Raw genomic sequence first — 57,671 nt, 5'->3', positions numbered from 1 at the left:
GCGGCAGCACCGGCAGGTCCCCCGCCTGCTCCAGGGCGATCGGCCGGTGCACCTCCAAGGCGAACGGATCGGTGACCTGCGACAGCGGCCGCCCCGGCCGCAACCCCTCCAGCGCCGCCCGGCCCTGCCCGGCCTCCACCGCGGCGCGCGTACCCTGGGCGCGCCGGGCCGCCTCGGCCCGGTAGGCGTCCTTCCACCGCTGCGGATCCACCAGCGCGGCGACTCTGGCCCGGTCGGCCGGCGCAAGGCCGGCCCGCCCGGCCCGCGCCCCGACGGCCCGCACCACCCTGAGCAGTTTGTCGAGTTCCTGAGGGAACCGGTCACCGCGCAGCCAGCCCCCCACCGTCATCGGGGAAACCTCCGCGGCCTTGGCCAGGGCACGGTCGGACGGCTCGCGCCCCAGCCGGTCTGACCGGAACCGCGCCAGCTCAGCGATCAACGCCGCGAAATCCCGCTCCACGTCCCCGCCCGCCGAACCCGCCACCACCGCGCCCTCCCGTCCACCGCGCCCGGCAAGAGGCGTCCAGGCTCCCCCTCGGACACCCCGGGCTGTGCATCCCGGCCCTGCCCGGCACCCTAGAGCGCCCACCGGCCGGTCTTCACCGGATCTGTCCGATCTGCGATCGGACTCCTGCTGGACGCCCCCGCTGGACAGGCACCGTCGGCTTCACCCACCCGGCCCCCTCTCACGCGGGGCCATCCGCCACCAAGCCGACGGGAGCCAACACAGATGAGCCCGGTGCAGATCCTGGCCCTGCTGCTCGCCCTGTCCACCGCACTCAACATCGCGATCACCGCCGGCCTGCTCGCCCGCAGCACCGGCGCCGGCACCGTCAACGCCATCCTCACCGGCGCGGGCGCCGGAGCCACCGCCACCGGCCTCTACCTCGCCGCCGTCACCGCCTATCACTGACCACCAGCACGGCCCCCCGGGCCGGCACACCGTGCACACGACTCCGGACATCGACAGCTGAGGGTGTTTCATAGGCGGTCGCCTATGAAACGGGGTCACTCCGCCGGTTTGACCAGGACTGCGGTGGCGGGGTCGACGTCGTCGGCGTGAGCCAGCGTTGGCAGCTCGGCGCCGGCCAGCCCAGCCAACTCAAGGGCGGCTTGGGCAGACAGGTGGGCCGACCTGATGGATTGCCCGTTGGCCACCGCGGCGTAGAACTGCGCGGCGTAGGTGATGGCGTCGCCGTCCTCGATCTCGTCGGCCATCCCGATGGCGAACGGTGCGATCTGCTCTTGGACCAGGCGGTCGATCTGCGCGGCGGAGTTGCAGGAGTTGAGCAGGACCAGCAGCGGCGGATCATCGGTGGCCCGGACCGCCGAGGCGAATGCGCGGGCGGTGACTACCACTCCTTCGTGGTAGTCGTCGGTCTCGTCCTCGAACTCGATCAGGTCGTCGTCACTGTGACCGGAGAAGTGCACGACGTGTGGACGGTTCTTAGTGATGCCGTCCAGCAGGTCCTCGGTCGTCGCGGCCGGCCGCACGTCGAGTTCGACGTAATCGCGCAACAATGCCGATTCGACCGCGTTGCGGATGCGTTTCTGCTCGCGTCCGACGCGCAGGGCGCGCTCGCCGCGCTCGGACGAAGAGCCCAGCAGGAGAATCCGTAGCTTCTCCGTCTTGGGAGCACGGATGTCGCGCATAGCCCAGTCCACTTTCGCTTCCGTCTGTTCGAGGCGGTCATGCAGAGCCCGGTCGGCCGCTGTACGACGGCGTTCCGCCTGCTTTGTCTCCCGTTCGCGCCGACGCTGGGCGTCGTCGAGCTCGGCACGCTCGGCCTTGTCGAGCTTGGTCTGGAGGTCGGCTTCCTGTTCGGCGTAGTCGGTGGCCTTGCCCTGCCAGCGGTCGGCGTCTTTGCCCGCCTGCTCGGCTTCTTTCTCCCTGCGTTCGGCTTCGCGCAGCTTGCTGCGCGCGGTCATGGCGCTCTTGGCCTTGGACGCCGCCGATCGGGCTTTGGCCACCTCCGACCGTTTCCTGGTCTCCTTGCTGCGGTACTCGCCCGCCTTCTTCTGCGCGTCCAGGCGTTGCTTGCGCTTCCTCTTCAACTGGCTGCGGTACTGACTGGCGCTCATCGACCCCCCTTGGTCGTTGGTAGACGATGCTGCTTCCCGCAGCCGAAGGATATTGCTGACCACTGACAATTCCGAGCGGCCCCCACCTTGCGAAACAATTCTAGTTCTCTTCGGCCTTGTGGAAGGGACGGAGCCCGGCGGCGGGGTCGGCGCGGGTGAAGGCGTAGCGGCCCAGGAAGTTGATGTGCTCGAAGCAGATCGGGGAGAGCCGGGCGCACATGTCGTCGGTGGCGGGGAACCCGTCGGCGCGGATCTGTTTGACGGCGGCGTCCAGGTAGAGGGTGTTCCACCACACTACGGCGTTGAGCGCCAGGCCCAGCGCGCCGAGCTGGTCCTCCATCCCTTCGCGGTACCGCTGGCGAAGCTGCCCGCGGTTACCGAAGGCGATGCGCCGCGCCAGGCGGTGCCGGGCCTCCTGGACGTTGAGCTGGGTGCCGATCATGCGGCGGTAGCCGTTGTCAGCCAGGAACTGAAGCAGGTGCAGGGTCTTGAAGATCCGGCCGTAGTGGGCGAACGCGTCGCCCAGGCCGGTGGGGCGGCCGTCGCGCGACAGCATCCGGATCAGGTCGTAGGCACGGACCTGACCGGTGGTGAGGGAGCCGGCGACGCGCAGCATGTCGTCCCAGTGCGCCCGGATCTTGTCGAGGCGGACGGTGTGGCGGGACATGTGGTCCAGGGGCCGCAGGTGGTGGTGCGGGTGTTGGTGCGCCACAGCCGGGTGTCGCCCAGGTCGGCGACTAGGAGACGCGAACTTGCAGCACGCGGACCTGCGGGACGCGCACCTGCGGGACGCGCACCTGCGGGACGCGCACCTGCGGGACGCGCACCTGCGGGACGCGCACCTGCGGGGCGCGCACCTGCAGCGCGCGGCTCTGCGGGGCGCGAACCTTCGGGGCGCGGACCTGCGAAGCGCGAACCTGCAGCGCGCGGACCTGCGGGACGCGGTCCTGTGGGACGCGGACCTGTGGGGCGCGACCCTGCGGGGCGCGGACCTGCGGGACCCGGACCTGCGGGACGCGAACCTGCGGAGCGCGATCCTGCGGGACGCGGACCTGCGGGACGCGAACCTGCGGGGTGTCAGAGGGGTGTCGGAGGCAGAAGCCCGGGCGGTGGCGTTGGTGGACGAGGACACCCGGTTCGGGCCTGTCCCCTGACCGTGGTCAGGCAGCGGGCCCGCTGCGCCAGTGGCGGGGTACCGGATTTCCGGTACGGCGCCGGACCGGCGGGTCCGACGATGGGGGCGACCCATACGTCTTTCCTTCAGGCAGCCCGGAGAACACCAGCTCCACAGAGTTGTTGATCTTCTGCATGACCGACCGTGTTTACCGAGACCAGGGCGTCACCACCGACTACGCGACAGAGCCGAGAACCGTACAGATTTCACCGCTGCCGTCGGGGCCACCCCGCCCGGCGGGGCGTTCACCAGACCATGGCGGCGGCCCACCGCGGGTCCAGGGCGCTTTGAGTTAGGTGCGCCCGTCGGCTTCTCGATGGGGCGGAGGCGATTTTCTGCCGCCTCTCCCTGTTTCAGGTCAGGTGCAGCCGGCGTTCTTGGCTTGCTGCCTGATCGAGGTGGTGGTGGCGTTCTGGTCGCGGTCGTCGTTGTAGATGGTGGCGGTCAGGGTGTGGTCCTTGTTGGTCTTGGTGTTGGTCATGGCCAGGTTGAGGGCGAACTGGGTGGGGGTGACGTTGGTGACGTCGGCGGGATAGGTGAGGGTGACCGTCAGCGCGCGGACCGAGACCGATTTCTTGCTGACGCAGTACCCGGCGTAGGTCTCGTAGTTCTTGTAGACGCCGCGGTTGACCGATTGGCGTTGCGGGATCAGGTTGTAGCGTTCGTCGCGGCCGCCGAACTGGTTGCCGACCAGGTGGCCGCCGTCCCACTTGATGGGGTGGCCCTTGCTGTCATGTTTGGGCTCGCCCCATCCGCCCACGATGCCCTGGCAGGTCCCGCGCTTGGCGGCCAGGTGCTTGAGCGGGTCAGCGGTGGCGCTGACGGGGCGGCCCTGGGCGTCGGTGCGGAAGGTGAAGGTGCTGGGCTTGATGGTGTAGCTGTAGCTGTCGTTCTTCTTGTCCAGGAACTTGGGGCAGGGGTCGGGCGTGGTGGTGGCGGACGGCCGCGGTCGGCCATCGGAGGCCGACGCCGTGTTCAGGGCGGGGATGGTGAAGGCCGCCGCGGGGATCAGTGTGAGGGCGGCGGCAGCGGCGGTGAGCGGTGCCTGCAGTGTCATGGGGGTGACCCTTCAGGGTGTGTGGCGGGGACCCCCAGGACAGCACCCATCCCCCGGGACGTCACTAACCGTGTTCGTCATGATTCGGATGCGTGACCGGGGTGGATATGCCCGAACCGGTCACCACGCCCTGGCGGCGGCCCGGCGGATTCAGGTTCCGGGCCCCCGCCGGGTGGCTTGAGACGGCGAAACGCAGCGCCCGGCACTGTAGATTGCCGCGCCCGACGACCACCCCACGGTCAGAAATGCCTGTTTTGTTCCGCAATAGGCGTTACCGGCGGTGCAGGCCGGTGAGGGGCAGGACACAGACAACGGATCAGACACGACCGGACGGGACGCCGGGCACAACGGCGGCCTGGAGCGGCGGGCCCGGTCTCCCCGGCGCGAATCCGCGGACCGGGCTGCGCGGGCACCCGCGGCTGGGCGGCTGCGTCGGCGCCTCATCCGATCAGCAGTGCACATCCAAGAGGGGGCAACGTCATGACCAGCGTGATCCAGGACCGGGACCGGCAGCTGGCCGAGCTGGCCGCCGAGGTCGAGGCCGGGCAGGCCGTCCGGGTGCACGACAAGAAGGCCGAGGTGACCTTCGAGCCGTTGTGGTGGGGGTTCCACCTCTACCTCAACCGCCAGGCCGTCGCGCAGTTCCTCGCCGACATCGGCGGGATCAAGGACGACCTGAAGAAGGCGGCCAAGAAGAACAAGAAGGTCGCCGGGCTGATCGAGCTGTACATCGCCTCCCGCCAGCTGTGGGTGAAAGCCATCGACAAGGGCACCGGTATCCGCTTCACCTCACCCTGGCTGGTGCCCGGCGCGTTCGTGCCCACCGTCTGGGACGACGGGCAGGGCAAACCACCGCCACCGCCACCCGACCCCGGCGACACCGCGCTGTGGTGGTCGATCTGGGAGCGGGGCAAGGGCTGGAGCAGCGACCGGGTCATCCCGGCCCACCGCAGCACGCATGCGCCCGCGCTGGCCACCGACCGCGCCGGGTCCTACTACTGCGTGCACAAGGGCGGCCAAGGCGACGACCGGCTGTACCTGACGGTCTACCACGACGGCAAATGGTCCCTGGAGGCAAAGCTCCCCGACTCCTGCACCACCGATAACGCACCCGCGGTGACCTGGCACCCCACGCGCGGGGTGATCGTGTTGTTCCAGAAGAAGTACGAGGACCGCGTGTACTGGACCATGCGCCCCGGCCACGGGACGGGCGGCTCCTGGAGCAGCCCCGCGCGAGTCGACGACATCTGGGTCCAGTCCGGCCGCATGGCCGCCGCCGTGGCCGGCGACAAACTCGTCGTCACCTACACCGACCCCAACCTCCACGACCTGAAATGGACCCAGGTCGACCTGTCCTCCGGCAGCACCCTGAAATGGAGGACCCCCCAAGACATCGGACCCCGCATCTTCAACGGGCCGGCCCTGGCGGTCGACGGCGACAACAACGTCATCTGCGCCTGCCGCGTCAACAACATCACGGCGGAGTACTACAAGAAGCCCAACCAGGACCAGTGGACCTACGCCAAGACCCGTGACTCCTGGATCAGGACGTCCGACAACCCGCCGGGCTTCGGCTGCGTCGCCGCCACGACCTCGGGAACCGACTTCGCCCTGGTATACCGCGACGACACCACCGACAGCACAAAAAAGGACAGGCTCATGATGGCCACGACCGCCAGCGGCCAGTACATCACTTATGGCCTCAGCTTCGACGAACCCACCCAGATCCCCGGACGCTACAGCGCGGCCGGCCCTGCGGTGATCTACGGAACCACCACCAACGACCACGACCAGAAGACCAACCAGGTAATGTGCGTCCACCGCGGCCGCTCCGCCTGACCTGCGCCCTCACGGCCCAGCGCTCCACCCTTGGCCAACGCATGACCTGCGGGCCTACGCGAAGGTCACCGAGATCGCTCGCACAGCCACCTGGATCGACCGGCCGGGTCTGGCCGGTCGAACCGGTGGGCAGGCGCTGGTTCCGATTGCGGCCGCGTTCGGTTCCGGCCGGGCAACTTCAACCAGCTCCTACCACGCATCCCTGGCCTCGGCTGCAAGCTGCGCACCGGCCTTGACCATTTCGAGCTTGGTCCCCGGCGGTGCGCATCGCAGCAAGGGCGGCGGACGCCTGCTGCTGCGATGAGCAGAGCAGACCAACACGCCGAGAACCTCGCAGGCTGCTCCGACCAGCAGAGCACACACCCCTCCTGCTGCTCCGGTTATCGAAGCAGTGCTGCTGCAGTAGCCGGAGCAGTCGGCGGCACCGCTGCTATGACCATCGGAGCAGTTACTGCTCCGCTCATCACAGCAGGCTGCTCCGATGACCGAATCAAACTGCTCCGATCATCGAAGCCCACCCTCTTTCTCACCCTCTGCATCTCTCTCGAACGATGCGGGTCCTGGCCGACCGAGACCACGACTGGCCGCCTGGCGCAACGACATCGAGAGGCGCCTGCGGCGACCATCGAATCGGGTCGCGCGCCTCACCGGACTGCGCAACAGCCGAGGCCCGCCCGCGTCGCGGCATCGGGCTCACACACCGCCGGGCACCGCCCGCCTGGACGCACTATTCCGGCTGTCCGGTCCGCGCCGCGTATTCGAAACAAGGCATATTTCTTATTGCGCTGACAGCTCTGCTGACAATGCACCGGGTATCGTCGCAGCGTCAATTGCGATCCCGGCGACTCAAACCAGGCCATACGACGCCACGACCATTGCCGCCCAGTGAGGAACTCCCGATGACGGATTGCACCCGGGCAGGCCAACGCGCCGGCCTCCACGCCCCCGCCGCGCCCGGTGGCCTCGACCGCTCCGGTGCCCTACATGGACGCCAGGGGCACCTTTGGAACCGCTTGCCTCGATGCCACGCCGCAGCGCGCTCACCGGCCTGCTCGCAGGCCCCTCCAGCCGCCGCAGCACCAGCAGCCGGCCAGAGTCAGCGGCGCCGGTGAATCGCCGTGCCAGGTCAGAAGCCTCCATTGACACCGCCCGCTGAGGCAAGGAGGCCCGCCAGGAGGCGGGCGCCATGGTCCCGCGAAACGCTGGAGGCCCAGGGGCCGGTGATCGATGTCCCGACCGCCGCGTCGGTGCTGGGCATCGGGGAGTGGACGGCGTATGCGATGATCCGCCGCGGAGACTGGCAGAAGGACATCACCCCCATCCTGCGGCTGGGCCGCAAGATCAAAATCCCCACCGCGCAGCTGGTCGCCCTGCTGTACGGCCGCAACGCCCCCGGGCCTGCGGGTGAGGACCCTGGCCCGCCGCCATCCGCCACGGCCAGCTCCGCGTCCGGCACCACCGCTCCTCCTCCCGGTGACGTGCGCTCAACGGCGAGCTGACCTTGTTCATCCGGTGACCCGGACGAGCCCATGAAGCGCTCTGTCCGGCGCTGCGGGCCAGGCGGGCGCCGGACAGAGCGCGTTGCACGCAGCCGCCCCGGCGAACGCCTGCACCCGGTCTCCTGGTCATCGCACCAGCCAGGAGCCACCCCCTCGTGCCCGATGACAACGACCCGGCCCCCACCCCCGCGCAAGCACCCGGCCCCGCGCCGGTCAAGCCCTACCAGCTCTACCAAGACGCCCTGTGGGCCGCGGGCCCCCAACAGCTGTCCATCACCGAACTGGCGGTCGCGCTGTGCTACGCCGCCCACGCCCACCAATTCCCCTACGACCGGGCCTGGCTGACCGACCGGCGGCTCATGCAGCAGTGCAAGATCCGCTCAGCCGGCACCGTCGGCCGCGTCCGCCGGTCATTGGTGGCCAAAGGATGGCTGACCCCACTCCAGCCCGACACCGGTATGCCGCTGACCCCCGCGCAGGCCCAAGCGCTGCGGCACCAGCGCAAAACCGTGCCCTACCTGCTGACCTGCCCGGCCACACCCATCACCGCGGCACCACCGGACACCACCCCTGCGACAGCGGCGCACGCAGCACACACCGCGCAGCCCGCACCCGCCGACCCGCACGCCATGGCCACCAGCCCGGGCGCCACAGCAATCAGCGCCGCAGACACCCGCCGGGACACACCGCCCAGCCGACCCGGCCGTACCCACGATCCCAGCCCACCCGCGCCGCACCCCCCGCAACCCGCAACGGCCATCAGCGGCGCGGACAACCCGGGCAACAACGACGAACTCGCGGCCCTGACCACCCAGCTCATGAACGCCTACCACGCCACCGGACAGGAGGTACGCGCCGTGCTGCACGAGGCCGCCCGCGACGGCATCCGCAACCCCGTCGCCTGGATGAACAGCAACGCCGGACACCAGGACTTCGCCCGCCGCCTGGCCGCCCGGCGACGACACCACACCCCTCACCACTCCCCCGCGGCCAGCAGCAACCCGCCCCAGGTCACCATCACCGACTGCCCCTGGTGCGACCACCACGGCCACATCGACCACGGCGACTTCGTCCGCAAATGCGATCACACCACCCCACCGGCCCTGCCGCCCGCCGGCCCCGGCGACCCCCGCTCAGCTACCGAGATCTTGAACGAGCTCCGCAGAAAGTGGCACCCATGATCAGACAGACGGCAGACACCGCACCCCGGCACCGGGCCCATCCCAGCACACCGGGATCCTGCGCGCTTGTGTCATTGCTGGGCGATCTCGCGCTCAGCCCGCTCGGATCAGCAGGTAGTCGTCTTCTCCCCCGCCGGTGACAGCGACGAACCGGATCTTCGTGGCCAGGTCGATCCGCAGCGGGTCCCCCGCAGGCCTGGTCGCGCAAATACCCTCCGGGGAATCAGCCCGCGCACATCGACCGGCGCGGCGTCATCCCCCGGCGAGGCGCATTCGTCTTGGATGCCGGCCAGTCAGTCACCGTCGAGCCGACCAGCGATACCTGCGCCTGACCAAGGTGGCGGAGATCCGTCTGGACCCTCGAGCCTGGACCGGCTGGGTGCCCGGTCGCCACGCGCGGCGACCGTCCACCCAGCCCCTGATGCCCAGGGCAACGCAAAGCCTCCGATGAGGGCTGCAGTGGCGCCTACGCCACCACCTGTAGACGCACACGACGGACGCTGTGACGGATTGCAGTGAAGCGGTGACGGGCACCGAGTGGAGGTTGATAGATTCGTGCACGACACGGTGACGTCCCGGGCGCGTGCGGCTCCGGCCGGGTACATCCTGGCCGGAGCAACCGGGCTCCGAGCAGCCATTCTCCCCACGGGCCGTGTCGTACGCCGATGGCCGCGCTGGCTTTGGCCGCCGATCACCACCGGTGGTGTGCCGAGATCATCATGCAGGCGATCGAGGCCATCAGGACTGTGACCGCAAGTAACATCGCTGCCAGGCGCCCAGCAGCAGATGCCTGGGTGGGACGCACCAATCTTGCCCGGCTGCGCGGCCTGCACATCGACAACCTGTGCGAGGCCTGCGAGATGATCATGCAGTCCACTGCAGCCAGCCGCGGTCAGGCCGTGCAAGGTTGCAGGCGCCACCTGGGCCAACGTTGATCAGCACAGGCCGCCGGGTTGCTCTATTTTCGTGGCGAAGAGGCCGCAGTTTGACGTTTCCGCCATCCCGCTCCGGATCACAACCTCGGCGTCTCAGGCAGGTGCCGTCCCGGGTGTTCTGGCAGACAAAGGGGGAGACGATATCGGAACGTAACCCCCGGCGACTTCTCTCTGCCCGGCCCCCGCAGGCACAACAACGACAGTCTTCCGGCCTCTGCGAACATAACAGAGACGCGACCCGCAATCCGTGCGTAGCGGCCATAGCCCGCTCGCACCGCCCGCCTGGTCACTGGCGCTCCCCCTTCGGCAACGGCTCCACTATCTACCCTCGCCGGGCACAGTTCGCCCTGTCACCTCCATTGGCGGGTGTTGTTGCGGGCTTCTTTGCGGCGCAGTGCCTCTTCCAGGTCGATGCCGCTGCGGTTGACAACGGCCAGCAGCATCAACAGCACGTCGGCGGCTTCATCGCCGACGTCGGCGCTGCCGCGCCGCCGCACGTCTTGTGGCTGCCCGGTCAGTGCCCCGACCGCGCCGGCCAGTTCCCCGACCTCCTCGCACAGCTTGAGGCATTGCGACTCGGCCGAACGCCCGTCGAACCCGCGTTCGGCTTCGAGTTTGGCCACGTAGCTTTGCAGGTCGCGCAGTGACGCGTTCTGGGTTAAGGGGTCCATGCCCAATGCCACCCCATGTGGTCGGCGGGACGAGTGGGGTGCCGAGGCTAGCAGCCGATCATGGGCGGCCGCTGCCGTTGGCGGCGGCTTGGACTTGGTCGCACTCAGTCCAGGACCATCATGGTCCTTTCCAGGTATTTGTCCAGGTGAGCCGCTTTGTAGGGGTAGCTGGCCCATAACTGCTGCACGGTCTGGGTGTGCAGGTCGGCAAAGGGCGCGATGCACTCGGGGTTCGGCCAGACCGGGGAGGCGACGGCGCGTCCGTCCGGCTCGATCAAGATCGCGTGGCCGGCGCCGATCTTCATCCAGTCGGCGATGGTGATGCGTGACCGCCATCCGCATGCCTGCCGCTCGCTCTTCAGGAATGCTTGCAGTTCGCTGAGTTCCTCGCCGGTGGTGAAGTCCTCGAACAGGTTCCTGGAGTAGCCCTTGGGGATCGTGGTGAGGATCTTGACCTTCCTGGCGTCGAAGATGTCACCGGTCTGGCAGATGTAGTGGATCTTCCGCTTGTTGGATCCCATGTAAACGCAGATCACCGATAAGGGGATGCTTTCCTCGGCGACACGCCGCAGTCCGCGGATCACCATGTCGTAGTTCCCGCGGATGCGGTCGTGCGGGCCGCGCGGGCCATCCACGGTGATGTCGACATAGTCGACCAGGTCCCGTAGCCGCGCGGCGCCGTCCCGGGTGATCATCGAGGCGTTGGTGGAGAGCACGACCTGCTCGAACCGGGGCTGGCAGTACTCCAGGACCTCCCAGAAGTGCTTGTAGCGCATCGGTTCGCCTCCCGACAGGATGATCCGGCGCATTCCCGCGAGCTTGTCGAGCATCGCCAGGACCTCGGGACGGGTGCGCGTGGTGATACCGGGTGGCTCTGAGCAATAGCTGCAGGAGAAGTTGCACTCGCGGGTGAGCTGGAACGTCACCGACAGCGGCCGGTCCATCCGCTCGACCAGATCTGTGGTCTCCTCGCCGCCGGGGGCGGTGAAGCACTGCCTGCCGGCGTCGAACACCAGGGACGGCAGCGCACCCGCCGGTGGCGTGTAGGCGCTGCGCCGGTGACTGGCCGGCCGCGGCAGGTCCCGGGTTGCGGGGACACCACCTGCCGGGTGCTCGGGGACGGGGAGGGCAGACGGCTGTGTCATGGGGTGTCCCTTCCATGTCGGCACATCATCGCGGGTCAGGTCAGCAGGACCTCGCGCAGGCGTGGGCACGAGCTGAGCGCCTGGTCGGTGAGGGTGCCGGCCGGGCCGGTCAGCGGCACGCCGTACTCGCAGGTCAGCAAGGCGATGGCCACGGTGGCCTTGTGGCGGCCGATGCCGGGGAAACGGGTCAGCCGGTCCAGCAGCACGGCCGCGCGTGGCCGGCCGGCCCACACGTTACAGGCCCGGCCGCCGTAGTCGTCGACGAGCTGCCCGCAGATCCCGGTGACGTGGCGGGCCATCGAGACGGCGAACGGGTGCACGGCAGGCCGCTGCCGCATCACCCCGGCCAGCCAGACCGGGTCTGCCGCGGCGAGCGCGGCAGGGTCCAGCCCGCCCCGACCGGCCGGACCGGTGAGCCGCTGGGCCAGCCGCGCCGGGGCCTTCCAGGCGGTCTCGGCGCGGATCTGCTGGTTGAACAGCACCCCCAGTAAGAACGCCAGATCCCCGGCGGGCGCGTGCATGTCCGGCAGGTCGAGGGTCACTGCAGCCCCTCGAGGTGGGATTCGCACAGCCAGTCGAGCAGGCGATAGTGATCGGTCATCGTGGAATTATCGACGATGACTCTTGCCACGCCCTGCGTTTGCATCACTTCGGCGTAGTGGAGGTAGGCGGCCGTCTCCGCAGCGGGGTCCTGCCGCTGCAGCCGCGTCGCTCGCGCCCGGCCCGCGCGGCGGCGGCCCAGCTCGGCGGCCTGCACACACAGCACCACATTGACGCACGGCAGCGGGCACCCACGGTTAAGCTGCTCGACGACGCTCTGCTGGACACCATCGGCGGTGTGGAAGACATACGACGACAACAGGTAGCGGTCGCAGATCACGGTACGGCCCCGCGCCAACGCCGGAGCGATGACCTCGGTGAGGTGCCGCCGCCGATCCTCAGCGATCGCTGCCGCCAAGGCCACCCCCTGCAGCCGCTGCTCCTGGGACACATCGAACGCCGGTGTCGGCTCCTTGGTCAGCACCGGCGCCCCCACGCACGCCCCCAGCCTGGCGGCCAACGCTGTGACCAGCGTTGTCTTCCCGGCCGCCTTCGGGCCCTCCAACGCGATGAACCGGGCATCGGCCAACATGCACCTCCGCATGAACGAAGGGCGACTTGTGCTGACTTCAGATTGTCCCGACAAGGACCGGCCCGGATCCTCTAACCTGCCGGACAGATTCGTCAGACCCGCGATGATTCGCCAGCGGTTTCCGATCCGCAATACGCCCTGCGATCTCTCCGGGAACCGACCCCAAAGTCCCGGGCCGCCGGATATTGCGCTCCTTCCAGCGCTTGGGTCGCATCTGAGCAGGGGTCCAGGCCACCCGGGTATCCCAGTTGCACCAAGCCGCAAAGACCTTCAGGTCCGCAGACGACGCTGCAGGATCCGTCCCGCAGCCGAGACGGTGAGGCTCACGGCCTGGACGGCCGTCCTGGCCCTGCAACGGCATCGGGCCAGGACCGGCCGCACCGAGCCGATGCCGTGCGCTCCGGAACGGCGCGGCCCTACGGTCGGTGCGTGCGAACCACGGCAGGACGGCGGATGGCTGATGGCTGAGGAGACCGCGCCCGGCCCAGCCGGGGAACGCATCCACCCCTACGCCGACTTGACCGGCGCACACTTGAGGGAATGAACCTGGACGGCGCGGACCTGACCGGCGCAGTCCTCAGTGGCGAACCTGTATGAGGCGCGTCTGAGACACGCCAGCCTGACCGGTGCGGACCTGACCGGCGCAAACCTGGTCCATGCCATCTTGCACGGCGCGGTGTGGGTCGGCGCGGCCTTGACCGGCGCAAACCTGGGCGGCGCGGATCTGAGCCAGGCGGATCTGACCGGTGCGGACTTGACCCGGCAGCTCCGCGGGGTGCCGCGGACACAGCCACTCAGGATGCGTGTGTCGGGTGCGTGCGGCTCAGCCCGGCTAACGTCTCCTCGGAGCCCCGCCCGGTAGCCAGCTCCGTAATTTCGGAGGCCCGCGATGCGGATCAGGAAGCACGCTCACGCCGAGTACGCCCGGCAGGTCGTCATGGTCCTCGCCGACCACTTCCCCGAGCTGATGGCCGATCGGCTGCTCGGCGATGTCATCGGTGACGCGGTCGCCCGGTATGCCGGTGATCCTGGCGGCCGCCTGGAATGCATTGTCGACAGCGCCACCGTCGCGAACTGGCGGTTGCGGCCGGAGCGCACCCGGCCGGGCCGGGTGCGTATCGCCTGCTACCGGCTCGACCCGACCGCCGCCGACCGCGACCGCGAGCAGGCGATCAACGCCCGGCTCGCCCAGCTGTGACCCCGCAGGCGGCCCAGCTGCCCTGGCCCCTGTACCCGGCGTGGTGGATTGCCCTGACCTCGCAGGTCGTTTCGAGCAGTCGACTTTGCTGGTGCAGTGTCGTCGGCAACCCACGGGTCACCAACACACCGTCGATGTGAGCCTGCCGGGTGCGTTCAACACAGACCGGGCCGAGGAGGGCGGTCCGGGTCGTCAAGACGGGGCCGGTGCCCCGCGGTGCAGGCCGGGGGGAGCCAGAGGTGTCCGCGGGTGCGGGTCTCTTTGTGCTCGATGGTGAGGGGGCGGTAGGCGGCGGTGTTGATGCGCCCGGACGCTGCCGCCTGGTGGTAGAGCTGCTGGGAGACCAGCATGCCCAGGTCGGCGTCGGTGGCGGCGAGGTGCTGTTTGAAGGCGGGCGCCTCCAGCAGCCGGAACAGGTGCGTCAGCGGCTGGCCGAGGACGCCGTGGCCGTCGAACTCCACGACGCCGCAGTGCACCGCCATCCGCAGCCGGATCCGGCCCAGTTCGCTGGCCAGCCGGTTGGAGCGGCGCAGCAGGGCGGTGAGGTGGTGGGCCAGCGGGTCCAGGGACCTGGTGGGGCACACCTGGGGCGGGGTGACGATCAGGGCCCCGTCGCCGCGGTCCTCGCGGTGGGAGGCCAGCCAGGGCAGCCTGGACATCTCAAAAGCGTCCTGCAGGTGCTCATACAGGTGCTTGCGCAGGTACCGCTGGGCGTCTGCGTCGCGTCGCAGGTCACCGAAGCAGGGGATGTCGACGGCGATGAGAGTGGTGTGCATCGTGGGGGGTCGCTCGCTCGGCTGGTCGAAGGTGCGGGTGGACAGGAGAGGGCCGCGGGCCGGCCGCCGTGATGGCGGGCTCGTCTGCGGACTGGGCGCAGGACGGGTTTCCAGCATCGAGTCATCGGCCCAGAAATCCTCGAGCTGGCGGGCGCTGAGCTGCTCGATCGGCGCGCACGGCAGGCTCTTGCCGGTCCGGATGGACCAGGTGGTGATCAACGACAGTGCGGCCCGGGCGTCGTCCAGGCAGTCCGCGCCCGTCTGGACATCGGTGCAGCTGATGAGGCGCTGAAGCGGTGATGCGGCGCGCCGCGACATCATTTGTCCTTTCACGGTGATTGTGTGCATTTGCCGCACAGGATCTTCGGCGGCATGCGTGCGGTGGAACCACTGTGATGGCTGCCAAAGATCACTGCGCTCTGCTTGCTGTTTCCCGGATGGCCTCCGGATATACCCTGTGGTATCCGGGAGGTGTCCGGGAATACGGGACAACCGGGTGTTCGCTTGAAATCGGAGCGCGCAGGCAGGTTGGGTGTGAGCCCAGCAGGGTCGGCAGGTTTGTGTCATGTGACCTGCTTCAAGCAGCGGGACTGCCACTACGTTCGATGGCATCGGCGGGCGGCAGCTGAGATCGAACGGAACACCGACATGGCGAAAGATGATCGCGTCAAGCTGCGCTATGCAGTGGTGACGCTGCTGCAACGAGATCATCGCAAAGCCGACGAGCCTACATTCATCTACATCGAGCAGGTTTCCGCCGATATGGCCGACGCCGGGGTCATGGTGGACGGTGTCAAGATCGAGCGGGTGGCCCGGTCGACGGCCAACGATCTCTTGCGCGAGGTCCACTCCAGCCGACCGCGTTGGAAGCTGGTCTTGCGCATGTGGGCGGTGCTGCACCACATCGCAGACCAGCACCAGCTCGATACCCGCGCCCTGAGCACTCTGGCGGAGCTGCGTCGCTGCTACCACCAGCCGGCCCGGCCCCGGGCCGACGACGGCCAACCCGACCAGCCCGAGCAGCCCGCGACATCAGCGTCGGCGCACATCCGGCGTCCGTGCTCCACTGCACCGCACCCGCTGCACGGGGCGTGCAGGTCCCTGGAGCCGACGCCGGTGCGCGTCGGCGATCAGCCCGGCGAGGGATCCGGTTGCGGCACCGATCTCCTCGATCCGCTCACGATAGGCCTGGAATACCCGATCCCGGGCGGTGCGCGCGGTGCCGCCCGCCGGTTGCTCGCCCGCGCTCGCCAGCGTGGTAGCGATGCCTGGTGGCGCGACTACCGGCACGTGGTGCCGAAGTGGTTCGGGCCTCACCTGACGCTGGAGGCCGAGGTGAGCCTCCTGCGCATCTATGCGCCACGCCGCATCCCCGGGCTGCTGCAGACCCCCGACTATGCGCGGCATGTCATCACCGAGGATCTGCCCGCCTCCTGCGCCGATGACCTGGCGCACCGGATCGAGCTGCGGCGGCTCCGTCAGCAGGTGCTGCGCCGCCCGGACCCCCCGACGTACTGGGCCATCATCAACCGGCGGGCACTGTTCCCGGACGCGGTGCCCCCCGCAGTGCGGCGCGGGCAGCTGCGGCACCTGATCACCATGGCCTCTTTTCCGCATGTCACACTGCAGCTCATCGATGGGACACGGGCCGAAGAAGTGGTTTCCAGCGGGCCGTTCACGCTGATGCGGTTTCCTGAAGCCGGCGTGGGCGACATCGTCTATCTGGAGAATGACGCTTACGGGTTCTTCGGAGACGACAAAGAAGCCGTCGCCTCTTATTCGCTTTTGTTCAACCAGCTGGCTGTGAAGGCGCAAAAGCCAGACGTAAGCGTCAGTATCCTCCTGGAGATGCTCGACCAACTCACGTCGTAGCGCCTTACCGTTCTTCCGAAATGCTCCCCTGCCATACTTGATGACGGCAGGGGCCGTGCCCCAACAGCAGGGGCCCGTCAACGTTGCAGACCAGATACCGGCCATGCCGACATCTGGACGGGATCCCGCAGTGCGGGCGGCGGGCGTAAGTCGTAGTCGTTCCGGCGGAATTCGCCCCGGCATGCCCCTGCGCTGGCCTGTTCGACGACCACGCAGGTCTCGGCCGCACCGACCACCGCTAATGGGTGGAGTTGTACAACACCACCCGCTGCACGGAGAGATCGGCCAGATCCCACCCGAAGAACACAAAGCCAGCCACTACCAGCAACACCCGAACCAGGAGTAGGCCACAGCCAACCCTAGAATGTCCAAAGAACCCGGAGCGGTTCGGAATCGACCTGGAAATACGCTCGTGAGGAATATGTGCGCTCCAACGTAGTGGTCCCACCCTGATATGTCGATGAACGAAATGACGATGAGCACGAGTACCACTAGGGATGCCATCACCGAGACGGCCTGGGAGAGGCGCACCGCAGCCCGCTGGATGATGGCGGCATTCGAGTTCGCGCCGCTCGCCGAGCGCGTGATGCCAGCGTCTTCGCCTGCGGACCGACATCTGGCGGCGCAACGGCGCGTAGAACGCGGCCCAAGCGCCGAGCCACAGGCGCTGGTGGTACCCGCCCGCACCTGGACCAGCAGCCCGCACCCGGCAACAGCCAACAGAGCGGCCATGAGGATCAGGACCTTTCTGCCCGTGTCCTCGCGGGAGATCGCTATCACGATCAAGGACGTGTGCTGTTGGGCCCCGTCGCAGTCCAGGGCATACCAGTGCCCGAGGCGGGATCCGGCGATCACCACGACGACGAGGAGCATGCCGGACAGCGCGAGCAAGGTCACCCACCGTTCGGCGAGATTCTTGGCCAGTTCCCCGAAGAACGTCCCCACCGGCTATCTACCGCTGTCTCATCTTCAGCCGGGTCAGCCAGCAGATCGGCGCCGGGCCGACGGGGACACCGACGGCCGTTCGGCCGCATACGTCATAGTGACAGGCGAACCGCTCGTCGTCGCCGCCGGTCCGCTTCCCGGCAGCCCCCCGGCGAGAATCTGCCGAGTGCTCCTGATCCGCGCCCGAGAGTTCGGCAAGCAGTGACAGGACCGGCTCTCAACATCCATGCCCGTCAAACGGGGGCAACATCACTGAGAGTTCGTCATTGGCGTTTATAGGTCCGCCTGGCATCTTCTAGATCGTCGCACAATCGCCGGGTTACTGGATTCAGCTCGCCGAGTATCCGGGAGGACTCGGCGACGGCCTGCTCCAGTATCGAGAGCGCTCGCCGCAGATCACCTGCATTTGCGTAGGCGCGAGCAAGATTGTTGCGGGAGGTCAAGGTGTGGGGATGACCGTCACCCAGCACCCGCTGCCGGTTAGCGAGATTCTGCTCGAACAACAAGATCGCCCTCTCGAGCTCGCCCGCATCCTGGTAAGCGTTGGCCAGATTGTTGCAGGACAACAGGGTGTCCGGGTGGTCCTCGCCCAGCACCCGCTGCCGGTCAGCAAGCGTCTGTTCCAGCAGCGGCATCGCCCGGCCCAGATCCCCCGCGGCCAGGTAGGCGCGTGCCAGGTTGTTACAGGAGATCAAGGTGTGCCGGTGGTCCTCGCCCAGCACCCGCTGCCGGTCAGCAAGCGTCTGTTCCAGCAGCGGGATCGCCCGGCCCAGATCCCCCGCGTCCCGGTAGGCGTGAGCGAGGTTGCCGCGAGAGGTCAGGGTGTCGGGGTGGTCTGTGCCCAGCACCCGCTCGGTATCGGCGAGGGTCTGCTCGAAGAGCGGGATCGCCCTCTCCAGCTGGCCCGCTTCCCGGTAGGCGTAGGCGAGATTGTTGCGGGAGGCGAGGGTGTTGGGGTGGTCGTCGCCGAGCTCCCGCTTGATGTCGGCGAGTGTCTGCTCCAGCAGTGGGATCGCCCGGCCCAGTTGGCCCGCTTCCCGGTAGGCGTAGGCGAGATTGCTCCGGGAGGCCAAGGTGTTCGGGTGGTGATCGCCAAGCAGGCGTTGGCGGCTGGTCAGGGCGCGTTCGATGTAGGGAAGTGCGCGGGCTAAGGCTCCCTGGTTTTGCAGGAAGGCGGCGGTGCGGTCGAACAGGAGGCTGGTGGTGGCGGTATCGGTGCCAGAGGGTGCATGGTCGGCCAGGGCATCGATATGGGGCAGCAGCAGCCGCCAGCGCGGCCATCCTGCCGGCTCGTCCGGGGCGTCGGGGCGGGCGTGATCGAGCAAGACGGTGGCGTCGGCGCGGGCGTCGGCGACGTCGGCGGGCTGCCGGTGGGGATCGGCGGGATCGGGGGTGCGGGCCAGGGACTGCACCAGGCGATGCATTCTGATCGTGCCATCGCGTTCGAGTGAGATCATGTTGTAGGCGGCCAGCATGCCCAGTGCCTGCTGCAGTTGCACAGGATCCACTGTGTCGCGGGCAGGGGTGTCCTCTGCGATGCCGTCGGCAGGAGGGGGTCCTGGCCGCGGCTCGGTCGGTGACTGTTCCCCTCGGAGGTCAGAAGGCTGAGTCATCGGCCTGCCAGGAGCGGTTCCGGTGACGCTGCCTGTACCGGTGGCGGGAAGAGCCTCGAGGAGGGTGCGGGGAATATCTTGAGGGGCGTACCAGGACAGTACCCGCAGGATGTGCCCCGCCAAGGGCACGCTGGCGAGCTTGCCCAGGGTGATCCGCCAGATCCGGGCGATGGTGCGTTCAGCGTCGCCGCCCGCAGCGGCCTTATCAAACATCTGCGCGGGTGAAGCGGTCAAAAGCTCCAGGTAAGCGCGGGGAGACAGACGGTTCTGGTGCACGAACGCCGCCGCCTGCTCAACCGCCAGTGGGAGGTACCCCAGCACGCCGACCAACTCTGCGGCACCATCCAGGTCGGCACCATCCAGGTCGGCAGCGTCACTCTCGTGCCTGCCCGCGCCGATGGCGGTGCGGTCTGCCGCGGCGATGCGGGTGAGTAGTTCCACTGCCTGCACCTCAGTCAGCACCTCCAGCCGCACCACCCGCGCCCCGAACCGGTGCCAGCCCTCGCCCAGCCGGCTGGTGACCAGCACCCGCCCGCGGGACACGCGATCCATCACCGGGGCGATATCGGCGGGGTCATTGACGTTGTCCAAAATCAACAGCCAGTCCTGGTGGCAGCCCAGCCAGTCCAGCGCCCACCTGGCCAGCTCCTCCAGCGCCAGCACCGATTGCAGCAGCGGCTGCACTCGTAAGGCCAGGCCAGCCAATCCTGCCTGCACACCATCGGAGGACTCGGCGGCGATCCACCAGACCGGATTCGCAGCGTAACCCCGCCCAGAATCGGAGCGGGCGGCGGCGTAGCGAGCAGCCAACGTGGACTTGCCCACCCCGCCCAGCCCGTGCACCGCAGCCACCACCACCCCGCCCGGTCCCTGTAAAGCCAAGTCCAGCTCTTTCAGCTCGTCACAGCGGCCGACGAACAGGTGATGACGCCCGGGGACATTCATCAGCCCTGGCGGAGCCTCGGCCTCCGCAACCGGTCGCAACGCCCCAGGTGACAGCACAGACTGGTTATTGGTCGTGTGGTCGCCGGTCGAGACGATCCCGGAGATCCGCCCTGCCGCAACCGACCGCTCCCCCGGCTTGAAGACCACAGGTGGTGAGGACGGCAATTGTTCTGGTCCCTTACTGGCCGACATGACCGCATCATCACCCCACCGGCCTGAATCTCACAGGTCATTGGACACACACGCCCGCATCCGGACATTCACCCGCCAACCAGCCCGGGCAGTCACAGTGCATCCGGGTCCGTCGCCTGGCGCCCCCTACGCTCGCGCACCATCACTGGTCAAAGTCCCCGGAGCGGCCACCCGCGTTCCAGCCGGGCCGGTACCGGTTCTCCCACCAGCCATCGCCTTTACTGTCGGTGACTGCGTCCGTGGGAACGGCAAAGTCAGGGCTCACGAGTTTGAGCAAGTACAGACAGCACCGTCTTCGCCCAGCAGCACCGCAGTCTGATTCCGGCGATCCGCGGACGAGCGGCTGTCTCGCTGCACCCACGGGATGCCGTGACGCTCGTGCACGCTGTGCCCGGATATGCGCAAGATCGTAGCCGGGACGATGGAGGCCACCCAGGCGTTGATCATCACGATCGCCACGTGGAGCCGAACCGGATCCGTGTGCCTGGCGGTGCGGCGAGCGCACACAGTACCCGCTCGCCCCCGCCGCCGCGGCGGCGGACTGCCGAGGGCCCAGCCCCGGAATCGGGCGGTTTCCGGGATTCCCAGGCCAGATGAGGAAGAAGTGGTGGGCATGGCCAGCCGCCTCCCCTAGGCTCGTGTGACCGGCAGAGGGTCAGGCTCCCACCGTCTTGTGACCTGGAGGTTTGGTGACACCGCGGCTGATCTTCGTGCACGGAATCGGTGGCCCGCGCCGGGTGGAGCGCGACCGGGAGCGTTGGACCCGTGCGCTGGCCGAGGGCGCCCGCCGGGCCGGGCATTCGGACGCCGCCCTGGGCTTGGCCGACGGAAGTCTGGCGAACGTGGTTTTCGCCTACTACGGCGACCGGTTTCAGCGTCCGGGGGCGCAGGGCGTCGCCGGGATCGATGTGGATGCCGACGAGACTGTCCTGCTCAAAGAGTTACTGATCGAGACCGTTCAAATGCATCGCGAACGTGCTGGCGGGCTTGACGATGCCCTGCTGGAACGCGCGCTCGCCCAGCTTCAGCCGCGTGAGAGGAGCGCCCAGGGCACGGGAGACGTCGTGCGGCGCGCCATCAACGCCGCCACCACGCTGCTGGGGGCTGGGCCCTGGGGCCGTGCCGGGCAGTGGGCCGGAGGGAAGCTGCTCATCCGGGACTTCGCCCAGGTCGCGCGTTATCTCGCGCGGAGTGAGAAGGACTCGGGTGGACATGCCTTGGACGAACGCGTCCGGCAGCCGGTGTCGGACGCGCTGGGCTCGGGGCCGGTGGTCGTGGTGGCGCATTCCCTGGGCAGCGTGGTGGCCTTCGAGACGCTGCACGGCCGCCGGGAGCCGGTGCGGCTGTTGGTGACATTGGGGTCGCCGCTGGCAACGCGCGGGGTCGTGTGGCCGAGGGTCCGTCCGGCGCCTCCTGGCACCCCCGAATGCGTGGACCGCTGGCTCAACTTCTGGGACCGCGATGACATCATCGTGCCCCGGCCCATCCTGGAGTCGGATGTGCTGCCCAACTCGGCGGGTGTGCTACCCGGCAGCAGCCGCGTGGACTCTGACGGCCTGTGGGTGCACACCGCGACCAAGTACCTGGCCCACCCTGACGTCGCCGGCCCGGTTATGGAGGTCCTGCGGTCCTGGACCTCACCGGCATGACCGGTACCCGCCGCCACGCCCTGGTCGTGGCCACGCAGTGTTCGTGCATGCAGGACTTGCCTCATCTGCAGCAGGCCGCCCGCGGCCTGTCGGCGGCACTGGCCGACCCGCGGCTGGGCGCCTGCGCTCCGGGACTGCCCGACGGCCGGAAGCTGATGCTGGGGGACCTGCCCGCACGGCGTATCGAAGAGGCGTTACGGAAGGCCACTGCGCACGCCGCCACCGAGGGCGCCACGCTGCTGCTGGCTCTGCTCGGCCATGGTTTTGTCCCTGGCTCTGTGCCCAAGCTGTATCTGATGGGCTGCGATTCGGTGGAGGGCGATGAGGACAGCGCCGTCAACGTCAGGGAGGTCCTGGCGCGGGCCGCGGACAAGACAGGTTTGAACGGCGTCCTGGCCGTCATCGACACCTGCGCGGCCGCGGGTGCAATGCCCCCGGCACCAGAGTTGTCCATGGGACAGCTGAACGGGCAGACGCGGCTGGGGCTGCTGATGGCCACCGGCGTGGATCAGCCCGCCTATGACATGACGCTGTCGCGTGAACTGGCCGCCGTGATCGGTGAGGGCGTGACCGAAGCCGGCCCGCTCCTGGACCTGCAGAAGATCGCCGCTGTCCTGACCCCCCGCATCACCGACCAAAATGTGATCTTCCTGGAGTACGGGGGCGGCCAAGGCGGTGAACCGCTGTGGCTGGCCCACAACCGCCGCTGGAAGACCGGCCGATCCGATGGCGGTCTGCAAGGCCTGGGCGCGCCTGGGCGGGCCGCGCTCGCGGTCGTCTTGGACGTGCTGGGCGCCGAAGACCGCGGCCAGGGCGACTGGACACTCTCGGACGCCTACCACCTGCCGGGTCTTTGCGATCGTCTCCGGGCACTACCGGCCGCCCCGACCCGCGATTCCGCGATCAGGGTCCTCACCTGCCTGGTCAACGCACACGAGGCTTGTGCGGTGCTGCGCTCGCTGTTGCCGACGAAGCTGACCCGGCGGCGGCTCCGCCGTGCCATGGCGGGCGCGGGGGCCCTGTCGTCGCAGCCTCTTCCCGGCCCTGCTGCTCTGACCGAGGTCGACGCCGCCGAGCACGTGGCGTTGCGGGTTCCGCCGGACGAACCAGGCCAGTGCGAGGCTGCGCTGACACGGTTCCTGGTCGAGCTCGCCTACGACGGGGGCGCCGATCTGCAAGCACCGGAACTGCGCGACTGGGTGAGCGCGCACGACACCCTCGTCGCCTACAACGAGGCGGTCGATTCCTGCGAGCGGCGTTCGGCGCCCGCGGACAGGCTGCGGCTGATCGTCGCGTTGAGTTCGCCCACCGGGGACTGGCCCGAGCAACTCGATGCCTGGCTACTGCTGGATGGGGCCATCCGGGACACCAGGGTCATCTATTGTGCCCCCGATCGGCCGGGGGCCGAGGAGGCGCTGGCCGCCGGCGTGGACTGGGCCAAGGACCACGCCGACAGCCTGGATCTGGAGCTGTGCCACATCGACGTCGCGGTTCCCGCCAAGATCATGCTGCAGTGGCGGCCCGAACAGCTGGACTACGGGGAGCTGCTGGGTTTGGGGCACCGGGTGCTGATCCGCTGGAGCGGGCGGCTCGATCCCGCCAGGCAGGCGTTGCGGCTGAACCGGCTGGCCTGGCAGCGGCTTGCGCAACCCACCGCGGTCACCGGCGGCGGCCGCCTGAGCTGGCTTCCCGCCCGCCAGTGCTCAGATCCCGGCGAGGTCCGCGACGCCTTCCGCATGGGCAGGTATCCCAAGGCGATCGGCCTGCTGGACGATCCCGGGGCCAACGACCAGCTGTTCGAGGTGCTTCTGCAGTTCTCCTCGGTGCTGATCTGGCCGCAGCACACAGGTGCGGGTCCCGAGCATCGCCGCCGGGTCGATCAGGAATGGGACGACCTTCCGCTGGGGTTCCTGCTGGCCTACCGCGATCGCTGGCGGGGCGGCGCCAGCGGCGCCAATGTGATGGCGGATCTGCGGACCGTCTGGGACGACCACGACTGGCTCGCCTTCTGCGCGAGCCTGCGGCCGTGAACATCATGAGGAGGACCTGATGGCCTGGGGTTCCTACTACCGCGGTGACGGCGTCGCCCGGCCGATTGCCCTCCCCCCGCCGCCACCATGGCGGGAGTTCCCCCGCCGCCCGCTCGGCCTGGCCTTCCGGCCGCCGCCGGGCCTGCCGGAGGCGGTCAACGCTGCGCTTACCCTGCGCCGGCCGCTGCTGCTCACCGGCCCGCCCGGGTCAGGCAAATCCACGGTCATCGAGTCGGTGGCGCGGGAACTGAAGCTCGGCCCGGTGCTGCGCTGGCACATCACCTCGCGCAGCACGCTGACCGAGGCGCTGTACCGCTACGACGTCCTCGGCCGGATCCACGAGCAGCAACTCACACAGGCCCGCGACGCCCGAAGGGCGAGTGAGACGAACAGGACTGGCGGCGTGCAGAACACCGCCGCCGACGACATCGACGACATCGCGCCGTTCCTTCGGCTCGGCCCCCTGGGCACCGCGCTGGTACCCGCCCCGCAGCCTCGCGCCCTGCTGATCGATGAGATCGACAAAAGCGATCTGGATCTGCCTGGCGACCTGCTCGATGTCTTGGAAAGGGGGGAGTACGAGATCGCTGAACTGGCCCGGTACAGCAGTCCGGTCGTGGCCGTGCGGCTGTGGGACAGCCAGCAGACCCACCCGATCCAGGCAGGCAGGCTGCGGTGCACCGAGTTCCCGTTCATCGTGATGACCAGCAACGACGAGCGCGACTTCCCGCCGGCTTTCCTGCGCCGCTGCCTGCGGTTCGCCATGCCCGAACCCACCGTCGAGTTGTTGAGGGACATCGTCGGCGCCCACCTGGGCATGCACGTCCCCCAAAACGCCGCCGTGGAAGAGTTGCTGAGCCGATTCCTGGCGCGGCTGCACGCCGGTGAGAGTCTGGCCATCGATCAGCTCCTCAACGCGGTGTTCATCCTGACCGGCGACGATGCCCCGCAGGGGGCGCAGCGCGATGACCTGCTGAACATTTTGCTGCACGAGCTCACCCATGCATGAGGACCTGGCCCGCTGCGTCCGGGCGCTGCTGGCGGCCGATCCGGGCCTGGACGGCGTCTCGATGGCCGAGGTGCTCTGGCTGGCGGCGCACGCCTCACCGCCCCGGCCTGGTGACCCGTCCCCGCCGCCAGCCTCCGCACCGCCCGCGGATGACCAGGTTGGCTCCACCCGGCACACAGCAGTGGCCTCAGACAGCGCAGCCCGGCCCCTGAGCCCCGCCCATCCCGCCAGCCCGCCCTCGGGCACGGCCGATACCGAGGATGCGGCCGACCGCACTCGCGCACGAGGGCGGGGTGCCCGCATTCGCAGTGCCGCTCCCCTGTCACAGCCGTTGCATATCGCCCGATCGTTGCGGCCTTTCAAACGCCGGTGGCCCAACGGCCGCCATCGGCGATTGGACATCGACGCCACCGTCCGGGCCTACACGCGCACCTGGCAGCTGATCCCCTGGTTCCAGCCGACCCCCGAGCCCTGGTTCGAGGTCGTCCTGGTGGTCGACGACTCGCCGTCGATGCGGATCTGGGACCAAGAGGTGGCCAAGCTCAAAACCACCTTCCAGCGGCTGGGTGCCTTCCACGACGTCCGCGCCTGGCGCATGACCGTGCACGCTGATGGCGTCACCCTGCACGACCGGGCCGGCCGGCCCGTCGCGGCCAGCCAGCCCCCCGCCGGCGGCCGCCGGCGCCTGATCATTTTCGTCACCGACGGAGCGGCACCGGGCTGGAGCCGGCCCGGCGTCTGGCGCACGGTGCGCGCCTGGGCGGCCTCGACCCCGACCTCGCTGATCAGCCCGCTGCCGGCCAGGCTGTGGGCCCGCACCGGCCTGAACCAGCCGGCCGTCCGCGTGCGCGCCCTCACCCCGGGCAGCCCCAATCCCGCTCTGCGTTTCGCGGTGCCCTGGCAGCTCGACGACCTCCATGAGCAATGGATCGCCGTCCCCGCCGCCCCCGTCAGCAGGTACGCACTCGGCCGCTGGGCACGGACGCTCATGCGCGGCGACCCGCACGGCTGCGACGCCTTCCTGGTGCCCACCGCAGGACGACCTCACCACGACGGGGAAGACACCGATGACACATCGGCGGCCCCCGCCCCACCACGCGGAGCCGACCTGGTGGCCGCGTTCCGCAGGACCGCCACCCCGCAAGCGGTGCGCCTGGCCGTCCTGAGTTCACCCTTTGAGCAGATCAGCCTGCCACCGCTCCACCTGCTACGCCAGGAGATGGTGCCCGCCGCCGCTGTCGGGGACGTCGCCGAGGTCGTCATCAGCGGCCTGTTCGTCCACACCCCGGAGGGCGCACTCCGGCATCGCGGCGGCGTCCGCGAGGCGCTGCGCAAGCTGATCAGCGAGACCGACATCCTCCAGGTGTACGCCGTGCTCCGGCGGCACGTCACCGCCCGGGCCGGATCGGCCACCTTCCCAGCGGTGCTGGAGGACCCGCATGCCGACGCCGTGCTGCCGGATGATCTGCGACCGTTCATACGGGCCTCGCGCGACACCCTGGCCTACCTCGCCGCACCTCCCGGCAAGAACCCCACAGCCGCAGCCGCAGCCGCGCCCGCCGGGCCGCCCGCACCCAGACTCCACCAGGTGATACCGCCGCAGCTCGCACCTCCCGATCAGACACCGGCGCCCTCCGGGCTGGCCAACCTCCCGGCCCCGGCCACGCCGTTCGTCGGACGCGCCACAGAACTAGCCTTGCTGCACTCTTCACCGGATGTGCCCGGCGCCGGTGCGACAAGCGTCGTCCATGGGCTCGCCGGGATCGGCAAGTCAGCCTTAGCCCTCCAGCACGCCCACCGGCACGCGGACTCAGGCGGACTTGTGTGGTGGATGACGGCTGACTCACCGGAGTCGGTCGAAGCCGGGCTCATCGCACTGGCTGCGGCACTGCGCCCCGCCTCTGCCACCCAGGCCGCGGAGGCAACGCAATGGGCGGTGGGATGGCTGGCCCATCATGACGGCTGGCTGCTCGTCTTAGACCATGTCACCGATCACCGCGACATCGACCACCTGCTGACGCAGCCCACCAGCGGCCACATCATCATCACCAGCCGACTCTCAGCGCCCTGGGGAGAACAGATCTCCCAGGTCATCCGGCTGCCCGAACTCCCCGCAGCCGACGCTGTGAGGCTGCTCGCCCACCACAGCGGCCTGACCATGAACGTCCCGGACACCGGCCCTCTGGCCGCACTGGCCGCACTGGCCCTCGAACTCGGACATCTGCCGCTGGCCATCACCAGCGCCGGACAGTACCTCCGCCAAACGCACATCGCGCCTTCCGACTACCTGGAACGGTTCCGACGAAAACCTGCGAATGTGCTCGGTGCCCTCCAGGCTGCGGGACAGTCGATGGTCCGGGTGCTCTGGCAAGAGACCTTGTCAATGCTGCCCGAGGTTTCCATTGCAGCGCCCCTGCTGCGCATCCTGAGCTGGTTCGGCCCGGACCCCATTCCACGGAGCTTCCTGGGCAGCTCCGGCGAAACCGGAGGACTCAGCCGGGCGCTGGAAATTCTGGCCGGCCACAATCTTGTCACCCTCACTGATTCTGACATCGCCGTCAACCGGCTCATGCAGACCATCGCCAGGACCCCCGACCCTGCCGACCCATATCGCAGCCAACCCGAGATCGCCGCAGCACGCTCGGCCGCCACCGCCCTACTCGCTGCGGCGTCACCGGCCGAACCACCACCGTCGTCCTGGCCGTTCTGGCCGGAACTGGTGACGCACATCGAAGCGCTGGCAGCCCATGCACCCGCCGACACCGACATCAACAGCACCGCCCTGGCGGATCTGCTCGCTCTGGCCGGACACTTCCACGAATCTCAACGACGACCTCAGAACGCCCTGGACGACTTCGAGGGCGCCCACAGCATGTATCAACGAATACTCGGGCCTGACGACCCCCGAACGGCAGAGACTGCCATTTCCCGACAGCGCGTCCTTGCAGGTATGGGAATGCGCCGCTCCGGGCTGGCCCAGATCCTTATTGACCACCGCCCCGTGGCCAACGGTGTGCTGATCTCGGCTCGATATATCCTGACCTGCGCGCACGCACTACCGGCCGCTGCCGAGGTAGTAATTTACTTTGCCGACGATGGCACTCCACAGCCCGGCAGGGTGGTGTTCCGTGCCCCTTGGCGCGTGTCTGACGAAAGGGTCCCAGAGGGCACCTTCGGCGTCCCCGATGTCGCCGTCGTCGAATTGACCACTCCAGTCTCCACGCCTCCGGTCCAGCTCGGCTCACCTAACGCCAGGACACCCGCAGACCTGACCTGCGTCTCGATCGCCGACGGTACCGTGACCCTCACGCCCATCAAGGCGAATCCAGACGCACGGATCGGCGAGCTAATTCGGTTCGACGGTGGTCCGGGATTCGCCGACCTTCGTCCCGGAGCCAGCGGCGCGGGAATCTTCATTCCCCGGTCACAGCAGCTCTGCGCGATCTTGACCGGACGCGGACCGGACGATACCGGGACGATGCTCCCCATCACCGCCGTCCGCCGTTACTGGGAACCCATCGACGACCTCCTGCCCCTAGACTGGCTCACCGCTAAAGACCGCCGCAGGCTGAGAGCTCTGATCACGCAGATGCCAAATCTAGGCGCCCTCACATCCGCCTTTCAGCGGTCGTTTCCCTACGTGGCGCCGCAGCTGGACTTCCGCACACCGTGGGATGGGGTCCGGTACGTCGCCGAAGAGCTCCTTATCGGTGATCCCTCGTCACCGGCGACATATGCGCCCCTGCGCCAATGGTTGCTGCTCCTAGCAGACATGGCCCCTGAAGGCTTGGCAGACGATCTCAGAGCCTTTATCGATAGGGCTATCCCCCACTCAGTTGAACTCGACCGGCGGCTGAGTCACAGGCTCCTTCATGTCACCATTGACCGATTCGCGGATGGCGATTACCGACTTGCCGCCTATCTACATGAGCCCTCTGCAGAGTCGTGGGATCTCGTTGCGCCGATGCGCCCAAGCCCTCGAAAGATGATCAAGGAGACCGTATCGGCGGTTATCGCAGAGTCACTTGCTGAGACGTGGCGGCCTGACAGCGATCCGGAACTCAGCTTGGAATTCTCGGTCCCGCAGAGTCTGCTTTCCTATCCCTTCGACAAGCTTGCACTCGACAGCCTGAGCGCGGACAACGATGTCGGGCCGGGAGGGCTTCTTGGAACTCGATTCGTCGTAACCGTGCGACCAACCGAGCGCCGTTCACCGGCGATTGCCCGCGACCTGCTGCTACACAGGTGGAACCTTTCGATCCGTGATCCGAGAAATCCTCGGGTGCTGCACATCACGGACAGCTCACAGGCCAGCAGCGAAATTCTCAGATCGCTAGAGCACGACGAAACAGCGGTCCTGGTGTTCCTGGCGCCGCCCCGAAAAGATGTGCTGCGGGCGGCCATCGCGGCGGGGGTCCCTGTAATGATCTGGCCCAGAACCAATGATCACCCGGAACAGGCCGCCATAACCATCCAATCCTTTACCGAGAAACCACTCAATGAATGGCCGACCGCGCTTCGCATACTACGAGCGAAAGCATTCCAAGCCGAAAGATCTCCGATGGCCGCCCGCGAAATCACCCTGCTATGGGACAATCCACACATGATCCCAGATCCGCCATTAACGGCAGAGCTATAAGGTCATCTACACCGTGGGCGAAAAGACGTTTACCTTCGAGACGATGGTCATACCAGGAATCTTAGCGACTCAATGAAAACGGGGCCGGCTTTGCCTGACCATGAAGCACCCGCCAGATCAGCCCAGCCGGAATAGAGAGTTGGAGAAGGACATGCTGAGGTCAGCCGACATACCGATGGATGCGCCGGTGACGAGGGCGTCCTGATCGGCACCGAGGAACACAAGCCGCCAGCCGTGCCGGTTCCGCCGTCGCCTGATCCTTCTGGCTGATCTCCTCCGAGGTCGTACACGCGGGAGGCGTTCTCCTGCCCGTCGGTCACGATCACCACGGTGATCTCGTCGGCCGCCAGCCCGCCGCGGCGCGGCCCATCTGGGAGGTCAACCAGCCGACGGTCAGCCGACGACCGCGGACGGCAGCATTTGCTGCATGTGGCGATGCGCCACGACCCTGACGGCCCCTGCTTCTCCCGGACGCTGTTTTTCCAGAATGGCCATAACGGCGGGCGGCCAGGTGAAGTCGTATCTGACAGCGGTCCGCGAGCGCCTGTGGACCACCGAGACCCTAACCACCCACCTCGCCGCCGCCGGACTGACGATCCGCGACCACCACACCGTCGCCGTCCGGGCGGGGGTCAACGCCGACGTCCTCGTCCTGGCCCCGGACGGCGAAGTCACCTCCCGGCTGACGGTGGCCGATCGGCATCGCGAAGGGCGGTTGACCTACGACAGCCTCGACATCTCCGACGTGTACGCGGGCCCGGCAAGCCGATCCAGCGCGTCGACGGCGGCGAGCCGGGCCTCCAGCCCCCAGGGCGAGCCGAGCTACTCGACGGCCTCGGCGTACCCGATCGGTGATCTGGCCCTCCTGCCCGCCAGCAGGGACTGCCGGGTGACGTACAGGCCGAGCGCGGCGAGCACGAGCGCCAGCAGGATGCCGCCGGTGTCGAACCACCGGCGCCGGTCCGCGCGCCGCCTGTCCAGCAACTCCAGCGCCGTTCCCCGGCGATGAGGCATCGAGATGGTCCTGTGCCGACGGGACGATCCGGTCACGCCGCCGACGCCAGCGAGCACCCCGGGCACCACCCGGCGGCTGCGTCGCCCGGTTGGATCCGCTGGCCCCCGGCACGGCGACCGGACCGGCGGGCTCGCTCACATCCATCAGATACACGCGGCCGCCGTCACGATCGTCAGCAGGCAAACCGGCCCGGCCGCTCCGCTCGCCCTTCCTCGGGCACTACCTCGTCCTCACCAGTTCGACAGCACCCTCCAGCCCGGCACCATCCCGGTCGGCGGCGGTGATGGTGAGCAGTTCCACCGCCTACCCCCGGTCCAGCCGGGGAGGCAGATACGGCGACTACTGGCTGCAGACCCACGCCCCCATGGACCCAGCGACGGAGCCGCTGAACCACAAACCTGTGCCCGCGACCCGGAACTCTCCGTCGCGCTCTTCCAGCGCCGCCTGGTCGGGCGACGACGAAGCGGGTCAGATGAAGAACACGACGCTGAGGGCGAGGTAGACGATGCCAAGGACGGTGAGAACGTTCGCGATCAAGGTCGTGCCGATGCGGACGAGAGCGATGGAGGAGACGTCGGTGCCGAGGATGGTCTCGGAAGGTTCGCTGCGGTCGCCTGCCAGGATGCCGAAGGAGGCAACGACCAGGCCGAGGAGGACCGCGATGAGCCCGCTGGAAAAGCCGGCGCTGGCGTAGGCGATCGGATGGGCGCCCGCAGATCGGCGGGCCAGGTCGTAGGTCAGCTCCGCGGTGGCGGCGTCGGCCACCGTCGTCAGCGACCGCATGTGCAGGGTCTTGATGGCCGCGACGGCGACCAGATACATGAGTCCGAGGCCCATGGTGACATCGGCCATCCTGCGCAGGCCGAGCGCGAGCGTGCCGTCACCGCCTCGCCGCGCCACCTGCCAGGCGATCAGCCCGACGATGGTGAGGGCCAGCGAGAGTTGATAGTAGTACTGCGGCATCCCGAGTGCGGCGAGGCCGGGTCCGCCGTGAACAAGGTCCCCGCCGCTGTACTCGCGGTGGAGCATGTACTGGCCGTACTTGCGTGTCAGGTCGTCCTGGCCGGTCAGCGAGGCCAGCGCCGGGAAGTGGCCGAGCCCGGTCGTCGCGTGGAACGCCCTGGCCGTCCGCATGAAGATGGTGACGTCGTACCAGGGCATCACCCACGACAGCGTGATGATCCCGGAACCGATGAGGACCAGCAGCGCCCGCGCTCCGGGGTTGAGCCGGACGATCCGGCGAGTGCCATACCGCACTAGCCACGCCCCTCGCGGCACGTGCGGTAATCCCGACGAAATTGTTCCGTCGCCCATACTGGTTCCCCGCCGTCCTGCACCCACAGCGCGCCCCGATGGCCCACTGCTCCCTTCAGGGAGTGTGGCTTGGCGAGCGCCCGGCGCAGGCACAAACCAGAAAACGTCTCGAAACGCCGATGAGCCAGCGAAGCTGATGTCGAGATCTGGTGCAAAAGCTGGTAGCTGCCGCGAGCTTGACCCACACAGGTCCAGCGGCCTGCTCGTACTCGTTATGGGTTCCACACGGTGGTGGCCACGCGGCGCATGACGCATTGGCTGTCGCTGCGCCGCCAGCCGTGCCGGACACCGATCGTGAAGTAGTGCGGCTGCTGATGCAGGTACCGTCGGCGCCCGTCTGCCTGATGTTGAGGGCCCGGATCGTGCTGCCAACAGCGGAGGGAAGCTCAGTGCGCGGATCACCCGTCGGCTGACGGCGACCAGCACCGCCAGGCTTCTAGCTGCACCAAGACCGATATCCGCTCAGCCGCCGGCGCCGCCTGAGGCGGCGGCCTTCACCCCATCACCTGCCCCGGCCCGTCTCCCAGATCGACACGTGCTTGGTGCTCTCAGCCGTGAACTCCGAGCGATCCCAGTCCGCCCAGCGGTGTTTCAGGGTCATTCCGGCGATGCGCGCCATGAGGTCCATCTCGGCCGGCCAGGCATACCGGAAGGGGATACGGCGGAACCGGCCCGTCCCGTCTGCTGACACGGTGACGTGGTTCGAGGTGAACGCCTGCGTGACGACGTCGTACTGGTCGAACCCGACGTAGCCGCCGCCATCGGTGCCGGGCGCCATCGTGAACGGGACGGTGTCCTGGCCGGGCGGCAGGCGGCGCAGATCCGGCAGGGCCACCTCGACGAGGAACAGCCCGCCGGGACGCAGGTGCCCGGCCGCGTTGCGGAAGACGTCGACCTGCCCGTCCTGTGCGGTCACGTTGCTGATGGTGTCGAATACCAGGTAGACCAGCGAGAACCGGCCGGCCACCCGCGTCGTCGTCATATCGCCGATCGTGACCTCGACCGCGTCGCCGCCCGGCTTGCCCGTGATGCGCGCCGCCATCGCGCGGCTCAGCTCGATGCCGCTCACCGGCACGCCGCGGGCGGCCAACGGCACCGCGATCCGCCCGGCGCCGACCGCGAACTCGTGAACGAGCCGCCGCCGACGCGGCTGCATCGCGAGTTCGTCCACGTCGATGACCTCCGGGTGCAGGCACGCCTATGGGACGGTGCCGGGTGTTGACCGCCGTTGACCGTTGTCGAGAGTCACGACGGCAACACCCCGGGCGGGATGTCCGGATGCGGGCAGATCCTCGGGCTTTGCGAACGTGGCCCGGGGCGGTGTCCATAGGTTCGCTGTGTGATCAAAACGGCGCCGAACGAAGAACCAGGCGACGGCGGCGCGGGTCTGCAGCGCTCACGTGAACGGCGATCGAAGCGGCAGGCGCGAGGGGTGCTGGCGGTCGCCGGGACTGCGGTGATGGTCACGGTGGCGTGGTTCCTGTGGCCGGGCGCGCAGTGGTGGCGCTGGTCGCATCGCCGTCGCCCTGGCCGTGGTCTCGGCCGTGGCGCGAGCTGCGTCCCTAGCGGGGTCCCTAGCGGGGCTCTTGGCGACCGTCAATGGACGGTGAGGGGGCCCGGGACAGGTCCCCGGCAGGCCAGCGCTGACTTGCGGAGCTTCGGAGAGCCGGAACGGACAGAGGCCTGTCGGCGGCGCAGGCTTTCTGTCGAAGGATTGTCCGGTAACGCCTGGCGGCAGTTGAGGTTCTTCGGCAGTGTCCGGTCCGGCGACCTTCTCCCCCGTAGCTGAGGTTCTGCAGATGGTGGCGGCTACTGTGACGCACAGGGGCGGCGACGCGGATACGGCGGCCCAGGGCTCGAACGAATCCTTCGCGTTGGGCCGCGGAAAGCGTTTGACACCGCTGCACGGTATGAGCTCTGTCCCTGGGGCGTCGAAGTACACAGTGAAGGCACGAGCCGGTCTGCTGCGTCGATGCCCCCCACGCAGTTGCTCACCACGGTGCCGCGCGAGGATGTCAACGCTCTCGTCGAGGCCGAAGGTCGCCTGGCCGCGCTGCAACGACCGGCTCGCCATGCGGTGATGGTGGGGACTGAGAGCACACGACAAGATCTTCTCGAACAGGCGACGCTGTGCGGTCGCTTCACAGCGGGTGGATCAGAACCGCTTCTCATGGCCGCCCGTCAGCCGCTGACTCGACCGATCAACGAACCCAGCGAGATCACCTGCCCGGGCATCCGGGGAAACGCAACGTCTGCGCGGAATCGTCAACGAGTGCGAGCTTGTGCTTCAACCTGCGTGGTCGTGGTTTCGGCGTGCACAGGCGACTGCGGGCCTCATCGGCTTCGTTTAGGCCAGAAGAGGAAGCCGAAGAGAGCTGCGATCGCGAAAATCACGGAGACGCCCACGAGCGCCCATGTCGCCGCGTCGGCGGACTGGAAGAATCCCGCTTGCAGGACCTGTATCAGGCCCGACATCCCGGCAGCCGCGATGACGGCCAGGAAGACTTCTAGCTTGGCCCGCTGCCGTGCCTGGCGCCTGTGCTCCTCCAGAACTTCGTATTCTTCGCGCTGCTTGGCCAGTCTCTCGATGCTGGTCCCGAGCTGGTCTTGCCCGATCTCTTCGATCATGGTGTTCAGCTCCCGGACGCGTCGTTCGAAGTCGGAGTTGTCCAAGACGAGTCGCAGCATGTCCGCGACGACGGGCGACGACAGCAGCGAGGGCGACCTGATGAGCGCGATCGTCGACCGGATCGTGATGGCGAAGTCATTGAGGCGTGCCTTCTCGGCCTCCAGTTCGCCGGCCAGAGCACGCAAGGTCGCCGCACTGTCGGCTTGCTCGCGCCCTACGGTGTCCACCCGGTCGCGGAACTCGCCGACCCGATGGTAGTAATCCACCAGTTCCAGTGACCACCCCGCGAAGAGGCCGTGGAGCGAGGCCGCGAACTCCACCACGCTCCCCTGGGTGCCCTGGGTGAACGTCGCCGTCCCGGGCGCGTTGATGACGGTGGTGTTGGAGGTTCGGATGACCATGTCTCCCGTCAGTCCGGTGATGGCCCCCGCCAGGTCTCCCTGGCCGGTGTACCTGCCCCACTCGGCCACAGAGCCGATCAGATGCGTGACAGGGTTGGTGAGCACCTGTGCGCCCATCGAAACCAGCAGTTCCCGCGCGCTCCGGACCTCGTACCGAGACGGTCCGACGGGGCCTTGCGTGGTGGAGGCCGCGTTGACGGCGACGACCACGTGGAACGTCCCCGGGCTCACGAGGGCTTGCGGCTCGCTTTCAAGGAGACGTGCACAAACGTCCTCCTCCAGGGCCGCCGCGAGGTCGGACAGCCGCCGCCAAGTCCTGTCCCCGCTGTCGAAGGTGATCCGCACGGCACCGTATTCGGGTGCGCCCCGCAGCATCATGGAATAGAGCTGGTTCGGGGTGACGTCCACCATCTCCAAGGTGAAGCGTACGTAATGATTGCCGAGGCGGGAGAAGCGAACCTCTGCCTGCGCCCTTCCCAGCAGCCGGCGGTCGGCGTCCTCGATCAGCACATCGGGCAGTTCCGCCAGCGCACCACCGTAGCGCCGGCTGAACGCGTCCGAACCGTTCCAGACGTCGTCCAGGTTCAGTGAACTGTTGACCGACACCGCTTCCACCCCGCCCAGCCGCCAGCGGCTTCCCCGCAGGCTCACCTGGTCGACGACCTGCTGCGGGGTCACGCCGCGCACAGCGAACGGGTAGAGGTAGACGATTTTTCCGTGATCGATTCTCAGCCAGGGCTCGTTTCTCCTGTCGTTCAGCGACGCCAGCGACAGCCGATGGGCGCGAAGTTCGCTCAGGCTGACGGGGTCGGCAACCGAGCCCCCCATTTCGATCGCTTCGAGCTCGGCGATGGTCGTATCGAGTGCTTCGCCCGCCGCCAGGAACCGGCGCAACCCGCGAACGGCTCGGGCAACGGCATCGTTGTATGTTTCATAGTCCGCTGCTCGCCTGATCAGGTAGCCACTGAGGTCCGGATACTCCGCAGCGGCTCCTCTGGCCGGCCCGGCCGCTTCGCCTGCTGCCGAAGCCGCGGCGTTCAGTGCGGCCTCATGAGCGGCAAGCTGACCTGTGATCATGGCGTTTTCGGCATCGATCTGCGCGGCCAGGCTGTCCATCAAGGACAGCACCGCCTGTCCCGCCCACCGGTCCGGCGCGCTCAGCGGCTCGCCGTGGTCACGCATGCACTGAGCGGCGCCCTGCAGGGTGTCCTGCAACGGCTGGAAGTAGTAGGAGATATTCCACTCCGCCTCGACGGAGATGAGAACGAACAGCAGGAGCATCGGCACGCCACCCGGCGCCGCCGCGGCCTTGGGCCACTGGTCACTGATCGTGGCCGCCGTCACGGAGATGCCGTCGGCGCGACGCCCCGGCCGCTGCGCATCGGGATGCCCTGCGTCCCATTGCGGCAATTCCGCAATACGGCCTGTCTCGACCTGGTGACGTGCCAGCCATTCGCGCAGCGGTCTCAATTCACCCGCGGTCAGGGCGTCAAGCAAGTCGCGATGCATAGTCGGATGCTATACATCTTATCAGAGCTTGGTGAAAGCCTTCTTCATGATTGTAGCCGTATGGGGAGCGCAGCCCCGGGTCCTGCCGTTGAACTCGCTCGAGCTGTACCGACTTGGACGCCTCCGACCCTCCGCCCGCTCTTCGCCGTGGCCGGCGGCGGACAGTACAGCGATTGCGTCTGGTCAAGCGGTCGACGCCGCCCGGTGGCCGCCCGCAGCGCATACACGTGCTCGTCGTCGCTGCCGACATACACCATCCCGCCCAGCACTGCTCAGGACCCCGCGCAGCGGTTCGAGTCGGCAGCCGAGATGCGCGAGCAGATCCTCCGCGTGATCCACGAGATCAAGACACTCGATCCCACCCAAGTCCCCGCCGACTTCCAGCCCTCCACGATGTTCGAACCAGGTCATGCACTGCTGGACGGCGGGCTCAGCACCGTGCCGCCGCTGGACCGGCGGCCACCACGAGGTCCGGCTCGGCCAGCCGCCAACCCCGGCGATGATCGCCCGTGGCCTGCCTGTGCCCACACCAGACCCAGACGACCCCACGGCCGACCTGCTGGCCGCCATCGGCGCCGCTGAGCCACAGGATCTGCTCGACAGGTTGTCGCAGGTCCCCCCTCACCCGAAGTCGCTTTGCGCCGCTGCCGCGCGCAACTGGAACTCGGCCGGCTCGACCAAGCCGAGCGGTGGGGCAGGCTTGGTGCCTAGGGCCTGTCTCAAAGTGGAGTGAGCGGCGTGTCCGGCGCCGAAAGTAGTGAGGTCTCCGGTACAGGAGTCATCGACCAAGAAGACCCTGAGTTCCGGAGACCTCGTGCCACCCTGGCGGTGACGAGGCGGTTCGACCTGACCGATGAGCAGTGGGCGCTCCTGGAGCCGGTGCTCCCACCGCCCAAGGGGCCAGGTAGGCCGTCGAAGTGGACCAAACGCCAGCTCATCGATGGGATCCGCTGGCGGGTGCGGACCGGTGCGCCCTGGCGGGACGTGCCGGAGCACTACGGCTCCTGGCACGCGGTCTACGCGCTGTTTCGCCGCTGGCAGCGCGCCGGCATCTGGGCAGGCGTCCTGGCCGGGCTGCAGACGCGGGCGGATGCGGCCGGGTTGATCGGCTGGGAGGTGAACGTGGATTCCACGATCGTGCGGGCTCACCAGCACGCCGCCGGTGCCCGCCGCCGCGGCGATCTGCAGCGCGAGCCACCCGCAGGTGCGGGCACCGAGCCGGCCGATCACGCCCTGGGCCGCTCCCGCGGCGGGTTGTCGACCAAGGTGCATCTGGCCTGTGAGCAGGGGCAGCGGCCTTTATCGATGGTGGTGACGGCCGGGCAGCGCGGGGACGCCCCGCAGTTCGAGGCGGTGATGGCCCAGATCAGGGTCGCCCGGCCAGGACGGGGCCGTCCCCGCACCCGCCCGGATCGGGTTCGGGCCGATAAGGCCTGCTCGTCGCGGGCGATCCGCGCTCACCTGCGCGGCCGTGGTATCGCCTGCACCATTCCGGAGCCGGCCGACCAGTCCGGTCACCGGAAGCGGCGGGGCAGCCGCGGCGGCCGCCCGCCGTCCTTCGACCCGGTCGACTACCACGGCCGCCACGCCGCCGAGTGCGGCATCAACCGTCTCAAGCGGCACCGGGCTGTGGCCACCAGATACGACAAGCTCTGCGTCCGTTACCAGGCCGTCCTTGAGATCACTGCCATTAACGAATGGCTCCACCTACTTCGACACACGGCCTAGCCGCTGGCAGGTGAGCACTCCGGCTCGCGGGACCGACATGAGTCCCGCCGCTACACCGTGTTCTTGGGCGGGTGTTCCGTTAGCACATCTGTCAACGGCCACTTGTTTGTCCCCGCTTCTAGAACTGACTGCGATCATATGATCGCGGCGTTCTCCTGTTGGTCTGACCCGAAAACTGACCGGCTTCATACCCTGTCTTCGACCTGTCGGCTGGCTGGAGGCCGCCGTGTGGCGTCGCCGGCCTGGGAGCGCTGTGGCTTCATAGCGCCTCTGTGTGTCAAGCGGTGCGGGCAAGGTGGTTGCGTTGATCGCGTTTCATGATCCGGTAGACCACGTTGGACAGCCTCGTTTCAGGGCTCGGCGGACCTCTGCGACAAGCTCCGCGAGTGGGAGGACTACTACAACTACGATCGACCCCACGGCGGCCTGGGCGGCCAGACACCCTACGAACGCCTCACGCAAAAGGCCCAGGCCCAGACGTAAACGATCATCGTCGGTCGCACACCGTCAGCTGTCGTCCATTAGGGCCACGATCACTACGCAAACGGAGGCCACCACAACTATCGAAAACGCTAGAACCACCAGGAGAGGGACACCAGCCACCCAACCCAAAGCGAGGAACGCCGAGATCGACTTTCGCGAGCTGGCGTCGTCGGGGTCGTGAACGATGTTCTCGTAGAGACCAGCCATTCGGGAAGGATGCAGAGGCAAGCTTCCGATGATCGCACACAGGGTCGTGATCAAGGATGCCGTGAGCAGCCAGTGAGGCGGGCTCGATCCTCGGTTCAGTTGCGACGTCACGAGGAGGCCCACAGCCATCGCCGCCAGGCTGAGCACGCCGATCCGGGGAATGTAGATGCCCGCCGGACGGTATGCGGTCTTGGCTAGCTTGGTCAGTTTCGCTCGCTGGGAGTCGTCGAGGCGCCAGACGCCAAGTGTGGGCTCCATGTTTAGAAGCAGCGCTGCGCGATCTGCATGGAAAGGACCAAGTTGATGACGTCTCCGGATCTTGCCCCCTTGCAAGAGCAGAAGGCGGATCAATCTTGTACGTCGTACATCCGGAAGATCGGCTTGAACTTTGCCGAAGGATCGGAATATCTCGCGGATCTGGGCGAGCGAGGCTCTGGAGAGAGACGTCTCGATCGCCGCCCAGAGCGGGTCGCTATCGGAGATCATCAGAGCCCTGGCCAAGCTGACGGGCGTGCCCTGGCGAATAAGTGCCTGGACGTACCGCTGGATCACGTCCGCGTTCCCGGGCGCAAGATCGAACGCGTGTGCCGCGTGCTGATCACCGGCGGCGTCTTCACCTGCACGCTTGAGCAGAAGCGTGACGTACCGACCCCGGATCTCTGGTGTGTCCGGAGCAAGTTGGAAAGCACGATCGACCGCGGCCTCCTCTCCCGTGTTCGCCAGGGCACCGGCGTACTCAAGGGCGATCTGGGGATCGTCGGGGGCGATCTCATGGCCATGACGCAGACGGTCGAGACCTCGTTCGTTCAGTCCCAGAGCGATCAGGGAGAGGCCGAGAACAGCTAGACAAGCCGCGTTCCTGTCGTCGAAGTGAAGGCCCTTTTCTGCCTGGCCCTGCGCACGCCGAGGCCAGCCACCGTCGAGACTGCGCCGGGCCTCGCGGGCAAGCTGGCCAGCCCGGGTGGGCTGCTCTCGCACGCGGCTGGCCGATTCGCTGACGGCGGCGGTCGACACGACCGAATGCGACACGGGCATGCCCTTGAGCCGACCCAGCAGCTGCGGCATGGTCGGGCGCTCAGCAGCGGGTTTGGCCAGGCACATTGAGACCAGGTCACGTAGTTCGCCGTGCAGCTCACCCAAGTCCGGGTCGTCGAACTGGATCCGCGAGTAGACACCGGAGTCGTTCGGTCCAAAGGGCGGGCGCCCGTTGGCGGCAAAGACGACAGTAGCGGCCCAGGCAAAGACGTCGCTGGGCTCCCAAGGCCCGACAGCTTCGCCTCTTGCCTGCTCTGGCGACATGTATGGGGGGGTTCCCATGTGCAGGCCCGGTTGGGTCAAGTCGCTGGTTGTGCCCATCAGCGAGGCAATACCGAAGTCGATGACTCGAGGTCCGTACGGGCTCAGGATGACGTTCCCCGGTTTCATGTCACGGTGAGCGATGCCCACTGCATGAATCGCATCCAGCGCAAGCGCCATGCCGACGGCCACGGCTTCGAGTTCACTCTCCCGCAGCACCCCCGCGCGAAGCACCCGTTCCTCCAGATTGGGGCCGGAGACATACTCAGTGACCAGGTAGGGCGACTCGGCACTCAGATCCGCGTCTAACAGAGGAGCTGTGCACCAACGGCGCACACGGCGGAGCGCATTAACCTCTCTGGAGAACCTTTCAAGGAGCTGGGGGGTCGCGAAACGACTATGGATCGTTTTCAGCGCCACTCGGCCGCGGTCCGGATGCTCGGCCAGGTAGACGATGCCCATCCCGCCCACGCCCAACGTTCTGAGCAGAGTGTAAGGACCGAACTGGCTCATGTGCTTCCGCCTGAGGCAGTAGGGACAGAGACGTTCGCACCGTTTAGACGGCCAGGCCGGCGTGCGAGTTCCCACCAGCTTAGGGCTGCGACACTTAACTGGGTTGACAACAACCCGATGACAGGGCAGACCGCCCACGGAGGGTGAGGTCGGAAGATCCACGAGAGTTACCACACCGGAAAGGGACTGTCTTGACGATCATGTGGTTGGGGTGGTGATTCGGAAGGCTGGGGCCGATGCCCCGGCCGGGAAGGATCAAGTTGTCTCGCGATTGGAAGCAGTCATGCGGTCTCTGCCTGGGGGGACTGCGCCGAAGAGTGTCTCGAAGGGGCGGGCGTGGTTAGCTTCGATCACGTAGTAGGCGCCGCTGGAGTGTACGTGCCCGGTCATTGTGAACGCCGTTACTTCGGCGGGTGTCAGGGCGGCTAGTGTTCTGCGTCTGAAAGTGCGAGCAGTGCGAGGGCCGCCGGTTCGAGGCGTCGGTGCTCGAGCACCGACGCCTCGGACGGCCGGGACATCAGCGAGGTCCTGACGAAACCTGTGGCGGCGGAGGACTTCTTCGGCGCGAGCGAGGCGTGGGCGCCAGCGGCGCACGCGATACGCGGCGGCACCGAACGCAAGCCCCACGAGTCGGCCAGCCTGTAGCCCGTGGGCACAGTAAGGCGGGACCCGCGCCGTCGGCCCTCCGGCGACGGGGTCGCAGGGTCAGGACGGCGGAGCGGGGACCAGATTCGCGGCCGCCACGGCCGCGGCCACCAGGTTGGAGGCCATCGCTCGTCCGGTGCTGTGTGGCCAGTCCCGGCCCTCTTCGCTCTCCAAGTAGCTCGGGTCGGGCCCGCGTCACGGTTTCTGCCACCATAAGCTGGATTCCAATCCGTTTAGCCACCGCACCCAGCTGCGCAATGCGCCACCGGCATAACCAGCGCGACCCACGTAGGCTCACCCTATGCGCGACAGCAGCCAGCCCTGGAACCGCTCATCTCAAAACAGTAACGACCCTACATAACCCCAGGTCACGAAGTGTTCTCCCCGCGCGAGCGGGGGTGGTCCGAGTTTCTGACGCAGGTGCGCCAACTGCTGCTGGTTCTCCCCGCGCGAGCGGGGGTGGTCCGGCAACCCATGGCCAGGCGGTGGCTCAGGATCTGTTCTCCCCGCGCGAGCGGGGGTGGTCCGGCCGCCCCCGCCATCCCCGCCATGCCCGCTCTGTTCTCCCAGCGCGAGCGGGGATGGTCCGACGAACGCGCAGTCCGGGCCGCGAAGGTCCAGGTTCTCCTCGCGCGAGCGGGGGTGGTCCGCTCAGGTCCGCGCCAATCAGGTTCGGGCCGTTGTTCTCCCCGCGCGGGGGTGGTCCGATCGAGGCGCACCGGGGGATCTCCGCGGTCCGGTTCTCTCCGCGCGAGCGGGGGTGTGTCGACGACGCCTGAAGACTGGATCTGGCCCACTTTTCGGATGCTGTTGGTGATGTTGGGCGTTGTTAGTCGGCCGGTGGCGTGTGGAATCGTTGGCAGAGCTGCTGGAATGGACTGGTCGGACGTGAGAGCCGGTCGGGGATGGTGCCGGGCGGGTAGCATTCGGCGAGCCGGATGATGTTGGTGCTGGCGGCGGTGAGAACGTGCTGGACGTGGGTCTTGGCCAGGCCGCGGTAGCGGCAGCGGCGCAGGCCATGGGCATGGACGGTCTCTGACACGGTGGCCTCACAGCCGGCGCGCTGTGCGTAGCGGGCCTGCCATTGGAGCGTCTGCTGCTCGGCTCTTGCGCGGGTTTGGATCTTCTGCAGGGGCTCGGGCAGCAGGGTGATGTGGCGTCCCTTGCCGTCGGCGTTGCCGGTGCAGGCCAGGCGGTCCTCGCAGACCCGGCAGGCCTTGCGGGGGAACAGCACCGACAGGTATGCGCGACCGTCGCCGGTGGCCGGTTTCCAGGGCGGGCTGGTCACTCCGCGTGGGCAGGTCAGGGTGTGCGCCTGCCAGTCGATGTGGAAGTCGGCCTTGGTGAAGCCCGGCCGCTGTGCGCCTCGCGGGTCGGCCCGGACGGGGCCGAGCAGCGTGATGCCCCATCGCGTGGCGGCGTGGTGCATGGCGTCGGGAGTGACATAGCCGCCGTCGACCAGGTGCTCGCAAGGCGCCAGGTCGCGGGCGGCCAGTCCCTGATGGATGGCCTCCAGGGCATCGATGTCCTGCTCGGGTGCCAGCCGGGTCACCACGTGCACGATGACATTCGGGCCCTCACCCTCGCAGGTCTCGCTCTGATGGTCGCGGTAGCCGATCCACTCGGCCTTGCCCGCAGATGTGGCCGTCGCTGCGCCCTTCCGGCAGTAGCGGGCCTGGGGATCGTGCGGGGTGAGGACCTCCAGCCCGGCCCATGGAACCCGGGCCGAGTCCGGGTCCGGCCGTCCGCGTACCGCTGCAGCCGCAGAGCGGCGGCGTGGGGTATCGCGACGGCTTTGCCGGTCCCGGGTGGTCTTGGGCCCGCGCCAGGCCAGGGAGCCGTCTTCTTCCCTCCAGTACTGCTGTACCCACATCTGGCGCAGTACCTGCACTTTGGGCAGCTCACGCAGCCGCCGCGGAGCGCCGGCGGCATACACCGCCTCCAGGATCTGCATCCCGTCGGCACCGACCCGCAGCACCCATGCGGCCAGTTCGTCCTTGCCGCGGGGCAGCCGTTCAAAGCGGATCGGGCGGTGGTAGCGCCGCGCCCATTCCGCCGTGACCAGTCCGGCCAGCCATTCCCCGCCGACGGCGGCCAGTTCCTCAAGCGCGGCGCGCAGCGTCTCACCGACCAGCTCGGCCCGGTTCAGCCGCCGCACCGCCGCCAGCACATGCATGGCCTGGCACTCGTGTGCTGAACACGGCGCGGTTCGATGCGCGACGGCGACGTAGCAACCGTCGCCGCCCCCAACACCACGACCCGATGACTCGCCGATCGCGATGCGACAGCGGGGCGCGTGGGCAACCCCATCTGCTCACCTGCTCTCTCAAGCCGAGACATCTTCCAGGTCATCGTCACAACCACCACGTCCAGAGCCCGAGGTGTACCTTGATGACGTCCGTGCTCAAGATCGGCCCAGACAAGCCCGCCGCACGTCCCGTCTCAAGGTCTTCGGAAGCATGCTCTTCTGCCGATGATCGGACGTTCCGCAGCACTAAGGAACCTCGACGTATCGAGCGTTCTCGAGGAGGGCGCTCGGCGAGGAGCGTGCAATCGACGTAAGAAGCGATATGACGTCCGGCGTTTCGGCGAGCGCTTCGGCCAGCAGCCGCTGGCGGCGGGCTGGAACCGCTCGTCGGGCGACCTCGGCGAGGGCCTGCGCGCGTTGAGCAGAACCGATGATGGATCGGGCGATTTTCTCCGCCCGCTCGATATCACCTGCCTCCGACCATGCTGATGCCAGGACGCTTGCCGCTGTTTGCAGGAGTGAGGGTGCGATCATTCGGGAAGCTGATTCGGCCCGCTCGAGTTGTCCGATATCAATGAGCGTCTCGATCAATTTGTTGACGACAAGCATCCGGTCGAATGGGTCGACGGCAGAACCTGCTATCGCTTCGGCCCTGTCGAACTGGCCTGCAGATACCAACGCTTCGATGGCGGCCTGACACACGTGCTCTCGTGTCATAAGGTCATCGATCGAGTCGATGACGCCCGTCACACGGGAAAAGTCTTCCGCCAGCACAAGAATTCTTACGTGACTTGCGAGGACACCACCCCTAAAGAAATTTTCAGGGAGGGTGTGAATGCAATCCTCAGCCGTACGGATGATACGGTGCACGAGACTGAACTTTCTCGCTCGGATGAGTACCGGCACCAGGTTGTGGAGAAGGTCGATTCGGATTAGGGGATCGGTGAGGAGTCGGGCAGTGGTTTCGACCTCTTGATTAATCTCCAGCGCGTGCCAAAGTTCACCTCTCTCCATCAGTGGTGGAACGATAGCGATCAAGACTCTGTTCCTTGTGACCTGGTCAGGAATGGAACGAGCAGTGCGCTCCGCTCGATCGAGTTTGTTCAGGCGGATCAACATAGGGACGAGAGCCCTCAAGGCAGCCGTTTGCAAGTCGCTGTCAACGAGGAGTTCGATCGCCTCTTCGACGGTGTCGATGATTGCGCTTGCTCGTTGCGGTTCATCTGCTTCTAGCCACTCACTCATCAATGAAATGATGGCTTGAGTCCGGGCAGCAGGGTCGGGTATGGAATGAACGATTGCCTCGGCACGCTCATGTTCGCCCTGCTGGATCAACTCCGGAATCAGGGAGCTCAGAGCCTGTGTGCGTGCGGTCGTGTCAGTGATGCGGGCGATTGTCTCCTCAGCTCCACTGAATTCACGCGCTTGAGCCAGCGCCAGCGCGAGGGCGCCGAGCGCACGGGAACGTTCGCCAAGATCACGACTCGAACGGGCATTCGCTTCGACGCTATCGACGATCCGCTGTGCCCTTTCTTGACAGCCAGCCTTCAAAAGCGCGGGTACCAGAGCGTTAAGCGCGCAATCTTGCACGGCAGCGTCAGTGACAGTCCAAAAGATGGCCTCGGCCGTGTCAAGGTCTCCAATTTCGACCATCTTCGCCAGTAGCGTACTGAAGGGTCCGGAGCGGGCGGAGGCTTCGGTGATGGCCTCCGCTACAGCTCTGGCCTTGGTGACGTCACCGGCTGTAGCGAGGACCGATGCTAGGTTACCCAATATCTGGGATCGGAAACCCGGATCACTGTGGGAACGTGCGATGATTTCTACCTCAGCCGAAATGCATTGAGCGCGATCAAGGTCTCCTGCCGCGGCGAACGCGGGGACGAGGGCGCACAGCGCGAAGATCTGCACGGTCTCGTCCGCGAGTGACCTTGATGAAGCCTCAGCGCGATCGAGCTCTCCTGCTTCGATCAACGCTGGAACTAAAGCTTGGGACGCCTGCAACTCAGCGTGAGGTTTTGGCGCCGTCATCATCACGCTCTCTGCCCCCTCGAAATCTCCGGCCTGCACCATCGCTTCGACAAGGACTCGCCACAGATATGCGTCGGTCACATGTCCAGTGGACGCGATAACGTTTCTCGCACGGGCAGACTCCCCAATATGGACCAGCATGGGCACTAGAGAAATCCGCGTACTCGCACGATTGAACGGATCGCGGACGGATCTCACTACTTCTTCGGCAGTACGAACCGCGTCACGAGCTTCGTCAAGCCGTCGCACACTAACTAGCGCTCGCGTAAAGACTTCTACTGCACTCATCCAGGGAAAGAGGTGGCGGATCCGGACGATTTGCCGCTGAGCCCGAAGATAATCGCCAGATGCACAGAAGGCCACCACAAGGGATTTCCGGGCCCAAGCTACGTCTTCGGAGTCGGCCTGCAGGTCGTTCGCGATCACTTCAGCCCGATCTAGCTCGCCAACAGTTGCGAGCGCCGTTACCAGTGCTGCTTGGACGGAAGTTCGGATCCTTGAGTCAACGATTGAGTGAGCCACCTCTTCCGCCTCGCCGGTCTGCCCGGCTTGTATTAAGGCGGTCACCACAGAGGTCAGCACGTGTGCAGAGAGGGGCAAGTTTCTTCCGGAAATCGGCGAGTTCTCGGATTCGATCGACGCGACCAAAGCCTCGACTCGAGAGCGCTCTCCTTCCAAGACGAAGATCTCAGCTAATCTCTTATGTGCCTGCAGCCTCGCGTTTGGATCGACGATTGAGCCAGCCAGGGCTTCGGCGCGGTCCGGGAAGCCAAGGCAGGCCCAGGCGGCGGGAAGGGCCGGGGGGATCCTGCTGTTGCGCCAGGTAAGGTACCGGCGAGTCAAGGCAAGGCGAAGACACACTGCCAGATCAGGGCTCGGACCACGGTTGATGGCGGCCTGGGTGGCGGTTATTTCGGTCAAAGCGGTTGCGTCGCCACCACTGACGTCAAGCATCCGATCGAAGCGCGCCCTGTCGACCACCAGATCGATCATGCGAGATGTGTCAGCGTGATCGCGAAGGAACAATAGGTAATCGCGCAGCAGGTATTCCGGTGTCCCTATCGGCCACCTCTTGTCCCTGTAGGTGTCACACCAGGTATCGAGACGTCCTTTGAAACCTGTCAGGGCCTGCCCGCCGAGGTAGGCGAGCGCGTTGACTCGAAGTTCCTCGTGAGCCATGGCGAACACGTCTGGTCCAGTTCCGGGCTGCCAGCGGCTAGCGCGGCCATTGAAGGTCCGACCAGACGGCCCGCGCAACACTCTCTCGATCTTCCATGGCAAGACACCTGTCAATTCCGCGAGGTCACGGACGCTCAAGCCGCCACCGGCAGTCACCACGAGTCCGAGAACATCATGGGCTATCCCTGTGTCCTCGAGCAGACTCTCAAGTTCGTGGGTTGCGACATCACGGATGACGTGCGCGTGGTCAGAGACAGCGAGAGCCTTGATGATTCCAGAGTCGCGCAGAGGATGGTGGGCGGGGACGTCAGTGGGGATCGGTGGATCTGGCCTACCTGCCAAAACTAATTTCAGCCCCTTGGGTGGCCGGACGGGAAGAAGTGCGGCGATGCTGTGCTCATGCTGGCCATCAGCGAGCCCCCGATCCTCATCCAGTCCATCCACCAATAGGACCAGCCCTTCGCCACCTTCGGCACACGTCGCGGTCGCTTCATGAAGGAGCTGAATGAACCTAGACTGCCGCGTCGCCTCGGGAAGAAATGACGGCTCTGGTTCGCCCGTGATCTCCGCAAGCTGGCCTAGAACGACGTCGAGAAACGCGGTACGGTCAGATTGACCCGCGAACCGAGCGGTGATGAAGAACGACACCACCCGCACACCTTGTGGCGGGTGCAGGACGAACCACGACATCAATGCCGATTTCCCTGACCAGGCCGGCGCCCTCCACCACACATAGCTTGGCGATGACTCAGCGTCGTCCTTGCAGAAGGTAGTGAGCTCCGCGAGCTCAGCGTCGCGGTCGACCAGGTTCTGAGGAGCGATACTCTCCACGGTCCGCAGATAAAACGACCGTGCAGGCCTGGACAACCTTCCGTCGACTGCTGGCCCACCTGCTGTGTGGACATGAATTTGAGCGTCGTCCTTGACGATGACGCTGTGGTCGCCGGTAAGGATGTCCCGATCTTGGACTTGAATGAGGTCTCGCCCGACGTTGGTGCTGGTGACTTCCTGGCTGGAGTCGGCAGCGCCTTTTCGAGGTTTGCGGCGCCATGGCATCAGGAGATGGAGCGCTGGGTCTGATTGAGGTCACCGCTGACATGGGTGTCAGTGACGTCCTGGACGCCGACGGAGGCCATGGACTGGCCGACGGACCCCCCGACCCTCGTGCCTTGGATGTTCTGCCGGCCATGCTGGCTTGGCTCAGGTGTGGGGGTGACAGGGAGCCACCATTGGATGACGCCGCCAACGGAAAGTAGTACGGCTCCACTGATCCACCAGCCGACAGCCTTGTGGTCAGTGAAGAAGCCTGTGGCAAGGTTGACCGCAGCGGCGATGAAGACGGTCCCGGCTGCGCCCAACAGTCGTTGCACTCTTGAATCCATCCCTGCCCCCTGGCAGAACGAAACTGGTGCCCCAAGTATCCCGCAGGAGCGTAGGTCTCGCCGCGAGACAACCTGGAGGAGCTGAGGCAACGGGAGGCATCCGCTCATGCCGCCAAGCGGGCGCGATGGCCAGCAGGCCGGCGGGTCTGGCTGGCGGCGGTTACCGGGGCGGTGCCGCGGGTCGGCGGGCGAACAGGATCGCGCCCGGCTTGGCCTCGTCGGGATTGAGCAGGTGCTGTGCTTCGATGGTGAAGCCCGCCTCGCGGAGCCAGTCGGCCACGCGGGATGGCTGGCGGTGGTACACGTACATTTGCGTCGAGTGGTCGCCGTCACCGGTCGTCTCGAGTATCGACTCCTCACCTACGTGGAATCCCACGGCCATGACCCCGTCTGGCCGCAGCACCCGGTGGAACTGTCTGAGCACGCCCGGTACCGCCTCGTCGGGGATGTAGATCAGCGACCACTACGCGAGCACACCGGCTTGATGTTGCCCCTGTTTCACGGACTCGCGGGTGAGGAGATCGGGCTCGACGGGTGGGTGGTTTCGAACTGTATCGGGCTCATGTAGTCCAGGGCGGAGTGGCGTCGGCGACGGTTGTAGAACCCTTCGATGTACTCGAAGATCGCGTTGGCGAGTTCGACGCGGGTTCGCCAGCTTTGCCGGTCGAGCAGCTCGGTTTGCATGCGCGCCCAGAACGACTCGGCCACGGCGTTGTCGTAGGGATCGCCGACTGTGCCCAGGGAGGGCAGCAGCCCGGCTCGGCGGGCGCGTTCGGTGAAGATCCATGAGGTGAACTGGGTGCCGTGATCTGCGTGGATGATCCCGCCCGGGACCTGTCCGGCGGCGCCGCGGGAATCGATCGCCATGCCCAGCGCGGAAGTGGCCAGATCGGCCCGCTGCCGCGAATCGATGGCCCAGCCGACCACACGGCGGGAGAAGGCGTCCAAGACCACGCAGCAGTAGAGCTTGCCCTCCCGGGTGGGATGCTCGGTGATGTCGGTAACCCACAACTGATTCGGCCCGTCGCGGTGGAAGTTGCGTTTCACCAGGTCGGTGACCGTCGCCGAGGCGGGGACCCGCTTGGCTCTGCGCCGCAGGGGCAGCCCCGCCAGGCCGGCCCGCTGCATCAGCACCGCCACCGTCTTGCGCGAGACGACGACGCCCTGCCCCTGGACGAGCTCGGCGCGCACTCGGGGCGACCCGTATGTCTGTCGTGACGCCTGGTGGATGGCGGTGATCTGATCGGTCAGCCACGCCTGGCGGATCGCCCGGGCCGACGGCGGACGGGCGCGGGCGTCGTAGAAGCCCGACCGGGACACCCCGAGCGCCAGGCATGCCTGCTTGACCGGGACGCCCTCAACGGCCAGTTCGGCCACCAGGGCGAAGCGGGCTTTTGGGGGCACCACCTTCTCGATCGCCGCGGCGGCCTTGTGTAGGATCTTGACCTCGTTCTCCAGCTCGGCGATCCGTGCTCGGGCCTGGGCCAGGGCAGCGGACTCGGCCTGTGCGGGGCTGAGTGACTTCAGACCACGGTCGATCAGGTCCCGCCGTTTCCAGCGGTGCAGGCACGACTCCGCGATGCCCAGGGACGCGGCCACGTCCCGCACCGATCGTCCCGACTCCAGCAGATTCAGGGTACGCCGACGAAACTCCGGCGGGTAAGGCTTGGGCACCAGAACGATCTCCTTGACAAGATCGCCGAACCCTACCTATCTCAACAACCGTGCCCGTCAAACGGGGGCAACATCAAGCTGTCCGTGCTCTGGAGGGAAGCTCAGGTGGGAACCAGGCAACGACAAAGTACAGACCGATGACTGGGGCTGCGACATCGACGGCCCCCCAGCCGTCTTCGTCTACGACAAGCAGCAGCACGCCTTCGCCACGAGCAAGAACTGCTTGCAACATTTCTGGTGGGAACCGAGCAGTGAAGTGGAGCATGACGTATGGGGCTGCGGTATTGAGAGCACTCCCGCCGGATTCGCCACGGGTAACCAGCAGCATGTTTTCGCCATCAGCCAAAAGCAACCTCTCCAGCATTTCTGGTACGCCGGTTGAAGGGAGAACTGAGATAGTGGCACAACGCTGACAACACAATGAAGTCTCCGGCGGTCGGGCCTTCCACTACAAAACCCGACCACCGGAGACCTCATGCGCAAGCGGAGGCAAGTTCGGCGCCTGTGTGGTCTGGCCCGGCCAGGCCCGCGCGGCCGCTCCTATCGCCTCTGCGTGAGGGGACCGTCCGCGACAAGGTGGCCGCGCTCAAACGGCGCGGTGTCGGCCCTGCGGGGTGGACGCCTCATTGGTTCCGGCACACCCACGCGACCCTGACCGACGCGAACCTGACCGGCGCACGTCTGGTCGGCGCGAACCTGACCGGCGCGAACCTGGTCGGCGCGAACCTGACCAGCGCCATTCTGCTGAGGGCACGCTGGTCGCGGAACCAGGTGCCGCTGGCAACGGTGTGGCCGGAAGGCTGGGCAGCCGCGATGCTGCGACGGTCGACGCAGCACGGACCGGGTCTGTACCAGGTGATGGCCGAGGGAAATCCCGGCCAGGCAGCAACACCGACCACGTGAACCGATGGAAGCCCGCACTCAACGCCTTCGACATCGCCTTCGAAGGCCGCCTGACCACACCCGAACTAGACACCGCAAGATCCAGTTACACCCTTAACTGGGCTCTGTCCCGTAATCGGTGGTGGCGGTGAGTGATCACCTGCCAACCTGGGGCGTGCTGGAGATCAACAATCTGATGAGTGTGGTGTTTTCGGGCCTGTCTGCGCTGGTCATCGAGGATGTCGCGGACGACAACGATCGCATTCGGGTCATGGCCCGCACTCGGGAGGGGCTGGCGCCGTGCCCGATGTGCGGGGTACTCACCGGGCAGGTCCACGGCTTGTGCGGCCGGACCGTCACCGACGTCCCGGTCGACGGGCGGCCGGTGGTGGTGTCGGTGCGAGTGCGGCGGCTGGTCTGCCCCGCACAGGGATGCCCACGGCAGACGTTCGGTGAACAGGTGCCCGGTCTGCTGGAGCGCTATCAGCGCCGTACCAGCCGGCTGACCGGCCAGTTGAGCGCGGTGGTCACAGAGCCGGCGGGCCGGGCGGGTGCTCGCCTGTCACAGGCGCTGCAGGTCGTGGTGTCGAAGTCGACGGCGCTGCGGCTGCTCATACGGCTGCCACTGCCGCCGCCGCGGATCCCGCGGGTGCTCAGGGTCGATGACTTCGCCTTGAAACGCCGCCACCGCTACGCCACCATCCTCACCGACACCCAGACCGGCGAGCGCATCGAGGTTCTCCCCGGCCGCGGTGCCGACGCCCTCCAAGCATGGCTGCCTACCCACCCCGGGGTCGAGATCGCCTGCCGGGACGGCTCAGGTGCCTACGGCGAGGCGATTCGCAGGGCGTCACCTGAGGCGGTGCAGATCAGCGACAGGTGGCACGTGCAGAAGAACCTCTGCGACAAAACCCTCGCCGAAGTCCGCTCCCACAGCTCATGCTGGGCCACGGCCAACCCGGCCCGGCCTGCCGGTGCCCGGGAGCAGACCACCCGGGAACGCCGGCAACAGATCCACGACCTGCTGGACAAGGGCGTCGGCCTGCTGGAATGCGCGCGCCGCCTCAATCTGTCCCTGAACACCGTCAAACGCTACACCCGCACCCGCCAGCCCGAAGCCCTGCGCCGCGCTCCGCGTTACCGCCCCACCCTCGTCGATCCCTACCGCGATCACCTGCGGGAGCGGCGTGCCGCCGATCCGGCGGTCCCGGTTCTCCGGCTGTTCCACCAGATCAAGGAACTCGGCAACACCGGCAGCCTCAACCTTCTCTACCGCTACATCACTCAGGGCCGGGCCGAGGGCGACCGGCCCGTCATCACCCCACGCCGACTCACCCGGCTCCTGCTCACCCGCCCCGATAGGCTGCGCGAGGCCGACACCCGGCTACTGCAGGAACTCACCGCTGCCTGCCCCGAGCTGGCCGAGCTCGCCCGCCTGGTCCGCGGCTTCGCCGAACTCCTCACCCCGGCTGAAGGTAACGACGCCGAGCTCACCGCCTGGATCATCGACGCCCGAGCCGCTGACCTGCCCCACCTGCATGGCTTGGCCAATGGCCTCGAACTCGACCGCGACGCGGTGAACGCCGGCCTCACCCTGCCGCACCACAACGGCCGGACTGAAGGCGTCAACACCCGAACCAAGAGAATCATGCGGCAAATGCACGGCAGGGCCGGGTTCGACCTACTCCGCCACCGCATCCTGCTTCAGTAAGGGTCACGCAGCGCCACCACCGATTACGGGACAGAGCCGTTTCCGGCTCTGTCGCACTTTCGGTGGTAGCGGAGGGTGTCAGCCCGTCACGCTGAGGGGTGATCGAGGGCGACAGGCTGGTTGATGTGGTGTTTTCGGGCTTGTCCGGCCTGGTCATCGACGATGTGACGGACGAGGGCAAGCTGATCCCGGTGCGGGCCCGCAGCCGGAAGGCACGAGTGCCGTGCCCGGAATGCGCTGTCAAGACCGGCCATGTTCATGGGTGGTGCGAGCGGACCGTGGCCGATGTCCCCGTCGATGGACGGCCGGTAGTGCTGTATGTGCGGGTGCGTCGGCTCGCGTGCCGAGACTGGCGGTGCCCCCGGCGGACATTCCGGGAGCAGTTCCCTGGGCTGCTGGAGCGTTACCAGCGACGAAATGCCCGGCTCACCGCCCAGGTCGGGGCGGTGGTGCGGGAGTTGGCCGGCCGGGCCGGCGCTCGGATACTGGCCGCGCTGGCAGCGCCGATCTCCCCTCACACCGCACTGCGAGCCCTGCTGCGGATCCCGTTACCGATGGTCGCGGCGCCACGGGTGCTGGGCGTGGACGACTTCTCCCTGCGACGCTCCAGGACCTGCGCCACCGTTTTGATCGACGCCGAGACCCGCCGGCGTGGCGATGTCCTGCCCAACCGCAGATCCGGCACCCTCGCAGTGTGGTTGCGCGAGCATCCGGGCGTGCAGGTCGTCTGCCGGGACGGTGCCGCAGGCTACGCCGACGCCATGCACCAGGCCCTGCCCGACGCCCTGCAGGCCGGGAACCGGTGACACATCTGGCACAACCTCGCCCAAGCCGCCGGCAAGAAGGTCACGGTCCACAGCGGCTGCTGGGCCAGCGCCTCCCGGGTGCGCAACCTCAACGGCGCAAAGACCACCACCCTCGCCCGGTGGCAGCAGGTCCATGACCTGCTCGATGCGGGCGTTGGCCTGCTGGAATGCGCCCGGCGGCTGAACCTGGCCCTGAACACCCTCAAACGCCACGCACGGGCCGACAAGCCCCAGCAGATGCGGCGGGCGCCCCACTACCGTCCCACGCCTGTCGATCCCCACCGCAAATACCCGCGCAAACGCCGGGCTAAGGACCCCGCGGCTTCTGTCCTGCAGCTCCTGCGCGAGATCCGCGAACGCGGCTACACCGGCAGCCAGAACCTCCTCTACCGCTACATCACCCAGGGCCGTGTCCAGGACGACCGCCCCGCCCTGTCACCCCGCAGGCTCGCCCGGCTCCTACTCACACGCCCCGAGGCCCTCAGACCCGACCAGCAGGAACTCCTCGCCAAGACCACCAGCGCCTGCCCGGAGATGAACAACCTCGCCGCGCTGGTTCGCAGCTTCGCCCGGCTCCTGATCCCCGCCGTCGACAACGCCGACCGGCTACAAGAGTGGATAACCACCGCCGACGAGGCGAACCTGCCCCACGCGCACTCGTTCACCCGCGGTCTGCGACTCGACCAAGCCGCTGTTCACACCGCCCTAACCAGCAAATACCACAACGGCGGCACCGAAGGCGTCAACACCAAGACCAAACTGATCAACAGACAGATGTACGGCCGAGCAGGCTTCCACCTACTACGCCACCGCATCCTCCTCCGATAGCCTCACCCTCCGCCACCACCGAAAGCACGACAGAGCCGAAAACCGTACAGACCCCTGCCATCACCAATTGGCACTGGTTAGCAAGGTTGCTCGTCGCTGTTCTGTAGTCTGCGGGCTTCGGCTCGCGCCTTGTTCAATCCGAGTGCTGCTGCGCGCCAGAGTTCCAACGGCTCCAACTCGCAGCCAGGCAGGTGACTCTCTCCTCCATGGCACCAGGGACATTGATCGCCCTCGGGGCTCGATGCTCTTTCCCGCAGATTAGTCACGCCCTCTCCCTTCCAGCCTCGGCGGACCCATCAGCCTCCCTGTCGCGGCGAACTCTGCGGTCGCCGTCCCGGGGCTGTGGGTTTCGTAAGATCACCCATCGCCGCCATAGTCCCCGTGCGGGGTACGAGCTGATCCAGATCAGTTCGCCGAGGGTTCCGGCTGCGACTACTCCACAAGCAAGCCACCTGAACCACTCTCCGCTGTGGGTGCCGGGTGGTGGGGGGAGCACGAGGGTGACTGCGATGGCCAATGCCGTGATCCCGATGTCGTAGGTGACACAGGCCCGAGTGCTCCAGCTTCGCCATCTGCCGAAGTGAGCCTTCTGCTCCTCCTGAAGGTGTGTTGTTCTCTCGGGTACGGCGACCTCTTCCTCAGACCACCAGTCCACGACGTCGGCTGCGGAGTAGAAGAAGCTCCGTGCATGGAACCCCGCCTGTACTGAGGCGACCAGGGCCACCACGGCGATCGATAAGGCCAGTAGGACTGGCCCCGGCCAGCGGAGCTTGTCGTGGTCGGCAGCCGCCACGCCAACCAGGGCGACGCTGAAGCCGGCAAGCAGCGGTGCAGCCACCCCGCTCATACTCTCCACAGCGGCCCCATGGCCCAACGGCGCCGGTTTCTGCCAGCGCGGGGGCTGGTGCCGATTCACGGCAGTATCCTCCTCATAGGCTGATCGCCGGGTCGCAGGTTCCTTGCCCCGTGCCTGCGGGAACTCGCGACCACAGAGCTGACTCTGTCCATCATCGGTGACTGATCCCCGATGGTGGGCGGCACATCCTCACTTACGCACGACCGGGAGTGGCCACATCATGACGAGGTAGTGCGTCGAGAGGTAGACATGCCGCTGTTCACTATTAGGTAGTGCACCGAGAAGGGAACTGCTGCATGTGGTCAGGTAAGACCAGCAGGCCGCACCGGCCCCCCGTCCAGGCAGCTCAGTGAGCAGGATCTGTTCGATCTGGACTCACAGGACGCCTACGAGGACCAAGTCCCCTGGCGGGAGACTAGGACGGGGTATCAGATATGGCATGGTTCTGGCGAGAGAAGACCAAGACGCAGCAGTCAGCGTATGACTGGACTGCCGGGGGGTCGCTGCGCATGTCGACCAGCGTCCCCTTCCAGGAACTGGGCGAGATGCTGCACTCGATTGCAGCCGCATTCATCGAGGCACGGGCTCCGCTCAGGATGATAACCGCTGAACGCATCACTGAGCTGCGGGTGGACTATGTCTACACCGCAGTCCGAATGCTTCATACCTATAGGGACCAGATGGCGCTCGAGCAGTTTGCCGAGACCATCCGCAACCTCGGTGTTACTGCTTTGGAACTAATCGAGCAGGGTGAGGTGCGGATCGGCGCCGTCGCTATGCGTGAGGTGAACAGCTACGCCAACCCATGGTGGGAGACCTACCCCGATCCTGAGGGTGTCTTCCGTGGGCTAATGGGCCATCTTTCGGCCGCGTTCCTGCGTATCCACACCGACCTGCCGGCTGACTACGAGGCGATCGTCCTCCCTGACCGCCCGGAACTCCGTTAGGCAGGTCAGAAACGGCACAGCGAGCTAAGGGGATGGGCTGGTCGCGATGCCTGAGATATTTCTACGGGTGGAGCAGTACATAGGACCGCAGCGGTGGCGATGGGTACTCACCAAATTCGACGGTAGGCTTCTTGCGGATCACGAAGTTCGGCTGGACGCGTCACATTGGCAGTACCAGGCATTCGGTGACCTGCGGGGCTATCTTCGCGAGCATGCTTCACCAGTCAGGCGCATAGAGCACGAGGCGCAGATTGTGTCCGATGTTGGCGCGTGGCTCGGGGAACAGGCTCTTGGTCCTATCGGCCGGGCGCTGGCGCGGGAGGGTCCGGCAACCGTCTGTGTGATTGTTCCGCCGCAGGCCGCCGAGCTGGCCCATCGGCCATTGGAGTTGGCGCACGCCGCAGGGCGGCCGCTTGCGCTGCAGGGCCTCACGCTTGTTAATCAGGTTGACGACCCTGTCAGGTCCACCGACCGTGCACTCTTCGCAAAGTACAGCGGCCGAGGTCAGCATGACCCCAAGGTCGAGATAGGGCGGCGACTGCGGGTCCTTGGCTTGTTTAGCTTGCCGATCGAGAGTAGACCGCTGGATCTGCGTCGCGAGCGGCAGGCTATGGTGCGGGCTTTTGAGCACCTCGCACGCGTCGATGGTCGCAGCGTCGATTTGCGGATGCTGCAGTACGGCGTGACCCGCGCCCGGTTGCTCCAGGCCCTTTGTGAGCCCGAGGGCTGGGATCTGGTTCACGTGGCCGGTCATGGGCTCCCGGGGGAGCTGTTGCTGGAAACCGAGGACGGGAACGTGGACCCCGTTCGCGCTGACAGCCTGGCCGGATTGCTAGAGCTCACCAAGAGGCGCTTGAAACTGGTGACCCTGTCCACGTGCTGGTCTGCGGCACCCATGGCCGCCGAGCAACGCCGCCTGCTGGGTCTTCCGCCCTCCAGTGCCGGCACAGCCGAAGCGGAGCTCTCAAGGCAAGCCTGGCCAGCCGCCTCACTTGCCGTCGAGTTGGTCGGTCGGCTGGATTGCGCCGTGCTCGCCATGCGCTACCCAGTTGTAGACGAATTTGCGATCAATCTCACTGGACAGCTCTACGGGCTCATGGCCGGTCAGGGACAGCCTTTGCCGCAGGCGCTCGGGCTGGCGCTCAAGAGTGCCGTAGCGGACAGATCGACGCCGGGCTTATCGGCCCTGACCTTGGCCACACCCGCCCTGTTCGGCCATCGGGCGGCCACGCTACGGCTACCTGCCGCGGCTGGGCCGGGCACCGGGTGCGCAAGGGGCATTGCGTCAGGGAGCTGGGTATCAGACGGCAAGCCCACGCTGGCTGCACCCCCGCCACCGCCAGAACGGCTGGTAGGGCGGGTCGCAGTGATGGCTCGGGCAAGCATGGCCCTGACTGCCCAAAGCGGTACCACCACCGTGCTACTACAGGGCATGCCCGGGGGAGGGAAGTCCGCATGTGCCAGGGAATTGGCTCACACGCACGAAGATGTCTTCGATAAGACGGTGTGGTATCAGGTGCCCGATGACAGCGCCGTCGTTGTGACAGAAGCCCTCAATGGATTTATAGACGCCTTAAGTATGCTTTTTCCCACCTCAGACGGAAAGGCGATCCATGAATCACCGGACCGACTAGCGGAATGGCTTCGGGCGCTCGTTGAACAGCATCGAATACTGATCATTTTGGACGGCCTCGAAACGCTGCTCACTCCTTCGGGCCAGTGGTACGACCTAGGTTGGCAGCTGACCATAGACGCGCTGGCCGGCCACAGCGGCGCTGGCCGGACCATCTTGACCAGCCGACGCATC

Annotated in this window: 40 protein-coding genes, 3 pseudogenes and 1 CRISPR repeat array (2 of these 44 only partly in view); of the genes and pseudogenes, 22 read left to right on the top strand and 21 right to left on the bottom strand. The window is 67.1% G+C overall.

All coding sequences use genetic code 11. The features are described 5' to 3' along the window. A protein-coding gene (locus AGRA3207_RS36890) for a hypothetical protein (protein ID WP_231331983.1) crosses the window boundary here: on the bottom strand, positions 1-487 show its beginning. Its footprint begins 2,969 nt before the window's first position; only the first 487 of its 3,456 coding nucleotides appear in the window; the start codon lies at positions 485-487; the stop codon falls past the left edge of the window. A gap of 243 nt (positions 488-730) precedes the next feature. Between AGRA3207_RS36890 and AGRA3207_RS36885 the strand changes: the two genes are divergently transcribed. After that, positions 731-913 (top strand): hypothetical protein, encoded by a 183-nt coding sequence (locus tag AGRA3207_RS36885; RefSeq protein WP_231331982.1) that lies wholly within the window; start codon positions 731-733, stop codon positions 911-913. Positions 914-1,008: 95 nt separating this feature from the next. Here the strand turns inward: AGRA3207_RS36885 and AGRA3207_RS36880 are convergent, their stop codons facing one another. After that, positions 1,009-2,082 carry a CHAT domain-containing protein gene (locus AGRA3207_RS36880; RefSeq protein ID WP_231331981.1) on the bottom strand — a complete coding sequence of 358 codons (1,074 nt, stop codon included), beginning with the start codon at positions 2,080-2,082 and terminating at the stop codon, positions 1,009-1,011. 100 nt (positions 2,083-2,182) lie between these two features. Next, positions 2,183-2,820, bottom strand: a pseudogene (locus tag AGRA3207_RS36875) (Tn3 family transposase); the annotation flags it as partial. A gap of 14 nt (positions 2,821-2,834) precedes the next feature. Here AGRA3207_RS36875 and AGRA3207_RS36870 point away from each other — a divergent pair. Next, positions 2,835-3,236 carry a pentapeptide repeat-containing protein gene (locus AGRA3207_RS36870; protein WP_231331980.1) on the top strand — a complete coding sequence of 134 codons (402 nt, stop codon included), beginning with the start codon at positions 2,835-2,837 and terminating at the stop codon, positions 3,234-3,236. A 378-nt stretch (positions 3,237-3,614) separates the two neighbouring features. Here the strand turns inward: AGRA3207_RS36870 and AGRA3207_RS36865 are convergent, their stop codons facing one another. Further along, the gene (locus AGRA3207_RS36865) at positions 3,615-4,313 is read right to left on the bottom strand and encodes a DNA/RNA non-specific endonuclease (protein WP_231331979.1); all 699 of its coding nucleotides are present in this window, start codon (positions 4,311-4,313) and stop codon (positions 3,615-3,617) included. 480 nt (positions 4,314-4,793) lie between these two features. Between AGRA3207_RS36865 and AGRA3207_RS36860 the strand changes: the two genes are divergently transcribed. From AGRA3207_RS36860 to AGRA3207_RS36845, 4 genes are all read left to right on the top strand, one after another. Then, positions 4,794-6,152, top strand: a complete 1,359-nt coding sequence (locus AGRA3207_RS36860) for a hypothetical protein (protein WP_231331978.1) — start codon at positions 4,794-4,796, stop codon at positions 6,150-6,152. Between the two features lie 1,220 nt (positions 6,153-7,372). After that, positions 7,373-7,651: a helix-turn-helix domain-containing protein gene (locus AGRA3207_RS36855; protein WP_231331976.1), complete on the top strand. Its 279-nt coding sequence runs from the start codon at positions 7,373-7,375 to the stop codon at positions 7,649-7,651. Positions 7,652-7,806: 155 nt separating this feature from the next. Next, entirely contained in the window at positions 7,807-8,832 is a 1,026-nt protein-coding gene (locus AGRA3207_RS36850; RefSeq protein WP_231331974.1) for a hypothetical protein, read from the top strand. Between the two features lie 665 nt (positions 8,833-9,497). Beyond that, the gene (locus AGRA3207_RS36845) at positions 9,498-9,767 is read left to right on the top strand and encodes a hypothetical protein (protein ID WP_231331972.1); all 270 of its coding nucleotides are present in this window, start codon (positions 9,498-9,500) and stop codon (positions 9,765-9,767) included. A gap of 350 nt (positions 9,768-10,117) precedes the next feature. On the opposite strand, the gene AGRA3207_RS36840 is transcribed toward AGRA3207_RS36845, so the two are convergent. The 4 genes from AGRA3207_RS36840 to AGRA3207_RS36825 form a co-directional block, all read right to left on the bottom strand. Further along, a complete protein-coding gene (locus AGRA3207_RS36840) occupies positions 10,118-10,438 on the bottom strand; it encodes a MazG nucleotide pyrophosphohydrolase domain-containing protein (protein WP_231331970.1) in 321 nt (106 codons plus the stop codon). Between the two features lie 104 nt (positions 10,439-10,542). Continuing rightward, entirely contained in the window at positions 10,543-11,583 is a 1,041-nt protein-coding gene (locus tag AGRA3207_RS36835) for a radical SAM protein (RefSeq protein WP_231331969.1), read from the bottom strand. A gap of 35 nt (positions 11,584-11,618) precedes the next feature. Further along, on the bottom strand, positions 11,619-12,125 hold the full coding sequence (locus AGRA3207_RS36830) for a hypothetical protein (protein ID WP_231331967.1): 507 nt from the start codon (positions 12,123-12,125) through the stop codon (positions 11,619-11,621). Continuing rightward, positions 12,122-12,715, bottom strand: coding sequence for a dTMP kinase (locus tag AGRA3207_RS36825; RefSeq protein ID WP_231331966.1), 594 nt, complete (start codon positions 12,713-12,715; stop codon positions 12,122-12,124). Before AGRA3207_RS36825 ends, AGRA3207_RS36830 begins: the two co-directional genes overlap by 4 nt. A 580-nt stretch (positions 12,716-13,295) precedes the next feature. Here AGRA3207_RS36825 and AGRA3207_RS40425 point away from each other — a divergent pair. Together AGRA3207_RS40425 and AGRA3207_RS36820 are read left to right on the top strand one after the other, a co-directional pair. After that, a complete protein-coding gene (locus AGRA3207_RS40425; protein ID WP_420830839.1) occupies positions 13,296-13,577 on the top strand; it encodes a pentapeptide repeat-containing protein in 282 nt (93 codons plus the stop codon). Positions 13,578-13,604: 27 nt separating this feature from the next. Then, on the top strand, positions 13,605-13,913 hold the full coding sequence (locus tag AGRA3207_RS36820; protein ID WP_231331965.1) for a hypothetical protein: 309 nt from the start codon (positions 13,605-13,607) through the stop codon (positions 13,911-13,913). A 155-nt stretch (positions 13,914-14,068) separates the two neighbouring features. Here AGRA3207_RS36820 and AGRA3207_RS36815 read toward each other — a convergent pair whose 3' ends face one another. Then, positions 14,069-15,007, bottom strand: coding sequence for a hypothetical protein (locus AGRA3207_RS36815; protein WP_231331964.1), 939 nt, complete (start codon positions 15,005-15,007; stop codon positions 14,069-14,071). Between the two features lie 249 nt (positions 15,008-15,256). Here AGRA3207_RS36815 and AGRA3207_RS36810 point away from each other — a divergent pair, with 249 nt between their 5' ends. After that, a complete protein-coding gene (locus tag AGRA3207_RS36810; protein ID WP_231331963.1) occupies positions 15,257-16,561 on the top strand; it encodes a DUF5753 domain-containing protein in 1,305 nt (434 codons plus the stop codon). Positions 16,562-16,879: 318 nt separating this feature from the next. Here AGRA3207_RS36810 and AGRA3207_RS36805 read toward each other — a convergent pair whose 3' ends face one another. Both AGRA3207_RS36805 and fxsT read right to left on the bottom strand, forming a co-directional pair. Next, the gene (locus AGRA3207_RS36805; RefSeq protein ID WP_231331962.1) at positions 16,880-17,506 is read right to left on the bottom strand and encodes a hypothetical protein; all 627 of its coding nucleotides are present in this window, start codon (positions 17,504-17,506) and stop codon (positions 16,880-16,882) included. A gap of 263 nt (positions 17,507-17,769) precedes the next feature. Next, positions 17,770-20,256: an FxSxx-COOH system tetratricopeptide repeat protein gene (gene fxsT / locus AGRA3207_RS36800; RefSeq protein WP_231331961.1), complete on the bottom strand. Its 2,487-nt coding sequence runs from the start codon at positions 20,254-20,256 to the stop codon at positions 17,770-17,772. Between the two features lie 689 nt (positions 20,257-20,945). On the opposite strand from fxsT, the gene AGRA3207_RS36795 reads away from it, so the two are divergent. The 5 genes from AGRA3207_RS36795 (at position 20,946) to AGRA3207_RS36775 (ending at position 30,592) form a co-directional block, all read left to right on the top strand. Next, positions 20,946-21,905, top strand: a complete 960-nt coding sequence (locus AGRA3207_RS36795; protein WP_231331960.1) for a lipase family protein — start codon at positions 20,946-20,948, stop codon at positions 21,903-21,905. Between the two features lie 47 nt (positions 21,906-21,952). Beyond that, positions 21,953-23,935 (top strand): vWA-MoxR associated conflict system protein, encoded by a 1,983-nt coding sequence (locus AGRA3207_RS36790; protein WP_231331959.1) that lies wholly within the window; start codon positions 21,953-21,955, stop codon positions 23,933-23,935. 19 nt (positions 23,936-23,954) lie between these two features. Beyond that, entirely contained in the window at positions 23,955-24,944 is a 990-nt protein-coding gene (locus AGRA3207_RS36785; RefSeq protein WP_231331958.1) for an AAA family ATPase, read from the top strand. After that, positions 24,937-29,583, top strand: coding sequence for an SAV_2336 N-terminal domain-related protein (locus AGRA3207_RS36780; protein WP_338028243.1), 4,647 nt, complete (start codon positions 24,937-24,939; stop codon positions 29,581-29,583). Before AGRA3207_RS36785 ends, AGRA3207_RS36780 begins: the two co-directional genes overlap by 8 nt. Before the next feature lie 487 nt (positions 29,584-30,070). Continuing rightward, the gene (locus tag AGRA3207_RS36775) at positions 30,071-30,592 is read left to right on the top strand and encodes a hypothetical protein (RefSeq protein WP_231331956.1); all 522 of its coding nucleotides are present in this window, start codon (positions 30,071-30,073) and stop codon (positions 30,590-30,592) included. Positions 30,593-31,066: 474 nt separating this feature from the next. On the opposite strand, the gene AGRA3207_RS36770 is transcribed toward AGRA3207_RS36775, so the two are convergent. The 3 genes from AGRA3207_RS36770 to AGRA3207_RS36760 form a co-directional block, all read right to left on the bottom strand. Beyond that, on the bottom strand, positions 31,067-31,855 hold the full coding sequence (locus tag AGRA3207_RS36770) for a hypothetical protein (protein ID WP_231331955.1): 789 nt from the start codon (positions 31,853-31,855) through the stop codon (positions 31,067-31,069). Between the two features lie 559 nt (positions 31,856-32,414). Next, positions 32,415-33,083 (bottom strand): methyltransferase domain-containing protein, encoded by a 669-nt coding sequence (locus AGRA3207_RS36765; protein WP_231331954.1) that lies wholly within the window; start codon positions 33,081-33,083, stop codon positions 32,415-32,417. A 1,163-nt stretch (positions 33,084-34,246) separates the two neighbouring features. After that, complete coding sequence (locus AGRA3207_RS36760; protein WP_231331953.1) at positions 34,247-36,451, bottom strand: hypothetical protein; 2,205 nt, start codon at positions 36,449-36,451, stop codon at positions 34,247-34,249. An 822-nt stretch (positions 36,452-37,273) separates the two neighbouring features. On the opposite strand from AGRA3207_RS36760, the gene AGRA3207_RS36755 reads away from it, so the two are divergent. Then, the gene (locus AGRA3207_RS36755; RefSeq protein ID WP_231336505.1) at positions 37,274-38,179 is read left to right on the top strand and encodes an IS5 family transposase; all 906 of its coding nucleotides are present in this window, start codon (positions 37,274-37,276) and stop codon (positions 38,177-38,179) included. A gap of 390 nt (positions 38,180-38,569) precedes the next feature. Further along, positions 38,570-38,662, top strand: a pseudogene (locus AGRA3207_RS40420) (IS481 family transposase); the annotation flags it as partial. A gap of 24 nt (positions 38,663-38,686) precedes the next feature. Here the strand turns inward: AGRA3207_RS40420 and AGRA3207_RS36750 are convergent. The 6 genes from AGRA3207_RS36750 to AGRA3207_RS36725 all read right to left on the bottom strand — a co-directional run bounded on the left by AGRA3207_RS36750 (position 38,687) and on the right by AGRA3207_RS36725 (position 49,834). Continuing rightward, positions 38,687-40,678, bottom strand: a complete 1,992-nt coding sequence (locus tag AGRA3207_RS36750; RefSeq protein ID WP_231331952.1) for a serine/threonine protein kinase — start codon at positions 40,676-40,678, stop codon at positions 38,687-38,689. A gap of 1,022 nt (positions 40,679-41,700) precedes the next feature. Further along, a CRISPR array of direct repeats spans positions 41,701-41,973; the repeat unit is 29 nt; unit sequence GTTCTCCCCGCGCGAGCGGGGGTGGTCCG. Positions 41,974-42,152: 179 nt separating this feature from the next. Then, on the bottom strand, positions 42,153-43,499 hold the full coding sequence (locus tag AGRA3207_RS36745) for a transposase (RefSeq protein WP_231331950.1): 1,347 nt from the start codon (positions 43,497-43,499) through the stop codon (positions 42,153-42,155). A 318-nt stretch (positions 43,500-43,817) separates the two neighbouring features. Further along, positions 43,818-47,834 (bottom strand): P-loop NTPase family protein, encoded by a 4,017-nt coding sequence (locus AGRA3207_RS36740; RefSeq protein ID WP_231331948.1) that lies wholly within the window; start codon positions 47,832-47,834, stop codon positions 43,818-43,820. Further along, positions 47,834-48,148 carry a hypothetical protein gene (locus AGRA3207_RS36735; protein WP_231331946.1) on the bottom strand — a complete coding sequence of 105 codons (315 nt, stop codon included), beginning with the start codon at positions 48,146-48,148 and terminating at the stop codon, positions 47,834-47,836. Before AGRA3207_RS36735 ends, AGRA3207_RS36740 begins: the two co-directional genes overlap by 1 nt. A gap of 172 nt (positions 48,149-48,320) precedes the next feature. After that, positions 48,321-48,584: a hypothetical protein gene (locus AGRA3207_RS36730; protein ID WP_231331944.1), complete on the bottom strand. Its 264-nt coding sequence runs from the start codon at positions 48,582-48,584 to the stop codon at positions 48,321-48,323. Between the two features lie 74 nt (positions 48,585-48,658). Continuing rightward, positions 48,659-49,834 (bottom strand): IS3 family transposase, encoded by a 1,176-nt coding sequence (locus AGRA3207_RS36725; protein WP_231331942.1) that lies wholly within the window; start codon positions 49,832-49,834, stop codon positions 48,659-48,661. Between AGRA3207_RS36725 and AGRA3207_RS40415 the strand changes: the two genes are divergently transcribed. From AGRA3207_RS40415 to AGRA3207_RS36705, 4 genes and pseudogenes are all read left to right on the top strand, one after another. Further along, entirely contained in the window at positions 49,827-50,216 is a 390-nt protein-coding gene (locus tag AGRA3207_RS40415; protein WP_420830838.1) for a hypothetical protein, read from the top strand. The two genes, AGRA3207_RS36725 and AGRA3207_RS40415, sit on opposite strands and share 8 nt — an antisense overlap. Positions 50,217-50,410: 194 nt before the next feature. Next, complete coding sequence (locus AGRA3207_RS36715) at positions 50,411-50,737, top strand: pentapeptide repeat-containing protein (protein ID WP_231331938.1); 327 nt, start codon at positions 50,411-50,413, stop codon at positions 50,735-50,737. Positions 50,738-50,912: 175 nt separating this feature from the next. Next, positions 50,913-52,427: an ISL3 family transposase gene (locus AGRA3207_RS36710; protein ID WP_420830928.1), complete on the top strand. Its 1,515-nt coding sequence runs from the start codon at positions 50,913-50,915 to the stop codon at positions 52,425-52,427. Between the two features lie 98 nt (positions 52,428-52,525). Then, a pseudogene (locus AGRA3207_RS36705) lies at positions 52,526-54,061 on the top strand (ISL3 family transposase). A gap of 262 nt (positions 54,062-54,323) precedes the next feature. On the opposite strand, the gene AGRA3207_RS36700 reads toward AGRA3207_RS36705, so the two are convergent. Continuing rightward, entirely contained in the window at positions 54,324-54,899 is a 576-nt protein-coding gene (locus tag AGRA3207_RS36700; RefSeq protein WP_231331936.1) for a hypothetical protein, read from the bottom strand. Positions 54,900-55,351: 452 nt separating this feature from the next. On the opposite strand from AGRA3207_RS36700, the gene AGRA3207_RS36695 reads away from it, so the two are divergent. Together AGRA3207_RS36695 and AGRA3207_RS36690 are read left to right on the top strand one after the other, a co-directional pair. Beyond that, a complete protein-coding gene (locus AGRA3207_RS36695) occupies positions 55,352-55,864 on the top strand; it encodes a hypothetical protein (RefSeq protein WP_231331934.1) in 513 nt (170 codons plus the stop codon). A 46-nt stretch (positions 55,865-55,910) separates the two neighbouring features. Further along, positions 55,911-57,671 carry the 5' portion of a CHAT domain-containing protein gene (locus AGRA3207_RS36690; RefSeq protein ID WP_231331933.1) on the top strand. 2,022 nt of this gene lie beyond the right edge of the window, so 1,761 of the gene's 3,783 nt are visible here — the first part of the coding sequence; its start codon is at positions 55,911-55,913; its stop codon lies beyond the right edge, outside the window.

Origin of the sequence: Actinomadura graeca (assembly GCF_019175365.1) — a bacterium.
Classification (GTDB): Bacteria; Actinomycetota; Actinomycetes; order Streptosporangiales; family Streptosporangiaceae; genus Spirillospora; species Spirillospora graeca.
Note: the sequence above shows the minus strand (reverse complement) of the source record. Positions and strands in the feature narration are given on the sequence as shown.

What these genes read in the sequence shown, in the direction of transcription:
- AGRA3207_RS36885 (WP_231331982.1), top strand. Translation starts at nt 731, where the DNA reads ATGAGCCCGGTGCAGATCCTGGCCCTGCTGCTCGCCCTGTCCACCGCA.
- AGRA3207_RS36880 (WP_231331981.1), bottom strand. Translation starts at nt 2,082, where the DNA reads ATGAGCGCCAGTCAGTACCGCAGCCAGTTGAAGAGGAAGCGCAAGCAA.
- AGRA3207_RS36865 (WP_231331979.1), bottom strand. Translation starts at nt 4,313, where the DNA reads ATGACACTGCAGGCACCGCTCACCGCCGCTGCCGCCGCCCTCACACTG.
- AGRA3207_RS36860 (WP_231331978.1), top strand. Translation starts at nt 4,794, where the DNA reads ATGACCAGCGTGATCCAGGACCGGGACCGGCAGCTGGCCGAGCTGGCC.
- AGRA3207_RS36845 (WP_231331972.1), top strand. Translation starts at nt 9,498, where the DNA reads ATGGCCGCGCTGGCTTTGGCCGCCGATCACCACCGGTGGTGTGCCGAG.
- AGRA3207_RS36840 (WP_231331970.1), bottom strand. Translation starts at nt 10,438, where the DNA reads ATGGACCCCTTAACCCAGAACGCGTCACTGCGCGACCTGCAAAGCTAC.
- AGRA3207_RS36835 (WP_231331969.1), bottom strand. Translation starts at nt 11,583, where the DNA reads ATGACACAGCCGTCTGCCCTCCCCGTCCCCGAGCACCCGGCAGGTGGT.
- AGRA3207_RS36825 (WP_231331966.1), bottom strand. Translation starts at nt 12,715, where the DNA reads ATGTTGGCCGATGCCCGGTTCATCGCGTTGGAGGGCCCGAAGGCGGCC.
- AGRA3207_RS36820 (WP_231331965.1), top strand. Translation starts at nt 13,605, where the DNA reads ATGCGGATCAGGAAGCACGCTCACGCCGAGTACGCCCGGCAGGTCGTC.
- AGRA3207_RS36815 (WP_231331964.1), bottom strand. Translation starts at nt 15,007, where the DNA reads ATGTCGCGGCGCGCCGCATCACCGCTTCAGCGCCTCATCAGCTGCACC.
- fxsT (WP_231331961.1), bottom strand. Translation starts at nt 20,256, where the DNA reads ATGTCGGCCAGTAAGGGACCAGAACAATTGCCGTCCTCACCACCTGTG.
- AGRA3207_RS36790 (WP_231331959.1), top strand. Translation starts at nt 21,953, where the DNA reads ATGCAGGACTTGCCTCATCTGCAGCAGGCCGCCCGCGGCCTGTCGGCG.
- AGRA3207_RS36785 (WP_231331958.1), top strand. Translation starts at nt 23,955, where the DNA reads ATGGCCTGGGGTTCCTACTACCGCGGTGACGGCGTCGCCCGGCCGATT.
- AGRA3207_RS36780 (WP_338028243.1), top strand. Translation starts at nt 24,937, where the DNA reads ATGCATGAGGACCTGGCCCGCTGCGTCCGGGCGCTGCTGGCGGCCGAT.
- AGRA3207_RS36775 (WP_231331956.1), top strand. Translation starts at nt 30,071, where the DNA reads ATGGCCATAACGGCGGGCGGCCAGGTGAAGTCGTATCTGACAGCGGTC.
- AGRA3207_RS36760 (WP_231331953.1), bottom strand. Translation starts at nt 36,451, where the DNA reads ATGCATCGCGACTTGCTTGACGCCCTGACCGCGGGTGAATTGAGACCG.
- AGRA3207_RS36750 (WP_231331952.1), bottom strand. Translation starts at nt 40,678, where the DNA reads ATGAGCCAGTTCGGTCCTTACACTCTGCTCAGAACGTTGGGCGTGGGC.
- AGRA3207_RS36745 (WP_231331950.1), bottom strand. Translation starts at nt 43,499, where the DNA reads ATGCATGTGCTGGCGGCGGTGCGGCGGCTGAACCGGGCCGAGCTGGTC.
- AGRA3207_RS36740 (WP_231331948.1), bottom strand. Translation starts at nt 47,834, where the DNA reads ATGCCATGGCGCCGCAAACCTCGAAAAGGCGCTGCCGACTCCAGCCAG.
- AGRA3207_RS36710 (WP_420830928.1), top strand. Translation starts at nt 50,913, where the DNA reads ATGAGTGTGGTGTTTTCGGGCCTGTCTGCGCTGGTCATCGAGGATGTC.
- AGRA3207_RS36695 (WP_231331934.1), top strand. Translation starts at nt 55,352, where the DNA reads ATGGCATGGTTCTGGCGAGAGAAGACCAAGACGCAGCAGTCAGCGTAT.